This window comes from Antarcticibacterium sp. 1MA-6-2 (genome assembly GCF_021535135.1).
Classification (GTDB): domain Bacteria; phylum Bacteroidota; class Bacteroidia; order Flavobacteriales; family Flavobacteriaceae; genus Gillisia.
This window is the reverse complement of the sequence record NZ_CP091036.1, coordinates 4,323,492-4,381,162: the sequence shown is the minus strand read 5'-3', so window position 1 is coordinate 4,381,162 and position 57,671 is coordinate 4,323,492. Positions and strand designations below refer to the sequence as shown.

Genomic DNA, 57,671 nt, shown 5'->3' with positions numbered 1-57,671 from the left:
CTCATATTCTATTTTGGAATGAACATCTTCAAAATCTTCTTCAATAACAAAACTTCCTTCCTCTAACTGCTGTTGAAGTTTATCGAGCTCCTGAACAATATCAGTCACTTCTCCGGAGGTTAATATTCCTACCTTTCCCAGCATTTTGGCATGTGCCCTTGAAGCAGTAATATCATATTTGGCGAGATGCATATCCAGCTCCCTGTCATTACCAACCGTGAATTTTTCGATCTTTTTGTCTATTGATATTCCTTTATCCCAGAGTTTCATACTTATTTATTTAAGAGACCTCATAGGTTTTAAAAACCTGTGAGGTCTAATCTTTCCCTTATTTACTTTAATGCTTTCTCAAGCAGTTTTATATATTTTTCGATTCCCTCCTCAATTTCCTTCACGTAAATAAACTCATCTGCTGAATGGGATCTTGTGGAATCTCCCGGACCTAATTTTAACGAAGGGCAACTAAGCATCGCCTGATCAGACAAAGTAGGAGAGCCATAAGTGGTCATTCCAAGAGATTTCCCCGCAACTACGAGATCGTGATCTTCAGGAATGGAAGATGAATTTAATCTTAACGAGCGAGGAGTAATTTTGTCTACAGTGCTTCTTCCTTAAGAATTTCTGCAATTTCAGAATTTGAATAGCTGTCATTCACCCTCACATCGATCACCAAATCCACCTGTGCGGGAACGACATTGTGTTGGCTACTAGCATTAATCTGCGTGACTGTAAGCTTAACATCACCCAAAGCTTCAGAGGTCTTTTCAAATTTAAAATTCTCAAACCACTGCAAAATTTTCGCTGCTTTATATATGGAGTTGTTATTATTAGGATGAGCAGCGTGTGAAGGAGTTCCTTTTACCACAGCGTCAAAAACTACCAGTCCTTTTTCTGCAATTGCCAGGTTCATTAAAGTAGGTTCACCTACAATTGCTACATCTATATTGGGAATTATTGGCAGCAGACAGGCAATTCCGTTTTTGCCATTGATCTCTTCCTCAGCTGTTCCGGCAAAAAGGATGTTATAATTTAATTCTTCCGAATTGTAGAAGTACGTGAAGGTTGCGAGCAAAGATACAAGGCAACCCCCTGCGTCATTACTTCCCAGCCCGAATAACTTTCCGTCCTCAACAGAAGCTTTAAAAGGATCCCTGGTATAAGCAGAATTTGGTTTTACTGTATCGTGATGGGAGTTGAGCAGAAGTGTGGGTTTTGTTTTGTCGAATTTTTTGTTCACCGCCCAAACGTTGTTCAATTGACGATAAAACGGAATATTGTGGCTTTTCATCCAGTTTTCCAGAAGAACTGCAGTTTTATCTTCTTCTCCCGAAAAGGACTGGGTTTCTATCAGATCTTTCAACAGCTGAATCCCTTCTTCCTGTAGATTTTTAATTTCCATTATTTTACGATTTCGGTGTGCAGTGAATTATTCTGAAGTAAAGCAGAATCTCCCAGATATATCTTTGATACGCCGTTTTCCAGCGCCTGAAAGCAATTATGAAGTTTAGGTAACATCCCATCACTAACTATCTTTTCATCCAGCAACTCCTGATATTTCTGCCTGTCTATATATTCGATTACTGAAGTATCATCTGCAGCGTTAGACAAAACACCTTTCTTCTCAAAACAGAAATATAGTTCTGTTTCATATTCTTTACTCATAGCTTTGGCTAGTTCGGCTGCTACTGAGTCTCCGTTTGTATTAAGTAATTCTCCTTCAAGAGTGGAGGAAATAGCTGAAAAAACGGGGGTAATATGCTGTTCTAAAAGAGAGGAAATGAAGGAGGTATTTATTTCTTCAATATCACCTACAAAGCCATAGTCGATTTCCTTGACTTCCCTCTTACTGGAGATGATACTGTTTCCATCTGCACCACAAAGCCCGATAGCATTGCAATTATTAGCCTGTAACTTTGCCACAATAGTTTTATTGATGAGTCCACCATAGGTCATTACTATAACTTTAAGAGAATCGGCATCTGTGATCCTCCTGCCGTCCACCATTTTAGTTTCGTAGCCAAGCTTTTGAGCGATTTCCGTAGCAAAATTTCCACCGCCGTGCACCAGTATCTTTGGCCCTTCCATTTCTGAAAAATCCTGAAGAAATCCTTTTAACCTGTCTTCATTTTCAATAAGCTTCCCTCCTATTTTTACTATTTTCAGTTTTTGATTTTTCATAATTTAAGCCACTAATGCTAACAATTTTTCTTCTTTTAATTATTCCCCTCCCTTGGAGGGGTGTCCGAAGGACGGGGTGGTCACTCCCCCTTCGGAAGTTGAAAGGCCAACAACCTCTTCAAAACTGCCTGGGCAGCAAAAGTCCGGTTACCTGCCTGTTGAATAACAACTGAATTTGGACTATCCAAAACTTCATCTGCAATTACAACATTTCTTCTTACTAGCAAACAATGCATTACTTTTGCATTATTGGTTTTCGACAATTTTTCGCCGCTAAATGTCCAGGATCTGTCTTCGTTAAGGATTTTCCCATATTCCTCAAAACTACTCCAGTTCTTTACGTAAACAAAATCTGCATTTTTAAGCGCCTCATCCTGATCATGAATAACGGGAGTGTTTTTGGTGATCTTTGGGTTAAGATCGTAGCCTTCCGGATTGGTAATGACAAAGTCCACATCCATTTTTTGCATCACCTCTACGAAGGAATTAGGTACCGATTGTGGCAAGGCCCGCGGGTGCGGAGCCCAGGTAAGCACCACCTTTGGTATCTTTATTTTTTTCAACTCTGTAACTGTAATAGCATCAGTCAAAGCCTGTAGCGGATGATAAGTAGCACTTTCCAGATTTACTACTGGTACCGAAGCATATTTTACAAAGCTGGAAATCACCTGCTCCGTTTCATCCTTATCCCTGTCAGCCAATCCCGGGAAAGCCCGTACCGCAATAATATCGCAGTACTGTGACAAAACACCCGCAGCTTCTTTTATGTGTTCAGCTTTATTAGAATCCATTACAGCTCCATCCTCAAACTCAAGCGCCCACCCATCTTTGTCAGCATTCATCACCATCACCTCCATTCCAAGAAGTTTTGCGGCTTTTTCTGTACTCAAACGGGTACGCAGGCTGGGATTAAAAAAAGCATTCCCAAAGTCTTTCCTTTTCCTGCTTCAGCTGCGGAATTATTACTTTTTAGCTGAAGGGCTTCTTCAATAATCTCAGGTAAATTCTCAATATCTGATATGCTGATGTAATTGTTCATTTTTATTCTTTTGGTTTAAAGATAATTTGACGTCAGGCTGAATTTATTTCAGTTTCTAACTTTATCTGATCCTGAAACGAGTTCAGGATGACGTAATTTTAAAAAACCTCACAGGTTTTTAAAACCTGTGAGGTTTAGATCCTCTAAATTCAATTAAAATTTTTCAAAGCACTTTTTAATGCTTCGAAAAAAGTATCAAAATGTTCTTTTCCAATATTTAATGGAGGTAAAATTCTAAGTTGCTTTTTATTGGAAGATGCTCCTGTAAAAATATGATGTGTAAACAGAAGCTCCTTTCTTAAAGCAGCAATTTCAAAATCAAATTCCAGTCCTATCATCAGCCCTCTTCCATACAGCTTCTTTATCTGCGGAATTTCAGCTGATTTCTCCTCTACATATTCGTACAGAGCATAAGCGTTTTGGAGAAGGTTTTCTTCTTCGATCACCTCAAGAACTGAAATTCCCGCTGCACAGGCTAAATGATTTCCGCCAAATGTTGTTCCTAATAATCCGTGCTTTGGCTGTATCTTCTGATCGATTAAAATTCCTCCAACAGGAAAGCCGTTAGCCATTCCTTTTGCTATGGAAATAATATCTGGCCTTATTCCGTGTTTCTGAAAAGCGAAAAAATCTCCGGTACGGCCGTAGCCGGATTGCACCTCATCTGCAATTAAAACTGTTCCGTACTTTTCACACAATTCTGAAGCTGCTTTATAAAAATCTGTTGAAGCTTCTTCAAGACCACCAACTCCTCTTATTATTTCAAAAATAACGGCGGCAACATCTTCCTTTTTTAACTCCATTTCCAGTGCATCAACATCATCAAAAGCAAGTTTTGCAACCGCATGCTGAGAATTAAAAGGAGCCTGTATAGAGGGATTATCGGTCACTGCAACAGCGCCGGATGTTCTTCCGTGAAAACCTTTGTCAAAATAAATTATTTTAGATCTCCCGGTGTGAAAAGAAGCAAGTTTTAAGGCATTTTCATTGGCTTCAGCCCCCGAGTTGCATAAAAAAAGGCTGTAATTACTGCAGCCCGACACCTTTTCCAGTTTTTCTGCCAATTTCTCCTGCAAAGGATTTTTTATTGAATTAGAATAAAATCCCAGTTTCTCTACCTGATCCTTCACTGCATTTACGTATGTAGGATTAGAATGACCTATAGAAATAACGGCGTGGCCACCGTAAAGATCCAGGTATTTCGTTCCGTCTTCGTCGTATACAAAAAGTCCTTCGCCCTTTACCGGAGTAATGTTATAAAGGGGGTAAACGTCAAATAATTTCATGATGCGGTATTTGATATGTTATTGATTTTCCTGAAAGAAGCCTGCATTCCTCTGATGAGCGAAGAACTTAATCCGTGGTGTTCCATTTCGTTAAGACCTTCTATAGTACAACCCATTGGAGTTGTAACTTTATCAATTTCCTCTTCAGGATGTTTTCCTGATTCTATTAAGAGACTCGCTGCACCAAGACAGGTTTGCATAGAAAGCTCCTGTGCCTCTTTTGCGTCAAATCCAAGCTGAACTGCACTTTGTGTAGTAGCTCTTATCAAGCGCATCCAGAAAGCTACTCCACTTGCACAAATTACAGTTGCTGCCTGCATTTTATTTTCGGGAATTATCATCGTTGCTCCCATTCTGTTAAAAATTGCCTCTGCTACTGCCAGCCACTTTTGGCCTTTCTCGTTACTGCACAGGCAGGTCATGGACTTCTTAACTGCAATTGCAGTATTTGGCATAGCACGAATTATAAAGTGATTTCCAACTAAATCTTCAATTCTCGCAACACTAACCCCTGTAATGGTTGAGATAATTACGTGCTTTTCAGATAAATCTTCTTTTATTTCCTGAAGTATTCCTTCGATTTGTTTAGGCTGAACGGCAAAAATGAGAATATCCGAATTTTGTACAGCCTCCCGATTGCTCTTGGTAACCGACACCTTGGGGTACTTAGAATACTCCTCAATATCTTCAGTCTTTCTTTTGGTAAGATATAAAGTAGTGTAAGCGTTGCTTACTATAAGGCCCTTGGCTATGGAAATACCTAAATTACCTGCTCCCAAAATTGCTATTTTCATATGACGTTTATTATAGACTCGGTGTAGACCTCACAGGTTTTAAAAACCTGTGAGGTCTGATCGCGACATCTTGGTTATCTAAAAATAATTAGCTTTTAACTTTAAGCCCAATGTCTCTTCTAAACCAAACATAAGGTTCATATTCTGCACAGCCTGGCCCGATGCTCCTTTTAAAAGATTATCAATTATACTTGTAATAAGTATTTTATCTCCAAACTTCTGAAGCCGCACAAGACATTTGTTTGTGTTTACCACCTGCTTCAAATGCAGCTCTTCTTCAACTAAAAAAGTGAAGGCAGCATTTTTATAAAAATCCTGATAAAGCTCTTTTGCTTCTTCCAGGCCTCCGCGGAAGCCAGTATAGGCAGTACAATGGATTCCGCGGGAAAAATTTCCTCTATTCGGAATGAAATTTATTACTGAAGAATAATCAGACTGAAGATTTTTTACACTCTGTTTTATCTCTGCCAAATGCTGGTGTTCAAAAGCTTTATAGGCTGAGAAATTATTGTCTCTCCAGGTGAAATGAGTAGTTTCAGATAAAGAAGTTCCTGCTCCGGTTGCACCCGTGACAGCATTTACGTGCACCTCCTCTTTCAGCAAACTTTCAGAAGCCAAAGGTAAAATTGCAAGGCTGATAGCCGTTGCAAAACATCCCGGATTAGCAATATAATTAGCTGCCGAAATTTCTTCTCTTTTAGTCTCCGGTAATCCATAAACGAATGAATGATCATCCGCAGAGATCCTGAAATCTGTACTTAGATCTACAATTTTTGTTTTTTCTGAAAAAGTATTCTCCGCAAGGAATTTTTTTGAGTTCCCATGCCCGAGGCAAAGAAAAACCACATCTGCATTTGAATTAATTTCTCCATTAAATTTTAAGTCGGTTTCTCCAAGAAGGTCCTGATGAATACTGGCTACAGGTTTACCTGCCTGGGATGTGCTGTAAATAAAATTGAGGTTTACTTCGGGATGACGCAACAATATTCTAATAAGTTCTCCCGCTGTATAGCCTGCGCCTCCTATTATTCCTGCTTCAATCATTGGTTTTGTTTTACGTGCTGAGCAATTTTTCCCGGATTGGCCAGAATTTTTATAAAGCCCTTGGCATCATCTGCAGTCCAGGCATTATTTTCTTCTCCGTATTTTCCAAAACCGGAATTCATAAGATCGTTTGGAGATTCAATTCCATCTAGAATAAATCGATAGGGGTGTAAGCTCACGTAAACTGTTCCTGTAACCTGCTCCTGTGAGCTTTGAAGAAAGGCTTCAAAATCTCTCATCACCGGATCCAGATACTGTCCTTCGTGCAAATGCGTTCCGTACCAGTTGGCTACATAATCTTTATGCTGAAGTTGCCATTTACTCAATGTATGTTTTTCCAGTAAATGATGAGCTTTAAGAGTAATTAAAGCGGCTGCGGCTTCAAAACCCACTCTACCCTTAATTCCAATAATGGTGTCCCCTACGTGAATGTCTCTTCCTATGGCATATTTTGATGCAATACCTTCAAGAATTTCTATATTTTTCTCGGGTGTACTCTTTTTACCGTTAACTCCTGTTAATTCACCTTTAGTAAACTCAAGACTTACCTGCTGTGGTTCCTGTTCCTGAAGTTGAGAAGGGTAAGCAGAATCTGGCAGGGCTTTATGAGAAGTCAAAGTTTCTGCACCACCCACACTGGTACCCCATAATCCTTTATTGATTGAATACTTCGCTTTCTCCCAATTCATATCTACGCCATTCGCCTGCAGGTATTCGATCTCCTCCTGCCTTGTAAGTTTCTTATCCCGGATAGGAGTAATTATTTTTATACCGGGAGCGAGAATTTGAAAGATCATATCAAATCTTACCTGGTCATTTCCTGCGCCTGTACTGCCGTGGGCAATATATTCCGCATCTATCTCTTTAGCGAAATTTACTATTTCAATGGCCTGAATAATCCTTTCGGCACTTACTGAAAGTGGATAAGTATCATTTTTTAGAACGTTTCCAAAAATCAGGTATTTTACTACCTTCTGATAAAAGGAAGAAACGGCATCAATATTCTTGTATGATGCTGCTCCAATTTTACGTGCATTATCACCAATTTTCTCTATTTCTTCTGCTGAAAATCCGCTTAGTATTCACACTAACCGCGTGGACTTCAAAGTTTTCTTCTTTAGATAAATATTTTGCGCAGTAGGACGTATCAAGTCCCCCACTGTATGCTATTACTACTTTTTTCATTTTTATTTTTTTCTGCTATTCTACTTTTTATTTATTCCCCTCCGCTGGAGGGGTGTCCGAAGGACAGGGTGGCCTTTCCCTCCGCTGGAGGGGTGTCCGAAGGACGGAGTGGTGCTCTCCAATTCCACCAGGGAATTAGAAGTAAAGCATGTCCCTACTCCACTTTTTCTTTTTTACTGAAAAGCGTGTTCTTAATGCTCTTCAATCTGGTAAAAGCTTTCCCGTCGAATTTTTTATCTTCTTTAGGTTTTACCTTTTTAGCAGGATCATACATCATGTTTATGCACAAACACATCTTACGATCTGTTCGGGTAAGGATATCATAGTTCTTACAGGTTTGGCAGCCTTTCCAGAAGCTTTCATCATCGGTTAATTCAGAAAAAGTAACTCTGAGGTTGATATCCCAATTCGTAATTGATCTTCATGACCGCCAATCCTGTGGTTATACCAAATATCTTGGCATTGGGATATTTCTTTCTTGAATGTTCAAAAACAGCTTTTTTAATATCCTTTGCGAGCCCCTGATTTCTATAATCGGGATGAACGATCAAACCTGAATTGGCTACAAATTTCTCGTGGCTCCACACCTCGATATAGCAAAACTAAACAAATTTTTCACCATCAAGAGCTATGATAGCATTTCCGTTTTGCATCTTGGTAAGAATGTATTCCGGAGTTCGGCGGGCGATTCCTGTGCCGCGAACTCTGGCTGATTCTTCTATGGTGTCGCAAATTACTTCAGCGTAACTCGCATGTGATTGGTTAGCAATGACAATTTTCATCTGCTAAAGGATTAAGGTTTAAAAATTTCAGAATTGTTGTTTTTGAGAGAAGAACCGGACTCACCTAAGTTCCATAGAGATATATACGCACTTACGTGCGAGGGAAATACCTGGGCATCGGTGACATTTCAGGAAAAAATCTGAAATAAAATTTATTAAATATGCTGGTAATGTGTTTCAAGATAGAATAATTATCAAATTAATTAGTAGAAAGCCCGTGACAAGATTGTCCTTACCGACGGATGAAAATCCGGCGGCGGAAACTGGGTCTAATTATTTGACTAATTGTAATCATATTGTAAATGTATATAAAATTTAATAACTCACAACAAATGAAGGCAAAAAATATAGGTTGCCTTCTGAAAAATCTCACAAACGTCATTCTTAATTTGTTTCAGGACTAACTTCCCCTATAACAAAATAGTATTAGAACCTGAAACAAGTTCAGGTTGACGTAAAACAGTTTTTAGAATGTCCCATCATAATGTAATGCTATTTCTTCCTCTTCAGGGAATACAAATCTTTACGCCTGTCCTTCATATTCCTAACACTTCCAAAGGCATGAAGTTCCTTGAGTAAATCCAGGTCTACATCTACCAGCAAAGTACTTTCAGTATTGGGAGTTGCTTCAGCTTTAATTCCATTTACTGGAAAGGAAAAATCTGATGGTGTAAAGACCGCACTTTGAGCGTATTGAATATCCATATTATTAACCTTAGGCAAATTCCCTACAGAGCCTGCTATGGCAACATAGCACTCATTTTCTACCGCCCTGGATTGTGCGCAAATCTTAACCCGGGAATAACCATTTTGTGTATCGGTCATAAAAGGCACAAAAAGTATATTCATTCCTTCTTCTGCAAGAAGTCTTGGCAATTCAGGAAATTCTACATCGTAACATATAAGCACACCTATTTTACCGCAATCTGTATCAAAGGTGGTAAGTTTGGAGCCTCCCTTCATTCCCCAGGCAGATTCTTCAGCCGGAGTAATGTGCAATTTTTCATACTTTTCATAACTACCATCCCTGCGGCAAAGAAAACCTACGTTATGCATATGTTCCCCCTGCACCTGCGGCATACTTCCGGTAATAATGTTGATGTTATAGTTTATAGCAAATTCTCTGAACGTTTCCAGAAGTCTTTCCGTATAAGAAGATAATCCTCTAATAGCTTCGGCCTCATTCATATGATTGAATTGAGCCATAAGCGGTGCATTAAAAAGCTCTGGAAAAAGGATAAAATCACTTTGATAATCACTTACTGCATCTACAAAGAATTCAATTTGGGAAATTAAGGCTTCATAATCTTTAAACAACCTCATTTGCCACTGTACCAAACCCAGACGCACTACTGTTTTCTTTGTGTCTATAAGCTTCTTCTCCTTGGTGTAGTAGATGTTATTCCACTCCATTAAAGTCGCATATTCCTTGCTGTCCTCATCACCGGGTAAATATCCTTTTATAACTTTTTTTACGTGAAAATCGTTGGATAACTGGAAAGACAAAACAGGATCATGGATCTCTTTTAGTTTGACTTTATCAATATATTTTTTGGGGGTGAGCTCCTCAGCATAGGTAGCATAGTTGGGGATACGGCCTCCAAAGATTATGGACTTAAGGTTTAATTGCTCACATAGTTCTTTTCGGGCCTCATATAACCTCCTGCCCAACCGCATTCCACGGTAATCGGGATGAATAAAGACATCTATTCCATACAGCACATCTCCAATCTTGGAATGAGTAGAAAAATTCTCTCCTCCAATAATATCTTCGTACTTATGATTCGCATCAAACTTGTCATAATCTACAATGATAGACAAAGCGCAACCTGCGATTTTTCCATCAATTTCAATACAGAACTGGCCATCAGGAAATTTATTTATAAGAGTTTTAATTTCTGCCTTGCTCCAATATTCATCGGCCATGGTTTTATAGCTTTTGATCATGGAGATCTTTAATTCCTCGTAATCTTTTAAATTTAAATTTCGTAATACTATTTTCGCTGAATCTATCACTATTTTTCTTTTCATTTTGAAGCAGCAAAGATACTGAGGAAAACGCTTAAGCTAAAGAGAATCAGGTTAAAATAAGTTAAAGAAGGGTACATCTAGATGTTCACCATCCTGTGTTTAATGGCAAACAGAACAAGTCCTACCCTGCTTTTCACATCCAGTTTACTAAAAAGTACTTCTCGATAACCATCAATAGTTTTGGGACTAAGGTTCATCTCATCGGCTACCTGTTTGTAGGTGCGTTCACTACAGGCAAGGTGTAAAAATTCCTTTTCACGCGGAGAAAGTTCTTCTTTTGTTTTATATCGAAGGTCATTAGACATAGCCTGGGTTGTTTCTCTATTAAAATAATAGCTAAGTGTCATGAATTGCCGCCAGGGCATCTAAAAATTCTTCAGGTTCGATATCTTTCAATAAATATCCCCTACAACCCAATTTTATCATTTTTATAATTGTTTCCTCATCGTGTTCCATTGTAAGGGCCAATACTTTTTGATCGGGAAGATTTTCTTTCAACCAGAGCATCGTCTCGACACCATTCATTACAGGCATTCTTACATCCAGTAAAACAATATCTGGCACAGGGTTTCCTTGCGAAAAATAATCAACCAGTTCCTGCCCTGTTTTAAATACTGCTGTAACTTCAAAATTTTCAAAAGAATGGATAAGACTCACCAGAGATTGAGCAAATAATGTATGGTCGTCTACAATTATAACTGTTCTACTCATTTATAATAATTTTATTGGGTATTGTAAAATTAAACTGCTGCCATTCCCAGGGGAAGAATTTAAATCAAAACCAGCTCCTATTAATTCCGCACGACTTTCCATATTTAAAAGACCCGAACTTTTTTCTATATCTTCAGCATTATATCCAATACCATTATCAAGGGCAATAATTTTTAATGTATTGGGAGTGTATAAAAATTCAACTTCAAGATTGTCAGCTTTTGAATGTTTTATAACATTACTGAAAAACTCCTGTAAGATTCTGAAGAGAATTATTGCATCCTTTTGGGGAATTGGCACTTCGCTGCCAGAAATCTTTAATTCGGTTTTAATTACATTAAGCCTGGCAAAACGCGCGAGTTCATTTTTAACTGAAGCCTGCAAACCTGTGTAGTCAATAACTTCATTATTTAATGATTTAGAAAGGGAACGGACTTCCTGGAGAGATTGAGCCACCACTTCTTTAATTTCCAGTAAAGGTGTTTTTGAGGGATTTTCAATGGTTCGGGATAATATATTGAGTTGCATATTGGCAACGGACAGAAGCTGGCCAATGTTATCGTGTAATTCCCACCCAACATTCTTAAGTGTTTGTTCCTGGATTTCTAATTTTGACTGGGTAAGCTCCTCTTCAAATCTTTTCTCAGCCTCAAACTTTTCATAGATCAGTTTATTTTTTCTTTTTTGGAAGGTTATAAAGAAAATTATCCCAAAGGTGATAAGAAGTAAAATTACCACAATGAAATAAACGATTAATAGAAGTTCTTCTCTTTGAAGCATTTTTATGCAAATTCTTAACAAGTATACATAAAAACTAAACTCTATTTTAAAATTTGAGGCTTTAGACTCATGAAAAAGGGGGAAAAATACCCTTGTGAAGGAAAAAGCTTATTACTACCTTTAATTATTCGATTAAAACATTATTACTATAGTAGTAATAAGTGCTGTTCAGGGTTGCATTATTAGGTAGGGCTCTTAATGTTTATCATGTGCAGCACTTTTTGCTTTTTCTATTCTGCTCAATTGCCCGGCTTGCCTCTTTCTTATCTGCAGAAATTTTTTTAATAAAACCATATACAAACAGGGTGTAAAGGAAAATATTTCCAATGTCAAGGATCCAGCTGTACAACATTCTAAAATCATCACTCACCCTTATATATTTCTGAAAAATGAAAAGAGGAGTTATACCCAACTGGTAAATTAATAGCCCTGCAGAAATATACAGTGGAAGTTCGGTTTTAAAGTTTAATAAATGTTCTGAATTTAATAACTCGAAATAGTAAAATATAACCGAAAAGAAAATTAAGAAGGAGGCGAAGATATAAGAAAACGAGGAAGTAGTAGAAAAGAATTGATTTCCTACGAAATATGAAAAAGTTGAACTCACCAGGAAAGTGCTTAAGTTAAAATTAAAAGGATTTTTTTAAAAAGGCAGAGTTTAATTGAAGGTAAAAATACAGCGTATACGCAGTTGCTGAAATAAGAGTAAGTAAATTATATATCCAGTAAATACTGCGGAAGGGACTTGTAATGAACTCTAAATATTTCCAATTATAAACATAGCCGTACAAGCCGTAGGTTATGGCCAATAAATCAAAAATAAATATAAATACAAGATAGTATACCAGGAGTTTATTTGCCTTCCCTGGGGTTTTACTACTTGAGAGGAAAACTATTCCTGCAGTTGCAGCCAGAAATTCCACAATGTATGTAGGATACAGCCTATTTTCAATAAAAATTTCCCACAAAATATACTATATTTTAATAAGCAACCTAAGTGGCCATTTTGTACCACCACTGTTATACGCGTCAAGATTATAGTCATTGCTGTTTTGCACCACTTCTTCAGAACTCACTTCTCTGGTAGGAGCAAGAAAAATGGTGCTGAATCCTTTTTGTGGTCCGGGTTGATTGCCGTAACTGCCAAAGTAAACTCTAACCCCGGGATTTTGTTCCGGTGTAATGTTATCTTCCAGGTATTGTATATATTCTTTTAATTCCGTTAGGCTGAACCAGCTTTCAAATGTATCTCTATATCCGGCTCTACTTATAGCTTTTCCCGGGCCACCTACCGCAGTCCAGTTTGAAAATAGCTCCTTCGCCACGTTTGTTGGTATTCTTTTTCCCATAGGTTCCTATTGTTAAAGATGAATAAATGATCCTGAAATAATATTAAAAGTATAATTAATTCTCAATTATTAATTTAATCACTTAAAAAGGGGAATTTTCCCCTGGTTTAGAATAAAAGCTCATAGTAAGTTTACATCATTAACTTCAACCAGCCTTACTGGAGTGTGCCGTAATTTAAATTCCGGTAGCAGATTAACCTCTACTAAAGATTAAAACGGCACTCCCGGTAATATAAAAGGGGAAAAATCCCCTTGCAGAAATTTAACAGGTAAGCTACATTTGATCATAATAAAGTCACCAGGGTGACCTGGAAACAAAAGTGTCGTTTAAAGGAAAATATTATTAGGTAGGGCTCTTAATGTTTGAAATGAAAGCGGCACTTTTTGTTTTTAGCTCCCGGTTAAACTCTCTTCAATTTTTCGATTTCTTTCTTCTTTGTAGCACAAATTAAAAATCCCGCAATAAACATCCCGTATAAAAAAATATTTATAAGGCGCAGGACAATGGTATTTAGTTCTACAAACTCAGGACTTCTTTGGGTGAAATACATGCTATAAATTAATAATGGAGTGACAGTGACATGCCAAACAAGTATTCCTATAGAGATGTAAAATGGAAGACTCTTATAAAAATTTAAAATCTGCTCACTTTTTAAAAGTTCATAGAGATAGAATAGTATTAAGGTTATAATAAAAAAGGTGCCAACAATAGAATCAAATGTTGAATATTGGTAGAAAAATTCTCCTGAGAAACTAAGGTATAGGATTGAACAAAGGAGATAGATTACGGCAACAATCCTAAAAATCTTACGTTTCACGGCAGACGAAAGCTGGCTGACGAAATAATAAAACAGAGCTGCAAATTTTAAAAAATGATACAAATTGTACCACCAGTAATTGCGTTCCCAGGGAGTATCTTTGATGAACGGCATCGTCTCATAATTCGTGAAATAAGCATATAATGGATATAAACCTACTGATTCCACGAAGATTACCAGCCACAGGTAGTAAACAAGAATTTTTGTCTCCTTCTTTACACCTTTAATTTTCTTCAAATAATAACTTCCTGCCAATGCAGCACCTAATTCCAGTATGTAAACAAGCAGTAAGTTTTTATAAACTATTTCCCACAAAGTTCTCCTGTATAGCCTTTAGTACTATTAAAAGCATTAAAGATAAAAGAATTAATTTAAGGTTTTGAAAAGTTGCCTTTCCTGATTAGGGAAAATTAGTTAAAACAAAATGCAGACTTTCCCCCGGTATTTTTTGTGCAAGTGTGTTTATGGCTTTTTCTGATAATTGTAATATACGGGGATAGCCACTAAGTTGTTTGGCAATCTCTCATTAGGATTATCATATTTCCTGAAGGAGTTAACTGCACGGTACCTGGTAAGACGTAGTGCTGTAATAATGGCATTAAGATTATTTTCCACTTTTCCCTCTAGTTGAACAGCCATCCTGTTGCTATTATTTCCGACTGTAAAAATTCTCTTTTCTAACTCCTCTTTAATTTTTAACGGCAGCTTTATGTATTCCGGTCCGGGAAAAACTATCAGTTCTTCCTCCTCCAGATAATCTATTTCCACTTTAGGCCTAGAGAAAGTACAGGTACCTGTTTTTAAATTAGCGGCTACTTTAAGCGTCATTCCTTTTTCCAGTCTGTAATTCGTTGTAACACCCTCAAACCAGCTCCTGCTACCCAGAGCTATTTCGGTATCAAATCCTCCCGAAATTCCCAAATAGCATCTGCAACTAGGCTCTTCTTCCTGCAAAACTTAGAATATCCCCCTGCTGCACAAGATAGACATGGTTATTTAGAAGAGGCTTAGTATTCAACATTGGAGAAAGATCTCCACCCGTTAAAACTATTTCTGCAGACCCACGAAATTGAAGTTTAGGTCCTGATAACGTAATTTCAAGAAAAGCAGCATCAGCAGAATTTTGCAATAGTAAATTTGCCATAGTTGCAGCATATTTATCCATAGCTCCACTCATTGGCACTCCATAAGCCATTGATCCAAATCTTCCCAGGTCCTGAATCGTAGAAAATAATCCCGGTTGTAAAACTTCAATTTCAGTCATGGAACTTTTCATTTTCTAGCTGATAATTTCCAGACTCTACTTCATCCTTTATTGTAAAATAATCGGTCTTTGAAACAGGATAAAATTTCACCTTGTCTCCGGCTGAAATCTGGCAGGGAGGAGTTGTGTTTTTATTGAAAAGATCGACGGGAGAATTGCCTATAATTTGCCAGCCGCCGGGACTCTTTTTTGGATAAATTCCGGTTTGATTTCCACCTATTCCAACAGCACCTTTTGGCACCTCCATACGGGGTTCATTTTTCCGTGGAAAATTTAATATTTCAGGAAGGCCCCCCAGGTATAAAAAACCAGGTAAGAATCCTATAAAGTATACTGTATAAATTGGTTTGGAATGAAGCTGAACTACTTCTTCAAAAGACAATTCTTTTTCCCCGGAAATTTGATCAAGATCCCATCCAAAATCCGCATCGTAACACACCGGAATATGGAATAGTAGTCTTTGTTCATTTTTTCCTATTTTAGCCCCACGCAAAAGCATTTTTACCTCCAAAACCTCTCTATAGATATCTTCTATAGGTGACTTATAATTTATTAACAACGAGTTATATGCAGTTATTACTTCAACTTTTTGTTTAAGCTTTTTAGAATTAATAATTTCTCGCGCCAGTAGAACTTTTTCAAGAGTATTTTGATTGATTTCCGGTTCAAATTCAATTAAAATAGCCCTCTCCCCCATGGGTTTTATGTCACTGAATTCCAAGCTCATTTTTTAAAGATACTGATATTTTTTTGAGTGAAATTTTGATGCAGATACTCCAGAATTTCTACTGCATTTTGAGTGTCGCTATGAAGACAAAAAGTATCAGCTTTACACTCTAAAAATTTTCCATTTATAGTCTCGATTTCCCCCTCATAAAACATTGTAAAAAGATGATTAAAAATCTTTTCTTTTTCAGTTAAAACTGCATTGGATTTTTTCCTGGAAACTAGCTGATAGTTATCCTCATAATTTCGGTCTGCAAAAGCTTCAGTTACTGTTTGAATTTTCCCTTTTGCAAGGTCTGCAATGACAGAATTTTGAGGCACATAAACAGACATTTGTTCATCAATTTTCAGAATAGATTCCAGAACAATAGTGGCAATTTTTGTATCCTTTGCCGCCTCGTTATAAAGTGCCCCATGAGGTTTCACATGATCCAGTTTTCCTCCCATCGATTCAGCTATTTTCTTCAGTGACCCGATTTGGCTTACCAAAGAATGCTTTAATTCTTCCGAAGAAGTCTTCATGCTTTTCCTTCCGAAGTTTTGTTTATCGGGATAAGAAGGATGTGCACCTATTTGAACATTATATTCCAGCGCCAGGGCTAATGTTCTCTTCATCGTTTCCTTATCTCCTGCATGTCCCCCGCTAGCTATATTACAAGCCGAAATAAGTGGCATTAGCCTCCCGTCCTGTTCTCCTCCTTCTCCCAGGTCACAATTTAGGTGTATATATTTCATTAGTCCCTATTTACTGTAGTACTGTATATATAGATTTAGCTCCAAGAAAAATTGCAATTGCAATTATTATTATTCCCAGGATGTTTTGAAGTATACTATTCCTGTAGTCGCCCATTACAGATGCTTTATTGACGATCCAAAACAAAAACATTGCAATGACAGGTAACAGGATACCATTGGCTACCTGGGCAAATTGAATCACTTCTCTAGTTTAAATCCTAATGAGGAGAATATAATCCCCAAAATAAGAATAGCTGCCCAAACGGCTTTAAATTTTAAAGATGTAAGACCAGCTTTCCATCCCAAACATCCTTTGACCACGTAGGCTGCGGCCAAGGGAGCAGTTATTGAAGATGTAATTCCGGCAGCCATTAAACCCAGGGCAATAAACCGTGTGGCATACATTCCAAAAAGAGGTTCGAGACCAACTGCAAGATCGGCAGCAGTTGTTACTTCTACAAGGTTAGGTGCTGCCGCACATATTACAATTGCCATAGAGACCACACCTCCCAAAACAATTGCAAATATTAATTCTCTCCGGGCGATTTTGAGGTCCTGAGGCTTATTCCATTTTTCTCCAACAAGAGAAGCGTGCAGAAAAACATTATAAGGCACTACAGTGGTCCCAACAAGTGCCATAACAGTTAACAGTCCGGCCGATCCTGTATTAGGTATAAAAAGACCTCTCAGAATAGCCCCAGGGTCTGGTTGTACTACAAATGCAGTGACCAGGAAAGATATGCTCATTAAACCTACCAGAACAATAAAAATTCTTTCCAAAAATTTATAGTTTCCTATGGCCAGTAACAAAAAGGCAATACCTCCTACTAACAAACTCCATATATCCAGTGAAAAATTGCCTACACCAGTTCTTAATGGAGATGTAATGGCCGTTATTCCCAAAACAGCTCCAGTTATATTTCCTGCCTCGTACGCAGCATTACCAATAACAATAGCCGAAAATATTAAGATAAGACCCGGGATCTTTACAACAGGATGTTTTAATTCTTCCCTGATGCAGTCACTAAGGCCCTTTTGGGAGATTATCCCGAGCCTGGCAGACATTTCCTGAAGAACTACACAGGCAACAATGGAAAGCAACAGAGCCCAAAGAAGTGAATACTGAAAATTAACACTTGCAAGAGTACAAACGGTGACCGTTCCCGGGCCTATAAATGCAGCTGAAACAAGTACTCCCGGTCCAATATTCTTTAACCAGTTCACTCCACAGTTTTAGATGCTTCCAGGGCGTATAAAGCAAAACTTCCAAGCCAGTGTCCACCTTCATAAGTATCACCCACGACATTAGGGAAAGAATAGGAAATATGACTGTTAGCAATATTTCGAAGATGTGAATATTGTTCAGAATATTGGTTTGCAAGACTACTTAAAACCCAGGCCCGGCTAAAATTAAGCCCATCAAGATGAACAAGTTTACCATCTTTCCGGTCACTTACTACACCAGGTTCCAGGGTAAACACGTCGCTTTTAAGTTGAGGCATGAAATCATCTATCCATAAAGAAAATGCACCTTTTGGAAGCACTTTTCGCATAATATCTATCTCCTGCAGGCAAGGGGACAGAAAATCAAATCCACTGGGTTCCCATACAAGAGGACAGTCATCATCTGATAAATAAAAATCGTTGGCTCGCTTTTCAATCAATGCCTTAAATTCTTCATTCTTAGTTGCAACAGCATAATCGTGAGCAAAACTCAAGGCAAAGGCTGTGTTTGAATGTTCCCCAACCCTAATAGGATAATTCAGTTTTGGAAGGAATTCAGTATATCGCTCAACTATCAAATTGGTTAACGGTTTTATATTGGAAGATAATTCCTCTCCCAGGTCAGTATCCCAGGTATGCAGTTCTTCTGCCAGTTTTAATAACCATGCCCAGCCATAGGTGCGTTCATAATCACGATTATGTTCCTTTTGGAAATAAGCTATTTCTCCGGCAATGTTTTCTTTGGATAAAGATTCCTCAAGCTTTTTCTTTATTTGTTCAGATTTCTCCAGTTTTGGAAATTTCTTCAATAACCTCACCAACGACCAATGAGCGTGTACTGAAGAATGCCAGTCAAAACACCCGTAAAAAGAGGGATGTAATTCTTTTGGAGATTGCAGGTCCTTTTCACCGCTTAAAGTTTGTCCCAATTTATTTGGGTATTCTGTAGTAATACAAGCAAGAGGTAATTCCACCAGTTTATTTGCTTCCTCAAGATTGAATTCCACCTTTTCTGAATTAGCAAGAATATCAAGAGAGATCCCTGTTTCACCCACAGTATCATTTTCAGTTCCTTGATTTTCTTCAGCTTTTAAGCGGTCTTCCCCTTTACATCCTAATAATAAGATCAGGAACAGGGCCAGGAGGATATTTTTCATATAAGGGGCAGTAAGGTTAAAACCATTTCAAATGTAATTAAATGAAAAAGAAAAGGTATAAAAGTAAGATATTTTTAACCTAACCATCCTTCGCGGTCCAAACTTCTGTATTGAATTGCTTCACTTATATGTGCCCCTTCAATATTTGTCTTTCCTTCAAGATCGGCAATTGTGCGGGAAACTTTTAAAATTCTATCGTAAGCACGTGCAGAAAGATTCAGCCTTTCCATAGCGGTCTTCAGCAATTGTCGTGAAGATTCATCCAACTGGCAAAATAGAGCTATATGTTTGACGCTCATTTGAGCATTATAATGAACATTCTCAAATTGACTAAACCTTTCCGTCTGTCTCTGCCTGGCCTGTGTCACTCTTTTCCTTATCTCTACACTACTCTCTCCTTTTCTCTCATCGCTAAGTTTTTCAAATGGCACGGGAGTGACCTCAATATGAATGTCTATACGATCTAATAACGGACCGCTAATTTTTCCCAGGTATCTTTGCATTTCAGCCGGGGAAGAGGTCATAGGGGCACCGGGATCATTAAAAAATCCGCTTGGGCTGGGATTCATACTTGCCACCAGCATGAAGCTTGAAGGGTAAGTAACAGTAAATTTAGCTCTGGAAATGGTCACCTCCCTATCCTCCAATGGTTGCCTCATCACCTCTAGAACACCTCTTTTAAATTCAGGAAGTTCATCCAGAAATAATACCCCATTATGAGAAAGAGAGATCTCTCCCGGTTGGGGATATGCACCCCCGCCAACTAATGCTACGTCGCTTATAGTATGGTGAGGACTTCGGAAGGGCCTTTGAGACATCAAGCCTACATTTTCTTTCACTTTTCCCACGACCGAATGGATCTTTGTAGTTTCCAATGCTTCGTGTAATGTCATTGGCGGGAGTATACTCGGTAGCCGTTTAGCCAGCATTGTTTTGCCCGCCCCGGGAGGACCAATAAGTATAATATTATGACCACCTGCGGCAGCTATTTCCATACAGCGTTTTATGGACTCCTGCCCCTTTACATCGGCAAAATCATGTTCCAGGTGATCCAGATTATTATAGAATTCCTCCCGTGTATTTATAACCGTGCGCTCCAGGGGTTCCCCTTTGTCAAAAAACCTAATGACCTCTAAGATATTGTCAACTCCATACACCTCCAGGTCACTTACAATTGCCGCTTCTTTTACATTTTGTTTGGGAAGTATAAAACCTTTAAAACCTTCTTCTTTGGCTTTAATAGCTATAGGCAAAGCACCTTTTATAGGCTGGAGACTGCCATCAAGGGAAAGTTCTCCCATGATTATATATTCTGAAATAGTGTCACCTTTAATTTGACCTGATGCTGCAAGAATACCCAGAGCAATAGTAAGGTCATATGCCGATCCTTCTTTTCTTAAATCGGCGGGTGCCATATTAATAGTAATCTTTTTACCCGGAAATTTATAAGTATTATTCTGAAGGGCTGCAGCTATTCGATAACTACTTTCTTTAATTGCATTATCAGGAAGGCCGACAAGGTTGTAACCGATTCCTGTAGCCACATTGACTTCTACCGTAATCGTGGTTGCTTCAACCCCAAAAACGGCACTTCCGTAAACTTTAACCAGCATGTAGTTGAATTTACTTCAAGATAATAAAATAAATTTTTAATTCCTTCTTTTTCAGACTTAACCGAACCTCCTGAACAAATAAAAACTAAAAGAAGGCACGAGTATATAAGCAGTATTCTCTTCAGCTTCTCCAGTTACTTCTAAATTTTTGGTAGCTAAAAAGTGATTGAGGAGAAGTACAGGGTTTTAAATATTTGAGCCGAAGGATTTTTCCAGGACCGATAAAGTACTTTTTATTGTAGATGAATTAGGACAAACACGTAAAATTTAGGGAAAATAGCAAAATCTAAATCTATTCTTCAAATAATAGCTTTTACTAAGAAAATTTATAAAGCGGGGATAGAAAAGGAGTATGTATATTGATTTTCAATACATTGAGCCCAAATCCAGAATCAAAAAAATATAAAACCCAATATGAAAGTACAAAAGAGAAAATACTCAACAAGGCCTATAAATTATCTATTACCAAACTCAATTTATAGATTTAATCCGTTAAAAATTTAATGGCTCAAATTTAATCCGATAAATTATAAAGCTGAAAATTCTAAAAAAAATTTCTCAAACCCATTAAGAGAATTTGATTCTCCCAAGATTCTCCTTCAGAAATATATGTAAAGCCAATATATTTAAGTGCCACATGAACCCATGAAATTTAACTGAAAGCTCTTCCAATTAAATTCAAGATAATAGATCAAGTAAAAATACAAGAAATTGAGATTGACGTATAAATTAATAAGTAGGGAGAACGTTAATTTTGTAATGCTCAATTAAAGCATCAATAGGTCTTCTAATAATATTTCCTACTTCTAAACGATAAGGTTGTGCAACAGCGCGAATAATATCGGCACTAAAATAAGCAATACTTCCTATAAAGTGTATTGGTACGTTTTGAGCTTCTTTAAAACAAAGCACTCTGCTTTGCATAAAATCATGGATCCCTTCGTGAACAAGTTTATAGAAATAGCCGTTACGTTCATTTGTGAAAATAAATTCAGCAAAAGAAGCGAGGTAAGTATTGGGGTTTTCCTTTTTGTAAAGATTTCTCTTTATTTCGTCGGAATCCAGATTGTACGATGTTTCAAATTTTGCTGCAAGTTCAGGAGGCATCCTTTTGTAGTAGTAATCGCGGATGAGCCTTTTTCCGAAGTAATTTCCACTGGCTTCATCCATAAGCATAAAACCTAAGGAGCTTACTGCCATGTGAATATCCTCTCCATCAAAATAGCAACTGTTTGATCCTGTGCCCAGGATACATACAATTCCAGGTTTTGTAGTCGCTGCATAAGCTGCAGCTACCATATCTTCTTTTACTAATACCTCTATAGCATTTGTAAAAAAGTTAGCAATGATATCCTGCAGAAGTTTTCTTGGAGATTCTGTTCCACAGCTAAGCTCCAAAGAAATGAATTCTTTCTACAGTATTTTTCACCTCCTGTAGTTCAGGATTGTCTTCTATCCGTTGTTCCAACATCAATTCAGGAAATACGGCGGGATTAAGACCGAGAGTTCTCGTCTTAAAAATTTGTTCTCCCTGATTGTTTAAAAGTATCCAATCGCATTTAGTAGAACCACCATCGGCAATTAAAATCATTCTTTCTTTTTTAAATAGTAAAAAAAAGGCTGTCTTAGATGCAATAACAGCTTCAACAGCCTTTATAGTTTATAATATTGGTATTTCAGGGCTTATACACTTGCAACGTGTGCAGCAAGTTCAAGCAATTTTGCAGAATAACCGTACTCATTATCATACCAGGCTACAAGCTTAAAGAAATTGTCGTTAAGAGCAATTCCAGCTTCAGCATCAAAATTACAGGTATAGGCATTAGAAACGAAGTCCTGAGAAACAACCATTTCTTCAGTATAAGAAACTATTCCTTTATATTCTCCTTCAGAAGCTTTCTTAAAGGCTGCCTTAATTTGATCATAAGATACAGATTTTTCTGTACGCACAGTTAAATCTACTACAGAAACATCGGCAGTTGGCACTCTAAAGGCCATCCCAGTAAGTTTGCCGTCTAGAGAAGGAATTACTTTACCTACAGCTTTAGCAGCTCCTGTTGATGATGGTATAATATTCATTAATGCACTTCTACCACCTCTCCAGTCTTTTTTGGAAGGTCCATCTACTGTTAATTGTGTAGCTGTCGTTGCATGAATAGTAGTCATTAAACCTTCTACAAGTCCAAATTCATCATCAACGATTTTCGCCAAAGGCGCAAGACAGTTTGTGGTACATGAAGCATTGGATACAATTTTTTGATCTGCTTTTACCTCTTTATGGTTTACACCCATTACAAACATAGGTACATCCTTGGAAGGAGCAGAAATTACTACTTTTTTTGCACCAGCAGTAATATGCTTTTGTCCTCCTGGCATGTCAGTAAATATTCCTGTACAGTCCAGAACGATATCGGCACCTACGTCACCCCACTTAAGATCTTCAGGATTACGCTCATAAGTAACTCTAATTGTTTTGCCGTTAACTACAAGATTTCCATCTTTTACATCAACTGTCCCTTTGAACTGGCCGTGAATAGAATCGTATTTTAAAAGATAGGCTAAATGCTCTACATCCAGTAGGTCATTTACTGCCACAACTTCTAAATTTTCCTTCTCAGCTGCAATTCTAAAGGCTATTCTTCCAATACGGCCAAAACCGTTAATTCCAATTTTTGTACTCATATGATATGTATTTAATTTTAAATTGAAGTGATGTTCGCCACCCTTCTTAGTTCTCGGTCAAATTTATCTTCATGCTGGATTCCCTTTTCAAGAGCAACAGTAACTACTTTTTGGTGGTGAATTCCAATCATGATATTTCTTTCACCCCTTAAGATAGCGTCTACTGCCCCCACTCCAAATTTACTGGCAAGAACCCTGTCAAAACAACTGGGGGAACCACCTCTTTGAATGTGGCCTAAAACTGAAACTCTAATATCATAATCCCCAAGGGTTTCATTAATATGCTCAGCCATCTCAAAAATATTCTTCCCACTCTTATCTCCTTCGGCAACCACTACAATACTGGAAGTCTTACCAGATTTCTTACTTTTTCTTAGTGATTCCAAAAGTCTCTCTATGCCACCTTCCTCTTCGGGAATAAGAATTTCTTCGGCACCTGCTCCAATTCCACTGTTCAAGGCTATAGAACCCGCATCACGCCCCATAACTTCTATTAAAAACAACCTGTTATGAGAACTGGCTGTATCCCTTATTTTATCAATTGCTTCAACGACCGTGTTTAAAGCAGTATCATAACCAATAGTGAAATCTGTACAACTTATGTCATTGTCTATTGTGGCCGGAATTCCCACAACAGGAAAATTAAATTCCTGTTCAAATAAGAGGCCATACAGTAAAAGTTCCATCCCCACCTATTACTATTAGGGCATCTACACTTAAGCATTTATAAGATTTTTATGAGCTTTTTCTCTTCCTTCAGGGGTACGAAAATCCTGAGAACGAGCAGATTTCAAAAAGGTTCCTCCTCTGCTTATTATATTTCTAACAGAACGAGCGTCCAGATCTTCTATATCATTTTCAATAAGCCCCTGGTACCCTCGAAAAACACCTGCACATTCTATATTATAAAATGCACAGCTTCTAACTACTGCTCTAATAGCTGCATTCATTCCAGGCGCATCCCCTCCTGAGGTTAAGACACCTATTTTTTTTATTTGGTTTTGCATTATAGTAAAATTATCAGATTTTCAGGTTAAAACCTAATTTCCTGTTCTACTTAATCGTTTTCGGTTAATAACTAACAAAAAACGCCACTGTTTAAAGACATTTTTATAATTTTTTAGGAAATTTTCGAGTTTTCCTCAAGATTCTGAAGTTTAAATTTTAATATCTGGCAGAATACAAGCGAATTTTCTTAAGAGGTCTTTATTGCTAATTTATATACGAAAACCAATATAAATGCTTTCCTAATTCAGCCTTGGAAGGAAATTAAAGACAAATTAATAATAGGTAGATGTTCTTTTAATAACCCGTCTATTTCTTTAATTCTATACGAATTACATTTTTAGGGTAATCAAACCGGAGGGGAATAAATTGTTTGCCCTGGTGGAGAAAATTTTTAGCTGTGTATTTAATATTATTAAGCCAAACAAATTCTATTTGATCTTCCAGACCATGAAGCACCAGTTCCATTTCATCTGTTGTAGGAGAGCTTGAACTGGCGTTGACATTATACAGAATTTCCTTTCCTGAAAATTGGTAGGATACTTCTATACACTCTTCCCCCGCAGGAGCTTTGAAATCCTCTGAACAAAATTTTTCAATTTTTTGTTTGTGCTTACTTTCAAAAAAATGGTGTACCTGCCATAGTTCGTCTCTTTCAGTTTTAACTAAAGGTACCAGGGAACCTGCCCGTATCAACTTAGGAATTAAATCCTGTTTACCTGTTACTTTAAAAGAACTTCCTGATGCATACTTTTTCCCGGTTTCAAAATTATACCAGGGCTCTGCAAATTGGTAATCTATGCTGAAGGGATTTTTAACCAAATTAAGTTCCAATCCTTTTAATGTTATTTTAAGAGTATCAGAAACAGGAATGGTACTAAGGCTTATTTCTGAAGTAGTACCTAAATTTATTAAGAGGGAATCTGTGGTTGAGTTTGAAGGATTAGTAGAATCTTCGACCTTTAGAGAGGTCGTTATCAGGTTGCCATTGGGAAACGAGATAGAGTACAACCCTTCTTCAGTAGAAAGGGAAACAGAATTCTTTAGGGTTTCCTGAGCGTTTCCGTTGAATTGAAAAAATCCAATAATAAATATTATCAATACTAAATTTATCCTTCCTCCTATATTTTCTCTTTTCATAACGGAATATTTTTCTTCTGAAAATTTACAGTTTTAACCTAATTTCTTTTCCCCGAAATTACAGTAGTATCCTATTTATCACCGGGTCTTATTCTCCTTAAGGTCAAATATCATTCCTTTTATTCCTGTTCAATTATGGGAATCTTTCTTTGAGTGTTCACCCTTAAGGTAAGTAAACCCGAAAATATCATTGCAAATCCACCCACAATAAGCGCGTATATAGGTTCATTATTAAAAAATTCAGTCACAAGGAAACCCAGTATTGTAGCGGCCACAATCTGCGGGATTACAATGAAAAAATTAAATACCCCCATATAATAACCCATTTTAGCTGAAGGTAAAGAACCGGAAAGCATAGCATACGGAATCGACAGAATACTGGCCCAGGCTATACCCACTCCCACCATTGCAAGTAATAAACAGGTTTTACTGGTAAGAAAGTAAATTGCAATAAGCCCTATACCTCCAAGTGTGAGAGCGAGCATATGAGTAATTTTATTACTGGTTCTTCTGGCCAGGACTAAGCAGCAAAAATGCTACTGCAGCTGCAACACCGTTATAGACGGTGAACATAACTGTTACCCAATCGGCAGCATCATTGTATATTTCTGATGTTGTATCCCGCGTTCCAAAAACGTGACCCGTGACTGCCTGGGTCGTATATATCCACATCGAAAACAAAGCAAACCAGGAGAAAAACTGTACCCATGCCAATTGCTTCATAGTAGAAGGCATATCCAGCATGTCTGATATAATAATTGTGAAACCATTGTTAATGTTCTTTTTTCGCAATTGTGAAACAACCATAAAAAGAATACCTATAATTCCAAGTCCCACAAATAATATGTAAAGTTCTTTGGTGAGTTCCTTTAGGTATATAATTACTGAAACTACTAATCCTATGGAAGCGAGGAGAAGGCCCCATTTAAATTGAGAATGAATTTTTTTTGTTTCATCTATAACCTCAACTAAGCCGTGGATTTTCCTCTTTATGAATTTTCTCAAAACCTTCAAGTTCTTCAGGAGAATACTCCGTAGACTTAAACACAGTCCAGAGGACAGCACAAAGAAATACTACACCTCCTACATAAAAAGACCATTTAACTGAATCTGGTATAATTCCTTCAGGCGCAGTATTACTTACTCCAAACCAGTTAGTAAACATATAGGGAAGAAGAGAACCTACTACAGCCCCTACTCCAATAAAAAAACTTTGCATGGAGAATCCAAGGGTTCTTTGTCTCTCGTGAAGATTATCTCCCACAAATGCACGGAACGGCTCCATGGATATGTTTATGGAAGCATCCATGATCCATAAAGTACCTGCAGCAATCCAAAGACTTGGAGAGTTGGGCATTATAAAAAGGGCAAGGGAAGACAAAACTGCACCTGCGAGAAAATAAGGTTTTCTACGCCCAAGCCGCGTCCAGGTTCTGTCACTAAAATAACCTACGATAGGTTGTACTACCAGGCCTGTTACCGGAGCTGCAATCCAAAGAATTGGGATATCTTCTACATTTGCTCCCAGGGTTTCAAAAATTCGCGAAGTATTGGCATTTTGTAAAGCAAAACCAAATTGTATGCCCAGGAATCCAAAACTCATGTTCCAGATTTCCCAAAAAGTGAGGGAACGTTTCTGCATTATCAGTTTAATATTATCTTAATCTTATCAATTCTTTTTTAAAATCTCCACATTTTTATCCCCCACTTCCATACGTTTAAGATATTGAGAAATATTGAAAATTCATTTATTGATTAAGATTTTGAATTTGCGTATAGGACGTAAAAAAAGAACTGCCGGAAAAATTCCGGCAGTTCTAGTAATCGGAGATATTTTAACACCTATTTCTCCAGTTAAACTTAATAAGATTAAAACTACTTATTTTTTTAATAGAAAATAAAACAAAATGGAAGTTTTTTACATTTTGTCTTTAAAGTTTAAATATCACAAATTTTAATAGCTTCCTGTAATGCATTTAACTTATCATCGTAAGTAGGAATAAATTCCTGGGCTACATACCCTGTAAAGCTAGGTTTCAACGATTGCTCTCATTATTGCCGGGTAAAATAATTCCTGGCTTTCATTTATTTCATGTCTCCCGGGAACACCCGCAGTATGGAAATGGTTTATATAGTCTTTGTATTTTCGAATTGTCGCTATAACATCACCTTCCATGATCTGCATGTGATAGATGTCGTAAAGCAACTTAAAATTTTCCGGTTTGCCCATTTTATCTGAAAGAGCCGCACCCCATGCTGTATGATCACATTGGTAATCGGGGTGATTTACTTTGCTGTTCAGAAGTTCCATTACCATAGTAACATTTCTTTCCGCAGCATAATCAACAAGAGGTTTTAGTCCTTTTGCACAATTTTCTATTCCTGTATTATCGTCCATCCCCCGGCGATTTCCCGAAAAACAAATTATGTTCTTTACTCCCGCCTTTGAAGCTTTATCAATAAAACCTTTGTAATTTTTCTGAAGCTGTTTATGATTAGAGGGATCGTTAAAACCGTGTTCTATAATGGCAAATTCTTCAGTACCCATTGAACATTCAAGCCCATGCTTTTTAAGGGTTTCCCATTCTGAAGGTTTTAAAAGATCAATAGCCTTAATTCCCATTTTTGCGCATGCCGAAGAAAATTCGTCCAGCGGGATATCATTAAAACACCAGCGACAAACAGAATGATTAATATTTGCCTTATTTTCTGAAGGAGAATTTTCGAACATGGACATGGTTGAAAAGGAAGAGAACATTCCTGCCCCCAAGCTCAGGGCTCCTGATCCAAGCGTCAGACTTTTCAGGACTTCTCTTCTGTTGTAGTTACTGCTCATAATTTTTGTAGTTATCTCGCAGGAATAGACCTGGGTGCCTTTAAATAACCTATTGCTTTAAATATAGTTCTGCTCTAATATTATTTACTGTTTACTGTATTCTTTATCGGTAATAAGAAATTAGATAATACCGAACTTCAATTTATTTTTAACTGATATTTATTTCCAGAATAGAGCGTATAGAGCAACAAGAATTATCATCACTGCAAAGGCACCTATATTAAATACGGGTCCTGTTTTGAAAAGGTTTGTGGATAAATTTATTCCTTTTGGATCATCTTTACCTTTATTATCTATATAACTAACAATGGCAATTATGATCATAGTTAATATAGCCGTATATCCCATTTGGTCCAGGAAGGGTACATCTACAAAGACAGGACTGGATGACCAGCCTTTTGGTGCAACTTTAAAGTACATAGCAATAGGAATAGAGGCCAGCGCTCCAACAATCGCACCTTTGTTTGTGGTTTTTTTCCAGAATAATCCTAAAAGGAAAATTGCTAATATTCCCGGACTTACCACTCCTGTATATTCCTGTATAAACTGGAAAGCCTGATCTATTCCTCCCAACAAAGGAGCCATAACACAGGCTATTGCTAAAGCAACAACTGCTGAAATCCTTCCAACTGTTACAGTTGCTTTATCCCCGGCGTCTTTATTAATGTATTGCTTGTAAATATCCATTGTAAAAATGGTAGAAGTTGAGTTAAGCATGGATGCCAGTGAAGACACGATCGCTGCCGCCAGTGCAGCAAAAGCAACCCCTTTTAAACCCGTAGGTAAAAACTGTAATAACCACGGGTAGGCCCTGTCTGCATTACCATCTTTAGGTATATTATTTAGACCCGCTTCTCCTAAACTGGCCAGTAATTGTGGGTCATTTATCATTACATAAGCTGCAATTCCCGGAATTACAACTATAAGCGGAATTAAGAGTTTAAGACCTGCGGCGAGAAGAATACCTTTTTGAGCTTCTTTTAAAGATTTTGCTGCGAGGGTTCTTTGAATAATGTATTGGTTGAAACCCCAGTAATAAAGATTAGCCACCCACATACCTCCTATTAGTACGCCAATCCCAGGCAGGTTAGTATATTCAGGATTAGATTCATCAAGTATCATTGCAAACTTCTCCGGGGCCGCGTCGTATATAGTTGTGAGACTAAGCAATAAAACCTTCACCTCCTGAAACCATGTCCAGGGCGAGGTAAGCAGTAAAAAATCCACCCAATACAAGGAATACTACCTGGATAACGTCTGTCCAGGCTACTGCTTTCAATCCTCCATATAATGAATATGCTACTGCAAAAAGAGATAATCCTATTACCCCGTAGATCATTGGGATCCCCATAATGGTTTCCAGGGCCAGTGAACCCAGGTATAATACTGAAGTGAGGTTAACGAAAATGTATAGGGCAATCCAAAAGACTGCTAATATGGTTTTTAGATTAGTAGAATATCGTTGTTCAACAAATTCCGGAATTGTATACAAGCCTTTCTCAATAAATATGGGAAGAAAATATTTCCCTACAATAATTAAAGTAAGTGCTGCCATCCATTCGTAAGAGGCAATGGCCAAACCTACGGCAAAACCAGAACCAGACATACCTATAAACTGTTCTGCTGAAATGTTGGCTGCTATCAGGGACGTTCCAATGGCCCACCAGGGTAAGGATTTACTGGCAAGAAAATAATCTTCAGCATTTTTTTGATGTCCTTTCTTTTCTCTGGACATCCAAAGTCCCACCCCCATAATGAGGGCTGCGTAAGCTATGAATACCGCATAATCCCAAAATCCAAAATTTGTTGTCATATGTAAATTAAATTTCCGGTTAGTTCTATCCCATCAGGGGAAGCACCTTAGGAGCAGAATTCCTGTTTTTGGTTTTCTAAATTTTTGTTAAATATAAAATTTTATCTGAACATAACTGTAAAAAGTACTTTTATATCTCAAGCTTGAAAAGTACAATTGTAAACATTTCTTCTCTTATCTAAATCTGAAACGCTTAAGGCAGGAACTGTATCAGGTGGACCTCCAGAAAATCTCTTTAATTTTTTCAGAAAAAAACAATTTAAGTTGACCGGAAAAAAACTGAGAGGCAGCGCCGTCTTTACTAATTAAATGTTATTTTTGCGTAATGGCATTATCTAATAACGATATATTTAAAAAGTTAAGAGTAGCTCTAAAACTGCGAGATGAAGACATCGTAAACATTTGTGCTCTTGTTGATTTTAAGGTAACCAAAAGTGAATTGGGAGCAATTTTTAGAGCCGAAGATCATCCTAAATATATGGAATGTGGAGATCAATTTCTCCGCAATTTCTTAAATGGTCTTGTTATTCATATGAGAGGCCCCATGCCTCCAAGGAAAAAAGAAAGCTAATCTATGCAGTCTGCACCAGCAAAAAGAAAATTGTCTACTCAGGAAATTGAGAAACTTAATGCTAAATATAAAGCTTTAAGTATAGAAAAACGGGTGCAGGAACTTTACAGCGATTTTGATGTTGAAGAGGTCATGCTTACCAGCTCCTTTGCAGCAACTTCAGCAATTCTTTTGAAAATTTTTTCTGACATAAATAAAGATCAGCCTGTATTTTTTATTGATACGGGATATCACTTTGAGGACACTCTTACTTATAAGGCACAACTCACGGACTCCTATGGTCTTAATGTAAAATCAATAAGTGCCCTTAAAAAGGAGCATCATTTTACTTTACAGGATAAAACCTGGGAAAAGAACCCCGACTACTGCTGCTATATAAATAAGGTAAAACCTTTAGATCTAATTAAACAAAATTATACCTTGTGGGTATCGGGATTAATGGAATGGCAAAGTGATCATAGAGCCAGTCTAAATATTTTTGAAGAACGCGGGGAAATATTAAAATTTTATCCACTTCTTGACGTGAACCAGGAAGAAAGGGATAATTTTATTAAGGAACACGAATTGCCTTTTCATCCCTTAATTGCAAAAGGATACAGTTCCATAGGTTGTAGCCATTGTACTGCACCAGGTGAAGATCGTAGTGGGAGATGGAATAATAATCCCAAGACCGAGTGTGGTTTGCATTTATAAAAGCAAAAATCCCGGCAGTGCCGGGATTTTTTTTAGTGTTTTAGTTTCACTCTTAAAGGAAGAATGTATGCTTTTCCCACTTCCCACTCTCCTCCGGAAAGAACTTTATTATCCATATTTTCCATTACATACTTACGAAGTAAGTCATCCTTAGTTGCTACAGTATGCACTTCAATTTCCCGTTTCTCATTAAGGCTGAAAATCACTCTTCCATAAAGTTCGTGGTGGTAACTCAACAAATTACTTTGAAAAAGTTCTTTAAGTTCAAAAGGAACATCCTTTTTATTTTTTGAACTTTCCGGTTCAGAATTAGCAAAAGTGTTAGTGCCTACCATGATCGCCAAAGCGATTGCAAAAGTTTTTAAATGTCTCATAACTGATCGTTTTTATTGATGATTGATACCTTAGAGACTGGAAAAACTTACCCAATGTTACAGCACTTGACCTTTTTAACAATAATTTAAGAAGAAAAATAAAAAAAACCTGAAGAAGATCTTCAGGGTTATAAACTGGATAAAGTAAATTTAAGAAAGCACTTCCTGCACCTTATCTGCCGCTTCCTGAAATTCTACAGCACTGTAAACTTCCAATCCGCTATTATCTATTAATTCTTTGGCAATATCAGCATTTGTTCCCTGTAACCTTACAATAATAGGAACAGTTATAGCATCTCCCATATTTTTATAAGCATCAACGATACCCTGAGCTACACGATCGCAACGAACAATTCCTCCAAATATATTTACAAGAATAGCTTTTACACTTGGATCTTTAAGTATTAGACGAAAAGCTTCTTCTACTCTCTTTGCATCGGCAGTTCCTCCAACATCAAGGAAATTCGCAGGTTCTCCACCCGCCTGCTTAATAAGGTCCATAGTTGCCATTGCAAGCCCAGCTCCATTAACCATACATCCTACGTTACCGTCAAGATCTACATAATTAAGACCTACTCTTTTAGCCTCAACTTCCACAGGATTTTCCTCAAGAATATCTCTCATCTCTGCATAATCTTTATGACGGAAAAGAGCATTATCATCCAACGTAACTTTGGCATCTACCGCCATTATCTTATCATCACTTGTCTTCAAAACAGGGTTAATTTCAAAAAGTGAAGAATCAGATTTCTCATAAGCTTTATAAAGAGACATAACGAATTTTGTCATTTCTTTAAAAGCATTCCCGCTTAATCCAAGGTTAAAAGCAACTTTTCTCGCCTGGAAAGGCATAAGCCCTACAGCCGGGTCTATTTCTTCAGTAAAAATAAGATGCGGGGTTTCTTCGGCCACTGTCTCAATGTCCATTCCACCTTCAGTAGAATACATTATCATGTTACGGCCCGTTGCACGATTTAAGAGCACTGACATATAATATTCTTCCGGCTCACTATCACCGGGATAATACACATCTTCGGCAACTAATACCTTATGAACTTTTTTCCTTCAGCAGATGTTTGTGGAGTAACAAGGTTCATCCCAATGATGTTTCCTGCAATTTCTTCTACTTCCTTAAGGTTCTTGGCCAGTTTAACTCCGCCACCTTTTCCACGTCCACCTGCATGAACCTGGGCCTTAATTACGTGCCATCCTGTACCGTAGTTTGCTCTGTTAGTTCTTTTGCAGCATCTACTGCTTCTTTTGCGTTATGAGCAACAATACCTCGCTGGGTGCGTACTCCAAAGCTGCTTAAAATTTCTTTTCCTTGATACTCGTGTATGTTCATAATCTGCTTTTTCTTCAGTATTAATTACGGTTAGCAAAAGTAACAAATGTAATAAGATGAACCAACCTTTTTTAGGTTTATGATATTCATTGAATTAGTAGCTGTTTTCAGAAAAAATTAAGTCGTTTTAAGAGGGGTCTTTTAAAGTTTTGAATATGGTAGCCAAACAATAATTTTGTTTCTGCTAAAATTTATGATAAGATTTCAAAAAAGGATTTTTTACTCCTGTAAATCAATAATTTACAGCTACAAAAACTACAACGATATCGCATTTTTCGAGGCAGAATACAGCTGTACTCTATTATTCTCCCTTATTTTTGCATCTTTAAAATTTTGGAGAAAATGAAGAAGGCGTTAATAGCATTGGCAATTGGAGGTTTTGGAATTGGAATGACAGAATTTGTAATCATGGGAATCCTGCCCAATGTTGCAGAAGATCTTGATATTACAATCCCGCAGGCAGGTCATTTTATTTCAGCATATGCATTAGGAGTAGTAGTGGGTGCACTTAGTGCTTACCGGGATTGCTGGAAGGTGGCCTGCACATAAGATCCTTATGCTTCTCATGGTGTGGTTCACAATTTTTAATACCTTATCTGCATTTGCATACAGTTATAATACACTACTGGCAGTAAGGTTTTTATCGGGCTTACCTCATGGTGCGTTCTTTGGAATAGGTGCTGTAGTTGCAGGGAAACTTGCAAAACCTGGAAAATCTGCTCAGGCCATCGCTATGATGTTTACTGGACTTACTCTCGCCAATGTTCTTGGTGTACCTTTGGGAACATATCTGGGACAACATTACTATTGGGGTGTTTCTTTCTTGGCAGTGGGAGTTGTAGGTGTTTTGGCGGTACTGGGAATAAAATTCTGGATGCCTGAACTGCCTAAATCATCTAATAATGGTTTCAGAAAAGATGTGAAAGTCCTGAAAAGAGGAGAGTTATGGATGGTTTTCTTCCTTACAACTATTGGTACGGGAGGTTTCTTTGCGTGGTACAGCTATATAGCTCCTTTAATAACAAACGTGGCAGGCCATCCTGAAAGTATAGTAAGTTATGTGATGGTCCTCGCGGGAATTGGAATGGTTGTAGGTAACTTTATAGGAGCAAAACTGGCTGAAAAATTTTCACCAATAAATGCAGTAGTTATTACTTTAATTGTAATGGTTATTCTTCTTGTAAGTAATACCCTCTTTGCTGCCGACAAAATTGCTGTACTTGTCCTCACATTCTTAATAAGTACTTTTTCATTCTGCCTTTCCACGCCTATTCAAATGGCTATGATCACCACGGCAAAAGGATCTGAAATGTTAGGATCTTCTCTTAATCAAAGTGCCTTTAACGTGGGAAATGCATCTGGTGCTTATTTTGCTAAGCCTTCCAATTGCAATGGGTTATGGGATTGCTTCTTCCACACTTGTAGGTGCAGTAATGGCCGGGATAGGAGTTCTAATTGCTTTTGCCATTATAATTATGCGCAGGAAAAAATTACAGGCTGAACCCGATTTTGAGGATAGGTCTACGGTTGTGGAAGTTTTTCAGGAAAATTAATTTGTTTCTCAGGCCTCTTTTCATCCTGTTTCTCTACGGAATGAGACCTGGAGTAAAATTTAAAATTTTACACAATTTTTCCTTTTGTGTTATATTTTCACATTCCTTGTTGATATTTGGAATTCCTATATATTTTTGCACCTTATAATTTGAGAATATGACTGAAAATGACCTAATAAAAATTGCCGAAGAATTTGGGGACCCGGTATATGTGTACGATGCAGAAAAAATAATTGCACAGTATAATCGGCTAAAAAATGCTTTTGGAAAGATAGAAGATCTTCGAATTAATTATGCTGTAAAGGCTTCTTCCAATATTTCTATTTTGAAGCTTCTTGAAAAACAAGGTTCGGGCCTCGATACGGTTTCAATTCAGGAAGTGCAGTTAGGTCTTAAAGCTGGTTTTGAACCCTCAAGAATCTTATATACCCCAAATGGAGTTTCTCTGGAGGAAATAGAGGAAGTCTCTGCATTAGGAGTGCCTATAAATATTGATAACCTCTCTATTCTCGAACAATTTGGTGCCAAACATCCAAAAACACCCGTTTGTATTCGAATTAATCCCCACGTGATGGTAATTGGAAACACTAATATTTCCGTGGGACATATTGATTCGAAATTTGGGATATCTATTCATCAAATCCCACATTTACTAAGGATCGTCAAGAATACAGGGATGAATATTAACGGGATCCACATGCACACGGGAAGTGACATTTTGGATATTGAGGTTTTTCTTTATGCCTCTGAAATTCTTTTTGATACCGCAAAGCATTTTAAAGACCTGGAGTTTCTGGATTTTGGAAGCGGATTTAAAGTCCCATATAAACCTGGCGACATAGAAACAAATATTGAAGAACTGGGTGAAAAACTCACCGGAAGATTTAAAAAGTTTTGTAAAGCATATGGCCGGGACCTGGCACTTGTTTTTGAGCCAGGAAAATTTCTTGTAAGTGAAGCAGGTAAATTTTTGGCGCGTGTAAATGTTATTAAACAAACTACTTCTACAGTATTTGCAGGTGTAGACACAGGATTCAACCACCTTATTCGACCTATGTTATATGGTTCCCACCATGAAATTACTAATATTTCAAATCCTCAGGGAAAGCCACGATTTTACTCGGTAGTAGGATATATTTGTGAGACAGATACCTTTGCCGGGAATCGTCGTATTTCTGAAATTACTGAAGGAGATATTTTGGCTTTTAGCAACGCTGGAGCTTACAGCTTCTCCATGTCCAGTAACTTTAATTCAAGGTACAAGTAAGCCGAGGTGCTATGGTACAAAGAAAAAGCACACCTCATTAGAGAGCGCGAAAATTTTGAAGACCTTTTAAAACACCAGGTAGTTATTGATTTGGAATAGCTTATATTGGTAGGAACAAAACTTATACTATTTTCTATGCATCAATCAATAAGATCATTTACTACAACTTTAGTACTTATACTTTTGCCTCTTTTTTTAATGGCACAGGAAGAACCTTAATATTATCAATTAAAGATTTATAATTTTGAAAATGAGTCTCAGAGTAAAGTAACCGAGGAATATTTAAAGGACGCTTACATCCCCGCACTAAAACGAAAGAATATTGCTGAAATTGGAGTTTTTAAACCAATTGCAGATAGTATAAATAAACTTTTCGTTCTTGTTCCTTTTTCCTCAATTGAGCAGCTGGACAAAGTAGAAAAAGAATTATTAGAGGATGTAGTTTACAAAAAAGAAGGAGTAGACTACCTCAAGGCTTCAGCTAAAAATCCACCTTACAGCAGGGTTGAAGTAATTCTTCTTTCAGCATTTAAACATATGCCACAAATGAAACCGTCTACTTTAACTTCAGCCAGAGAAAAAAGGATCTATGAGTTAAGGAGCTACCAGGCTCCAACTGAGGCTTACCTTCAAAACAAGATAGAAATGTTTAATGAAGGAGGTGAAATTAAACTTTTTGATGAACTTGGTTTTAATGCAGTCTTTTACGGGGAAGTTATAGTAAGCCCACATATGCCAAATCTAATGTACCTCACTACTTTTGAAGATCAGGAAAGCCGTGACCTGCACTGGAAAAATTTTGGAGACTCTCCTGTATGGCACAAGATGAGCGCATTGGAAAAATACAAGGATAATGTTTCTCATATAGATATCAATTTTCTTTATCCTACAGAATATTCTGATTACTAAGAAAGTTTTCTATTAATCCTGAAGGTAAAACTTTGAAATTGTATTTTATCGCCATTTTACCTCCTGAAGACATTAGGAGACAGATAAAAGATTTCAAGATGGAAATTGCCCTGAAATATGGTGCAAAACATGCTTTAAAACTTCCCGCACATATTACTTTGAAAAGTCCATTTAAAATACTGGAACTTCAGGAAAAGAACCTTATAGATAACCTATAAGTATTTGCAGAGGCACAACCTGTTTTTGACCTGAAACTTAAAGGCTTCGGCAGTTTTCCTCCCAAAGTAATTTTTGTTAAGATAGAACATAAAGCGGCACTTATAAATTTACACAACGCTTTACAACAATATTTCTCCTCTATTTTTCAGTTTTCTAAGGATGAGAAAAGTTATAATCCTCACCTTACAATAGCAACCAGAGATTTAAGTCCCGGCAATTTTACTTCAGCCTGGGAACATTTTCAGAATAAAGAATACCAGGGGTCTTTTCAAACTGATTCTATTTCTCTTCTAATACACGATGGAAAAAATTGGAATAAAATTGAGGATTTTGAACTTAAAGAAGTTTAGGTGTGAACTTTTTTTCTCTCTTATAGTCCCGCTATTTTTTATTAAATTTCATTTAAGTAGATATTCCAAATAAGACCAATGAAAAAAATTTTATGGTTTCTCCTTATCATCCTGATTCTTTTCGTGGGATTGGTATATCTATCGGTTTCAGGAAATGACAAATTAATAGGGACAGCAAAAATCAGCAATGTAGATGATCTGGATAATTTTAATTTCAGGGAACATGATTCAATACTTGTTGCCGCAAGTACTTTATATACGGGGAACTTTTTAAAAGAGACTATGCAGGGTTCAAATTACCGTCGGGCCTGGTCTACAGCTGTTACAGTGCCTGTAGTTTTTCTTGACACCCTTAAGGGCGGAATGAAAATAATTAAAGAAGGTGGCGGATCACAAACTCATTCTCTCCGGCTTCAAAGTGCTAACGGCACCCTGTATTCCTTAAGAAGTATAAATAAAGATCCGGAATCTCACGTGCCAGAAGTTGCCAAAACCCTTGGCCTTGAAAATATTATTATAGATGGAATCTCTGCACAACATCCTTACGCTGCAGTTGCTGCTGCTGCCCTGGCAGAATTTGCGGGGGTGCTGCACACGAATCCAAAACCTGTGTTTGTGCCTAAACAGGACGTTTTAGGAGATTTTAATAAGGATTATGGAAACCTAGCTGTACCTGCTGGAATATGAAACGGAAGGTAAAGTAAACTGGACTCCGTATAGCAATGTTGCAGAAATAGTAGAAACAGAAGATCTACAGGAACTAAAGCTTAAAATAAGGGAAGATCTAAGCATAGACAAAGCTGCCCTGGTTAGAGCACGACTTTTTGATTTATTAATAGGAGACTGGGACAGGCACGCGAAGCAATGGGGATGGGTGCTTCAAAATTCTGGTAATAAGTATAAAGCTATCCCGTTACCCGGGGACCGGGATAACGCATTTTTTAAACTGGAGGGAGTGATTCCCACAATTATTTCCAACAAAAATGTAGAGCCCCTGGTGCGTCCATTCGAGGAGGAAATAGACTATTTACCGGGATTGGTATATCCTATGGATGTTTACTTCCTTAAAGGTACTCCGGAAGAGGTGTATATTTCAGAAGCTAAGATTCTTCAGGAAAAATTAAGTAACACCAACATTATTGCAGCTCTTAAAACCTTACCGAAAGAATTATACAAACTTAACGGCGAAGAAATCGTAGAAAAAATAAAGCAGCGACGGGAAGACCTGGTTGATTATGCCATTTCTTTTAGAAGTATTATCGAAGAAAGAGATTTTCTTTCTAAACCCTTAAAAGGTTCAGAAGACCTTGAACTTAATCCTAACCTTCTTAAATGCTTTGAATGTGATATCTCCGGCAGTAATTAGAATATCCCTGGCTTAACTACAAATACTCAATTCTCCCTAAACCATGCTAAATAGGTATCGGTGAATTTGCCAAATATTTTAAAGCACTTCGTTAAATTACAGATCATTTTCAAAGTTTATATTAATTGAAAATGGGCACCCTTATTCAGGTATATTCAACAAAAACCTTTGAACCTTGAACTTATAATTTCCCGTCGTTCACTTCAATCCAGTAACCGTCGGGATCCTGAAAGTAGATTTGTTTAACACCATCCGGCCTGTCATTAGTAGTATTTTTTTCACCAGGCCAATTCTCAAAATGCACATTTTTAGATTTTAAAAAATCCATGAATTCCTCGAGCTTATCAGTATTAAAAGCCATGTGGATCCCTTTTTTCTTTTGAGTTCTTTCTTCACTTTCAATAAGGTGAATTTGAACAGAATTATTGAGTTGGAACCACCGAATATGGCTTCCCAATCCTCCGTTTTCAATTTCCTTCAACTTCAATATATCTTTATAAAAATTTGCTGATCTTTCTAAATTTTTCACCTGTAACGCATCGTGATCCTTGTTAAAGTGAAAATTTTGAGCAGAGGTAACTAATGAGAAAAATATTGCGGTCATGGTTATTACAGTTTTTTGAAATTTTTTCATCCTGAGTAAGATAAATCCTGAGAAAAGTAAATATAATATAAAAAATATGGGGCTCTCGAGAAATGGGTTTATTACCTGTTTCGAAATTCCTTAAAATCTTTTGCTAAAGAAATAATAAACCTGCTGCACAACGGAAATAGAATTAATAATTTCGAGCAATCAAATGAAAATTATAATCCTTGGAAGAAAATATAAAAATTAAAAAAAATAAAGTTCTCTCAAATAACTGGGGGAAATTAAATGAAATAACTTTTGATATTAGAACTAAAGTTGGGGATTGGGAAGAGCAAACAAGGGAGAGTTATGACACAGGGGATGGCGCTACTGTGTTATTATATAATAAATCCACAAAAATGATCGTCCTTACCCGGCAATTTCGACTCCCCACCTATTTAAACCATAACACCAATGGTTATCTTACAGAAGCCTGTGCTTAGTCTTTTAGAAAATGATACTCCCAAGGATTGTGTAATTAAAGAAGCGAGGGAGGAAACAGGTTATAATATCTCAAATCCTGTGAAAATTTTTGAAGCCTATATGTCACCAGGCTCTGTTACAGAAATTATGCACTTTTTTGTTGCTGAATATTCCAATGATATGAAGGTAGATGAAGGTGGAGGGCTTGAAGAAGAACAGGAAGAAATAGAAGTTATAGAAATGCCTTTTAAAAAAGCCTGGGAAATGGTGAGAACCGGGGAATTAAAAGATGCCAAAACTATAATGCTTCTTCAACATTTAAAGCTGGAAAATATAATGGCCTAGGCTGAATATTTCGTCCCTTAACATCAACTACTACTGCATGGCAGGCTAAGGTTAAAAGCAAAGGCCTGGTTTTTAAAAATGTTATCTTGCAGGAGACTAACCGCAATGAACTTCTATGTATTATATTCTACATCAAACAGCTGATATAGAAACAGTAAAAAAAAATGTTCTTCCCCTTCTGTCTAAATGTGAGACAAGAACGGTAGAATTTCCTTTTCCTGATGATTTCAATGCAGAAGAAGGAGCAACTGTTATAGCCTACTTAAACGATGAAGATTTAAGAGGTTTCCTTCCTCTAGCGGGGGAACGTCATTGGCTTAGTGGGGAGTACTACCCCACCCCGGGAACACCTATACCTCTAAAGGTTTGGGAACTTCCGGCAAATTAGAAGAAGCCGTCAAGGAAATCCTGGATAGTAAGGACAGTCACAGGTTAGATTTTCTTTTTTGTAACGGAAAGCCCGTGTTCCAGGCAGTAAATATCGGAGATGTTTTTGCATTGACTGAGGCACCTGTAAAAAGATCTTTTGTGCAGGAGGTTGTAAATTTTCTAAAAAACCTTAAAAAGTTACCTTCTTTAACTCATAGATCTTTTAGACTAAGTTCAGACGAGGAGAAGATTGTCCTTACATCTGCACTGGGAATGATTGTAGTTGAGCATCCTTTAAACTCTGTAGTATCAAAAAGACTTATTTCCAAAAGTGCTACTAACGACGGAATGTTTCATGTGTTGATACTTTCTCCCCAGAATGTCTTTGAATTATTCTGGTTTCTGTTGCGAAGTTTGATGCCTCGGAAAAAGCCTATGGATGTCTTACCCTCATTTATAGGTCAAATAAAAGCACCTTATTTAAAGATTGAAAATGAAACAGCTATCGATTTTACCGTAGATGGTTTAAAGAATTCTGCAGAGGTTATTATACTGGAGGTTAAACAGGAAGCCCTTCTTTTAAAACAAAAAAGCATTTATGCTACCGAAGAAAACGGAGGAGGAGAAAAAAAGAGTTTTAAGACAGAAAAGCTGCCTAAAGGGGAATTAAGAGACGAACTTACTAAAAGAAAACTCCCTATTTTGCCCCGGGCTACTACAGAAGAGTTTCAGGAACTTTTCAAGGTGCTAAGAGAAAATGCAAAAGTTTCATCTCCTTTTGTGGTGATGATGATCCTCTCTGCCGTTATTGCCACCTTTGGACTGTTTGGAAACTCTTCTCCGGTAATTATTGGAGCTATGATCCTTGCGCCCATTATATCTCCTATAGTTTCTTTTTCTATGGGAATGGTGAGGTATGACACAAACATGCTTAAAAAGGGCATAATTACAATTCTCATTGGAACCCTGGTGGCACTTACTTTTGCAGCGGTTGTTAGTTTAATGATCCCATTAAAAGTTCTCACTCCCGAAATTGATGCACGACTCTCTCCTACTCTTCTTGACCTCGGTATAGCAGTGGCATCGGGTATTGCTGCAGCTTATGCTCATGCCAAAGAAGAGATTGCTAAGAGTCTTGCGGGAGTCGCTATTGCGGTGGCTCTTGTTCCTCCTCTTGCCGTTGCGGGAATAGGAATTGGCTGGTGGAGCTGGGAAGTATTTTCAGGTGCTTTCCTGCTTTATCTCACTAACATGGCAGGAATTATATTATTTGCAGGAATTACTTTTCTTCTGTTAGGTTTTGCCCCTTTTAAACGGGCCAGAATGGGATTGGTGTACACACTGCTAATAGTTATACTTGTTATGATCCCCCTTTCTCTATCCTTTAATCGTATTCAGGAAGAAGCCGCTTTCACAAATATCCTGGAGAAGGCAACATTTGACAAAGTTGTTTTAAGAAATGTAAAAGTAAGGCTGGGTACTCCTTTAAGAGTTTCAGTGAGACTTGTTGGCTCCAGTTCTCTCAAGGATGAAGATATAAAACGAATTAAAAACGAAATAGAAGAAGAGTTAGGAGAGGAAATAATATTAGAAGTTGTCACTGCCATTGAGTTTTAATTTAACTTTTTTTCCTCAAGCAAGACCTTAAATCCGGAAAATCAGTAAATTAGATAGTAATTCTTTTTACCAGCCAGCTACTGCATCTTCTTTTTTGCAGGTAATACTATTTAATTGTATTGTGACTTAGTGGCCGTCACCGGAGTTAAACGGGGAGAAACCGAAAAGCCAGAAGAGTAGGATCAATTAATTCATTAATGTCATGCCAAAATTTGTAATTGAAAGGGAAATTCCCGGCGCCGGGGAACTTTCTGCAGATCAACTAAAATCTATTTCCCAAACCTCCTGTGGAGTTTTGCAAAACCTGGGACCCCAGATAAACTGGGTTCATAGCTATGTTACAGGAAATAAAATCTACTGTATCTACAATGCTCCAAATGAAGAAATGATACAAGAACATGCCAGGCAGGGAGGCTTCCCCGCTAACTCAGTAAATAAGGTTATGGCTGTAATTGATCCTGTAACAGCCGAAGAGGAAACGACTTAGTTAATCAGCAGAAAATACAAAAGGGCCAGTTGGCCCCTTTTGTATAATTATAAAATCGGGATCAGGTTTTAATTTCCTTTACCTCGGCAGGCTTTTCTTTAAGATACTTATTCAGGAATTCTAATGTCTTTTCATAAGCCTCTATTTGATTTTCCTTTTTTACAAACCCATGTCCTTCATCCTCGAACAGTACGTACTCTACTAGCACCCCATTCTTCCGCACGTTCTCTACTATTTCGTCAGACTCCACCTGGAGGACGCTTGGATCCTGCGATCCCTGCAATACAAGCAAGGGCTTTGTAACATTTTCCGTATGAAATAAGGGAGAAATTTCTTTTAACCTCACACTATCCTGGGTGTTAGGATCACCCATCTCAAGATAAAGAGCATCCTTAAAAGACTCCCACCAGGGCGGAATACTTTTTAAGGTCCTCATCCAGTTTGTTACTCCGTAGATATTCACTCCCACGTCAAATTCTTCAGGAGCAAAGGTGAGCGCTGCCATGGTCATAAAGCCTCCGTAGGAACCTCCAATAATCCCAATTTTAGCAGGGTCTATTTCTGGCTGTTCTGCTAACCAATTTTTTCCTTCAATACAATCTTTAAGATCTTTGTCGCCGTGGTTTTGATCATCCATTTGGAAAAATGTTTTCCCGTACCCACTACTTCCGCGATTATTTACTGCTAAAACAGCATAGCCGTGATTCACAAGATATTGAATGAATGAACTGAAGTTCTGCCTCGATTGTCCTCCCGGCCCTCCATGTACCCATACAAGAGCAGGGACTTTATTTTCTACAGATGCATTGTGGGGTTTGTAATAAATTGCAGGTATTTCAGTCCCATCAAAGGATTCATATCGAATAACTTCGGCTGTGACAAGATCCTCCTGCTCAATTTCATCGTTTAGAACATTGGTAAGTTTTGTATGCTCTCCCGTTTTCATATTGTACGAATAGAGATTGGTAGGTGTGTGCGATCCACCCACGTTTAAAACAGCCATACTTTCATCACGGGAAATATCCAAACCTGTTATAAAAGCATTTTCAAATTCAGGAAAATCTACCTCTTCACCTGTTTTGGTATTGGTAACTTCAATCGTATTTGCCGCATCTTCATTAATGAAGACCATTTGGTAGATTCCCTTTTCACTAAATCCCATTCCTGCAATGTCCCAATCTTTTTCCATTACCTTTTCTGTAGATCCATTTTCAATATCATATCTCATTAGGTAAGAGAATTCGGCTCCGGCATCAGTTGTATAGTAGAAGTACTCACTATTAGGAGAGAAATCCTGGGGAGAATTTCCGCTTTGTGTACTGTTTATCTTTTTTAAATCCTTTGAATCAAGATTGTAAAGAAAAAGATCTGAATCATTTGTATTAATCGACTTACTTAAAGCGATAAATTTTCCATCAGGAGAAATACGCCCGAAATCATAAGCTTCAGAATTTTCATAAATAAGCTCGGGAGTAAAGGTTTCGGTATCCATTTTATAAACATCAGTATACTTACTGTCCCTTTGATTGCTTCCGTAGTAAAAACTATTTCCATCTTTAGACCAACCGTAGAACAGTGCCCTCGCATTTTCAGCAGGAGTAAGACGTCTTATACTATCCCCGTCTTTTACAAAGATCTTGTAGACTTCATCACCGTTGTCATCCATTCTAAAAAGTATTCTTTCGTCTTCAGGAAAATAAGAAATAGCGTAAACTGATGCGCTATCAGATTCTGTTACAGGTGTGAATTCCCCTCCTGAAACCGGAATGGTATACATATTAAAAATTCCCGATCGATTACTGGTAACCAACAGCCTGGAATTATCAGGAGAAAAGCTTCCTCCGAATACCGATTCGTTATCCATAAATTGTTCAATGGAATAAGTAGCTATTTCTTTCTTTGCTTTCGGTTCTTCCTTCTCTTTGCAGGAAACAAGACAAAGAAAAAAGAGCACTGGCAGAAGAATCTTTTTCATAATAAGGATGTATAAGTTATAGAAATGTTAATCCTTAAAATTACTAAAAAATTATCAACAGATAATAAGCTCCACAACCTGGAACCTTCCTTTAGGAAAGGAACAGACTGGTAAATCAAATTTCTCTTTTTTTTACCAGCCTGTCAATATAAAAGTTTAAACAGAAAATTTTTTTCATTACCTGTGGAGAAAAGGGTTTCTTATATGAGGTATCCTGCTACTCCACAAGCCATTTTCATTAGTTCTATTTCCCCAAAATATCTACTTATCTTTACAATTATTCCTTTTAAAACTGCAATAATGAAAAACAAAATCTTAGGATTACATCATATAACCGCCATAGCAGGAGATGCCCAGAAAAACTATGACTTTTACACAAAGGTGCTGGGGCTAAGGATGGTAAAGAAAACGGTAAATTTTGATGATCCAAAAACTTACCATTTTTACTTTGGCGATGGCATAGGATCCCCGGGAAGCATCTTAACCTTTTTTCCCTGGCCACGGGTAAGGCAGGGGAAAGCCGGAGCTGGCATGGCTACAGAAATTGGATATTCTGTACCTGAAGGAAGCCTGGAGTTTTGGCTGGAAAGGCTGGACAACAATAGTGTTATGAGAGGAGAAATTTCAGAAAAGTTCGGAGAAAAATACCTGAATTTTAAAGATCCTGACGGTCTTAACCTGGAATTAATTGTTCCCGGAACAACAGACGAGCGTAAACCCTGGGAGACTGCTGAAGTAAATGCAGAAGTAGCATTAAAAGGCTTCCATAATGTTACCCTTACTCTAAACGACAAAAAGCCAACGGCAGAAATTCTAACTGATATTTTCGATTATGAATTCAGAGAGAGTGAAGGCAATTTACACCGTTACAGGACTAATGCAATAGATACAGCCGCAATAGTTGATATTCGGGAGGAAAAAAATGCATCCCAGGGGCTCAATGCCAAGCGGTACAAATCATCACGTGGCCTTTAGAGTTAAAGATGAAGAAATCCTGATGGATTATCGGGAGAAAGTGCTGAAAAAAGGTTTACATATCACCGAAAAAATAAACCGCGATTATTTCTATTCTCTCTACTTCCGCGAACCGGGAGGAGTACTGTTTGAAATCGCTACTGATAATCCCGGATTTGCAACAGATGAGACTGTAGAGCAACTTGGTAGTACGCTCCAATTACCAGACAAGTATAAACCGTTTAAAGAAGAAATTGAAAAGGTACTGCCGGAGCTGAAAACGGAAGAAGAGTAGGAAGTTGGGAGCTGGAAGTCGGAAGTCCGAAGTCGGAAGTCGGAAGTCGGGAGCTGGAAGTCATGAGCTGGAAGTGGGAGTTAAAAAGTTGGAAAATTGATAAAAGAATAGGTAAGTATATGGATTTAGAAAGTTACAACGATGTCCTTTAAATTTGAAAAATTGATAATCTGGCAAAAAGCCATGGATTTTGGGGAACAAATCCATGTATCTTCCGGGAAGTTTCCAAAAGAGGAACAATTCAATTTAATCTCCCAAATTCGTAGAGCTGCAGATTCAATAGCTTTAAACATTTCTGAAGGAGCAATTGGTCAATCAAATCCTGAATTTAAGAAATTTGTAGGATATTCCATTAGATCATTAGCTGAATAGTTACCTGTTTACATAAAGCAAAAAACAGAAGCTATTTTACAAATGACGAACTTACTAATCACTATGACTTTGCTTATAATTTAATGAACATGATGGTCGCATTTCGTAAAAATATAAAGTAGAAATAGAATCATAAAATAACCGAAAACAAAAACTAACTTCGATCCCCGGACTTCGGATTTCGGACTTCAGACTTCCGACTTCTGACTCCGGACTTCAGACTTCGGACTTCAGACTTCTGACTTCGGACTTCGGACTTCCGACTTCCGACTTCCGACTTCCGACTTCCGACTTCTAACTCCAAAACAACTAAAAACGATGCACGAAAAAAACATTAAAACTTCCGGCAAAGAAATATCAGAAGCTAAAAAAGCGCTTGTAATGATCCATGGAAGGGGTGGAAATGCAGAGGATATCCTAAGTCTTCGAGATCATCTTAATGTAAAAAATTATGCGCTTTTTGCACCGCAAGCAACGGGAAATACCTGGTATCCTTATTCCTTTCTTGCTAAACGGGAGCAAAATGAACCGGGACTTTCTTCAGCATTGCAAATGTTGAAAGAACTCCTTCAAGAAATAGAATCAAAAGGGTTTTCATCAGAAAATATTTATTTTTTGGGCTTTTCTCAAGGAGCCTGCCTCACCCTGGAATTTGTAACCCTAAATGCAAAGAGATACGGCGGTGTTGTAGCTTTCACGGGCGGACTTATAGGTGACAGGATCTACAATGATAAATATAATGGAGATTTTGGCGGTACCCCAATTTTTATCGGTACAGGAAATCCCGATCCTCACGTTCCAGTGGAAAGGGTGGAAAAATCGGCTGGCATTCTTGAGGAAATGAATGCTTCAGTAACCGTGAAAGTGTATGATAACAGGCCACACACAATATCTATGGAAGAAATAGAAATTGCTAATGAACTGATCTTCAAATAAATATTTATTTTAAGGAACTACCTTTTTTTCCGACATAAAACAGGTAATACACAATCTCTTATTTAATAAAGAATTAAAAGTATGAAAGTAGATATTTGGTCAGATATTCGTTGTCCCTTTTGTTATATAGGAAAAAGAAAATTTGAAAACGCTCTTGAGAATTTTCCTCATAAAAAAGATGTGGAAGTGATATGGCATAGTTTTCAACTTGACCCCAATCTTCAAACTCAACCGGAAAAAGATACAATAGATTATTTCACTGAAGTAAAAGGAGTTTCACGGGAACAGGCATTGCAAATGTTTAACGGAGCCAAAAAAATGGCAGAGGAATCAGGAATTGAACTAAAGCCGGAAACTTCTGTTTTGGCAAATTCAGAAAAATCACACCAGCTCCTGCAGTTTGCTAAAACCAAATCTTTAGGAAACGAAATGAAAGAAGCGCTTTTTATTGCTCACTTTAAAGAAGCCAAAAATATTGATGATATTGACACCCTCGTCGAGATTGCAAATGTTGTAGGTTTGGACAAAGCAGAAACAAAGGAAGTATTAACTTCAGGTAAATTTTTACAGGCTGTTAAACAAGATGAACTTGCAGCCCAGAAGATTGGAGTACGTGGAGTTCCGTTTTTTGTGTTCAGCAACAAATATGGAGTTTCGGGAGCACAGGCTGAAGAGACCTTTTTGGAAATTTTGCAAAAAACATGGGAAGAAACCGAGGAACCAAAACTTAGTTATTATTAAAGAAGGTGATTCCTGTGGAATTGATGGTTGCGATTAATTAAATAATGAATTATGGATAATTACAGTATTCCTGCTCAAACGAGAATAGGCCACATTCATTTAAAAGTTGCAGATCTTGACAGGTCTCTCGGTTTTTACCGGGACCTGTTAGGGTTTGAGTTAACGCAGATGTATGGAGATCAGGCAGCCTTTATATCTGCCGGAGGATACCACCACCACATTGGCCTTAACACCTGGAACAGCAAGAATGCACCACTAAGCACTTACCCTATGGAGTAGGCTTATATCACACCGCAATTGTATATCCAACTCGCAAGGACCTTGCTGTTATTTTCAAAAGAATTCGGCAGGCAGATTATCCACTTACGGGAGCTGCTGATCACGGTGTTTCTGAAGCTTTATATCTCAACGATCCCGATGGAAACGGGGTAGAACTTTACTGGGACCGCCCGGGGGAAGAGTGGCCAAGAGGTGCTGACGGTTCTATTGAAATGTATACCCGTCCTCTTGATCTCCAGGCACTCTTAAATGAAGCCCCTTAAAATTTCAGGTTTTTAGAAAATTGGTTATTAGCTAAAAATAGTTTTAGGCTTAAAGAATTTTGTTTTTTCAGGAATTATTTCTTTTTTCACTTTCCTTCTTTAACTCCTGAAGATTCATTTCCATACCAGCCTGAAGTTCATTCCGGAATTTCTTCTTCAGAAGGCTGGGGTACAAACCTTCTATACTTTCCTCAACACTTACGACAGTCCCTTCTTTTTCCTCCATAAAATTCCAGTTATGGACCGCACTTGCCCCCATGGTCTTTCCCGTCCACCCAAAGGATGTATAAGGATCGTAGGTATGTATTTGAGATTTAAAATTTATTCCGCCTGACCTATATTCAAATTTGGCACCTTCCTCTACTTTTCCTGTTAGTTCAGCTTTCTGCACTTTCTCCTGCCATTCTGGCCAGGAATTAATTTCTGTGAGAACCTCCCATACTACTTCTACAGGAGCATCGATAAAAATTTGTTGTTTCTCAACTGCTGGTGCCTCCTTATTAATTTTCTTTTTCATCCTGGGATCGCTCAAAGCTACCTGATGCTTCACCCGCTTTAAATCGTTTACTGCCTCCACTATATCCGGTCGATGGTTAGCTCCAACTAAAAGTAGAATTCTCTTTCCCGAATAATCTTTAATGAGGTCTATAGAATTTTTGGTAATTCTTTCATTGCGAAGCTTATTAAATTCAATGTATTCCTCATACTCCGCAGTGTTTAAAAATTTTTCCAGAAGGGTGTAATATCTTTTTGTAAGACTATCATATTCCCCGTTCATTAATTGCTGAGGGGAATATATCCTGGCAATTCTTTTTTGCTCTTCCAGGATTTCCGGCATTCCCAGCTCCTTTTTCTTTCGCTGGACCAGGGTATCTGTATTCATTCGCTGCTCTAAAAGCACAAATTTCCCAAGTACATTGGTGGAATCTTTAAAAACATCTTTTGGTAATAGCTGGTCTTCAAAAGATTTTCCATAATAATCAATTCCTACAACTTTATCAGGAAAAGAATCTCTTACCATGATCATTTCACCAGTGTAAAATAGCTCCAGATATTCTTTGTCTTGTGAAATATCTTCAGGTCTTATTTCGAGTCCAATAACGTGAGGATCAAATTCCCGGATAACCTCGAATAAAATTTTATAATTGTAGTTGCTGTTATGCTCGTGCGAAGCCTGAATAGTGGGTAAAACCAATACAGTTGCAGACTCTTTTTTTCCGCAGGAAAGAAGTAGAAAAACAGGAACTGCTAAAATGAACCTTTTTAGCAGACTCTTAATAAGAATATTCCCCGGAAAATATAATTGGGAAGTTGCTTTTGATGGTATTAACACATTGAAAAACAACAGAAATATTTTCATTTCAGGAATTTGTTAATGAGTTTATAAACTCCTCAAAATTAATAAATCCCCCAACGAAATATAAAAATAAACCCGGGTTTCTTTCCGGTTAATTTGAAGTTTCAGAGAAGATCTACCTGCTTAAAATAACTTATCTAAATTTCGGAACTACATTCCCTGAAAAGCTTCAGCAGCCAATAATAATTTAATCCTTCACCTCAACCTCCACAATTTCTTTCTCAATGGTAGACAGCATTTCCAGTTTTCCCTGCTCATAAAGCTCATCAAGATTTTCAAGTTTTACAACAGGATCATGTAATATGTAATTTTCATAATCAACAAACCTAATGCCTTCAATGATTCGGGGATTATATGCCACCCTAAACCTTATTCCCCCGTCGTTTACAATAAATTTATACGCAAAATAGTCTATGGTAAATTTCTCTTTGTGTATCCAGTACAAAAACTCATCATGATGATCTGCTCCCCCTCCCTCCTGCTGGAAAGTGATTTTCAATTCATGATAAGGTTCTCCTTTAATAATTGCGTCTCCCACTAATTTCTTATTGACAGCTCTGTCATTTAAACCATAAGGAAGATGGGCGAAATAATGAACAGAATTTACACTACTCCCATATCGAATAGCCATAGAATCGGGAACAGCTACGGCTGTATCATTTATATATCTTTGGAAACTAGGTATTACTTACCACATCTCTTATAACTCCTAAGGAATCTAAAATTACCCTCTCCAGGTGAAATTCGCCTCCATTACGGCTGCTTTTGTAGCTGTGGTCCCTAAAATTAAATTGAATAGTTGCTTTCCTGTATTTTTCACCCCCGGCCACCTCAATAGCTTTATCAATAATTTCCTGAGCCTGAGATTCTTGATTTTCCTCTTCACATGCAACCAATAAGAATGCGGAAAAGAATATAAAAAGGTATTTCATAAATTTTGGTAATTAGCCAAATATAGGTAAATACTGCAATTCTTAAAATTATGAAGCTGTTTTAAATTATGAGATGATAGCTTCCTACAAATAATAAGTAACGCTCTCAAAATTTACATTTACATGTAGCTTATTCTAAAGAAAGCTTGCTATTTTTGTTGATCTATGAAGAATAACATCAACATAAAGAATCGCAAAGCAAAATTTGAGTACGAAATTCTCGATAAGTATAAAGCCGGAATTATGCTGGCAGGAACCGAAATAAAAGCTATTCGTGAAGGTAAAGCCTCTATTGCCGAAAGTTTTTGTGAATTCCAGAACAATGAGCTTTTTGTGATAAACATGCATGTTGAAGAGTATTCTCACGCCACTCACTTCAACCACAATCCTAAAAGTGAAAGAAAACTTTTACTCAAACGTCAGGAATTAAAAAAGCTGGAGAAAGAGGTGAAAAATTCGGGGTTGACTATAATACCCCTGCGTCTTTTTATTAATGATCGGGGGCTTGCAAAGATGGAAATTTCTTTGGCTAAAGGTAAAAAGCTGTACGATAAGCGAGAGACTATCAAGGATCGAGACAGCAAACGTCGCCTTGACAGAATTAAAAAAGAGTACTAAGCAACAGGATTCTTCTCTTTTTTTAAGAATCTGAAACTTTTCAGGCTTTTATCCGTTATTTTGCTGAAGCAAAGTCATCAAAATGCATAAAATTCAGATCCTTCTCTTTTTCTTTTTTCTTCAACAACAATTTTTAGTCAGATCCAGGGAAAGGTAACTGATGTTGAAAATCAACCTCTCCCTTACGTCAATATTTATACTGAAGATGGGACAAAAGGAACTACGACCAATGAAGACGGTTTCTACGAATTAAAAATATCTCAAGCTGGAAAATACAATCTGGTGTTTCAGTTTTTGGGTTATGAAACTTTAAGACGGGAAATAGATATTGCAGAATTCCCATCCCGTCTGGATGTGAAACTTAAGGCAGAAACGACAAGTTTAGATGAAGTCACTGTAACTTCCGGAGATAATCCTGCAAATAAAATTATGCGGAATGCCATCGCGAGCCGGGAGAAAAATCTGGAAAAGATTAAGCAATATACAGCTGATTATTATTCGCGGGGCCTTTGGAGAATGCAGAATGTTCCGGAGAGGATCCTCGGGCAGGAAGTAGGTGATTTGGGAGGCAATTTGGACTCAACCCGCAGTGGCATCATCTATCTTAGTGAAACCATTTCTGAAATTGCCTTCCGCGCGCCCAACGACTTCAAGGAGAAGATAATTGCGTCCAAGGTAAGTGGAAACGATAATGGATTCAGCCTCAATTCTGCACAGGAATCAAATTTCACTTTTTATAATAACACTGTAAATATTAATGCGGAAATAGTTTCTCCTGTAGCCGATTATGGATTCAACTACTATGATTATAAACTGGAAGGCGTTTTTTATGACGACAACGGGAAACTGATAAATAAAGTAAGAGTGACACCAAAGCGTCCCAAAGACCGTGTTTTCTCCGGACTAATTTATATTGTAGAGGATTCCTGGGAGATCTATGGTGTGGATTTGAATACGATTAGCGAAGCTTTACAATTTCCTCCTATAGAAGTACTTACTTTCAGGCAGAATTTTAAGTATTCTGAAGAAAATAAGTTTTGGGTGAAGATCTCCCAAACGGTTGACTTTAGTTTCGATATGTTCGGCATCTCCGGCGACGGAAGATTTACTGCAGTTTATAGTGACTATGACTTTTCTCCCCAACTACAGAATACCTTTTCCCGGGAGGTCCTTTCCTTTGCTGAAGCTGCCAACAAAAAAGATTCCCTTTACTGGCAAACGGTGAGGCCTGTACCCTTAACAACAGAGGAAATTGAAGATTATGTGCGCAAAGATAGCATTCAGGTAGTGAGAAAATCTAAAACTTACCTTGACTCTGTAGATGCTGTAAAAAATAAATTTGGACTAACAGATGTTCTTTTCGGCTATAACTATAGCAATTCTTATAAGCGACAGTACTTCAATATTGGTTCCCCACTTTTCGGCACTCATTTTAACACAGTACAGGGATGGAATTCTACTGTAAATATTGGCTTCCGGAAAGAATTAGATGAAAATTACAGTAAATACTGGCGCCTTTTCAGTTCAGTCAACTATGGATTCAGTGATGATCGTCTTCGCATTAGCGGCGGATTTCAGCAGAAGTTTAATAATATTTCCAAACCAATTCTTACTGTTTCTGGAGGTGTTGAAGCTGTTCAGATAAATGATACTCAGCCCATTTCTGAAAGGATCAACGATATATCGACCCTACTTTTTGAGCGGAATTATCTGAAACTATACGAGCGAAGATTTGCTGAAGTCGCCTGGCAACAGGATGTTTTTGTCGGCTTTCGTTTGTTTTCAGATCTAAGCTATCAGGAAAGGCTTCCGCATTTTTAATCCCACAGACCAAACCTGGAACAACAGAGATGATATAAATTACTCTTCTAACAACCCCCTCCAAGCGGATGTCTCCGAATCTGCTCCCTTTGAGCAACACGAAATCTTTAAATTGAATATTACCGGAAGATTCGAATTTGGCCAAAAATATATAAGCTATCCCGATGGTCGATATAATATCCCTTCAATTAAATATCCAACCCTATATGTGGCTTACGAAAAAGGATTTGGATCGAGTATAAAAAATTACAATTTTGACCAATTGCGTGCAGCAGTAAGACAGGAAGTAAAGCTGGGAAACAAGGGCACCTTTAATTATAATCTTAAAGGAGGTACTTTTTTATCGGGAGACGACATAGCCTTTCCTGATTTTCAACATTTCAATGGTAACCAGACCAGAGTGGGGAACGGGAGCTATATCAATGAATTTTTAATTCTCCCATATTACGCATTAAGTACGAACAGAGATTATTTTGAAACCCACCTGGAGCACGATTTTAAAGGCTGGATTTTGGGGAAACTTCCGTTAATCAATCGGCTGAATTACAACCTCATCCTCGGTGCCCACATCCTTTCAACTGAAAATAATAAACCCTATTCGGAATATTCAGTAGGTATAGACAACCTCGGATTTGGAAAATATCGTCTGCTGCGACTGGATTATGTTATCTCAAACTTTGAAGGGAACCGCGAAGGAGCCTTCATCTTCGGCCTTAAATTCCTTGGAATCCTCGACTAATCATTCCCCTCCTCCGGAGGGGGTGTCCGAAGGACGGGGTGGTCCCTCCGGAGGGGTGTCCGAAGGACGGGGTGGGCCCTCCGGAGGGGTGTCCGAAGGACGGGGTGGAAACCCTCCTGAAAGGTGCTCGCGCGCAGGACTGGGTGAAACTAATTCTTGTCCTCCAGTAAAGGAACAAACCGAAAATCTCCAAATTCCCGCTTCTCAAATTCTTTTTCAGATTTCCTGATAAACAGCGTCATCACCTGCGTATTTTCGCCAACCGGGATTACAAGCCTGCCTCCTACTTTAAGCTGGCTCAATAAAGGATTGGGGACAAAAGGAGCCCCGGCAGTAACTATGATCTTGTCATAAGGAGCGTACTGTGGAAGTCCTTTGTAACCATCACCAAAAGATAAAAATTTAGGACGGTAACCTATTTTGCTGAGAAATATTTTTGTCTTCTTATATAATTCCTGTTGCCTTTCAATGCTGTAAACTTTTGCTCCCAATTCACATAAAACAGCAGTCTGGTAACCACTTCCCGTACCTATTTCTAAAACTGAATCTCCCTTGCTAACTTCAAGGAGTTCGGTTTGAAAAGCTACTGTATACGGCTGCGATATAGTTTGATCTGCTGCAATAGGAAAAGGTTTATCCTGGTAAGCATGATCTTCAAAACTACTATCCATAAATAAATGCCGCGGGATATTCTTTATGGCTTCCAGGACCTTCTTATCCTTTACCCCTTTGGCAGCCACCGTAGCGGCAAGTTGTTGTCGTTTTCCTTTATGTTTAAATGTATCTTTAAGCACTTCAAATATTCTTAGAGGGTATAAAATTACTCAAACAAAACTAAGCCTTCAAGCGAAGTTTTAATTTTTATTTAACGAATGAGCTAAACCATTTAGAACTAAATCTATATTGGCTTTAGCTCAAGAAATGCTATTTTTGTTCAAAACGTAAAAGAATGCTCAAAGCTGGTGTAATTGGCGCGGGACATTTGGGTAAGATCCATTTAAAACTGCTCCAACAATCTTCACAATACGAACTCATAGGATTTTATGATGGCGACGAAGTAGTTGCTTCAAAAGTTGAAAAAGAATTTAGTTATAAAAGATTTTCTTCTGCTGAAGAATTGATCAAAGCAGTTGATGTAGTTGATGTTGTAACTCCTACTATCGCACACTTTGAAGTGGCTAAGAAGGTCTTAACTTCGGGAAAACATCTCTTTATAGAAAAACCTGTTACTACAAATTTTCAGGAGGCCGAAGAATTAATTGGTCTGGCTAAAAAACATAAAGTAAAGGGACAGGTTGGACACGTGGAAAGATTTAATCCTGCCTTTAGAGCGGTAAAGGATAAGATAGAATTCCCAATGTTCATAGAAGCTCACCGTTTAGCTGAATTTAACCCGCGGGGTACAGATGTTCCGGTGGTACTGGACCTGATGATCCATGATATTGATGTTATCCTTAGCGTGGTAGATTCTAAAGTTAAAAAAATAAGTGCCAGCGGAGTTTCAGTTATAAGTGACACTCCGGATATTGCCAATGCACGCATTGAATTCGAAAACGGATGTGTTGCAAATCTCACAGCCAGCCGGATTTCTCTGAAAAATATGAGAAAAGCCAGATTTTTTCAGAAGGACGCATACATTTCAGTAGATTTTCTTGAAAGAAAATGTGAAGTGGTAAAGATGAAAGATGCTCCTGAAAATCCTGATGATTTCGCGATGATCCTTCAGAATGCAGAAGGAATGAAAAAACAAATCTATTTTGAAAATCCGAAAGTGGAGGAAAATAATGCCATCCTGCAGGAACTTGAGAGTTTTGCTGATGCCATTAATAATAATACCATCCCCATAGTCTCTCTCGAACAGGGTGCTGAAGCATTACGGGTTGCCAATAAGGTGATAGAAAGTTTTCAGAAATAATCTCCAGCCGTTTTAAACTTATTTTAAACGTGGCTAATTATTCTTTAGCCAAAAATTTAATTGAAATGAAAAACATAGCAGTTATAGGAGCCGGAACGATGGGAAACGGCATTGCACATACTTTTGCACAGTTTGGTTATAAAGTGAACCTTATAGATATTTCTAAAGAAAGCCTTCAAAAGGGGCTCGACACCATTTCCAAAAACCTGGACAGGATGGTTGCCAAAGAAAAGATTTCTGAAAATGATAAAAAATCTACTTTAGGAAATATCAAAACCCATATAGATATTCCAAGCGGAGTCAAAAACATGGATTTGGTGGTAGAAGCAGCTACAGAAAATGTGAAGCTTAAACTTCAGATCTTTAAGCAGCTGGACGCTAATTGTGATAAAAATACTATTCTCGCTACTAACACCTCATCTATATCTATTACTCAAATAGCAGCTGAAATATCGAATCCCGAACGGGTTATAGGAATGCACTTTATGAACCCGGTACTTAATGAAACTGGTGGAGATCATAAGAGGCTACAACACCTCAGATGAAGTGACTAAAACCATTATGGAGCTTTCAAAAAAGCTCGAAAAGGTACTAGTAGAGGTCAATGATTATCCAGGTTTTGTGGCCAACCGCATCCTGATGCCAATGATCAATGAAGCTATTGAGACATTATACAACGGCGTTGCCGGAGTTTATGAGATTGATACGGTAATGAAACTGGGAATGGCACATCCAATGGGACCCCTTCAACTTGCAGATTTTATTGGACTCGATGTTTGTCACTCTATTCTAAACGTCATGTATAACGGATTCAAAAATCCAAAATACGCCCCTTCACCATTATTGACTAATATGGTCATGGCTGGAAAACTGGGAGTAAAATCGGGAGAAGGGTTTTATGACTATTCTGAAAATAAAAAAGCAGAAAAAGTTTCTAAACAGTTTCAGAAGTAACTCTCATTATGTCTATGATTTTTTCTGAAATTTAAATTTTTTCAAAAAAACTAACATCAGAAAACAATCCACCAGAGCGAAAGGTAATTGAAACCTTAAAATAATTAAAACTGACAATTTAAGTTAAATTTGGCGATAATAAATCCATTTAAAGCCGTACGACCCGCACGGGACAAAGCAGGATTGGTAGCAACAAGGCCTTACGAAGAATATACATCGGGAGAAATTACTGCACAACTGGAGTATAATCCCTTTTCATTTTTACACATCATTAACCCGGGTTATAAGTTTCAGCAAAATGTAACCGGAGAAAAAAGATTTCAGTTAGTCAGGAACAGATATCTGGAGTTCAAAGAAGAAAACATTTTTATTCAGGATGAACAAGCCTGCTATTACATTTATAAGGTGGCTAACCGCTCAAACACTTACACAGGGATTATTGCTGCAGCCAGTATTGAAGATTATGAACAGAATATTATTCGTAAACACGAAGATACTTTAGAGCTACGGGAAAACCTTTTTAAAGAATATTTGAAAGTGGTGGGTTTTAATACTGAGCCTGTGCTTCTCACCTATCCTGATTCTGATGTAATCAATACTCTTATTGATGAAGTTATGGACAGCAGGCCAGAATATGAATTCTCCACATATAATAAAGAGACACACTGGCTTTGGAAAATAGAAGATCCTACGCTTATAAATAAAATTCAGAAGGAGTTTGAATTAATGCCGTCAATTTATATTGCAGATGGTCACCACCGTAGTGCCTCCTCCTTTCTCCTTGCAAAAGAATCCCGGAAAAACAATCCTCA

Annotated in this window: 54 protein-coding genes and 13 pseudogenes (2 of these 67 cut by a window edge); 28 read left to right on the top strand and 39 right to left on the bottom strand. The window is 37.6% G+C overall.

Going from position 1 to position 57,671, the window contains the following annotated elements; all coding sequences use genetic code 11:
• The 31 genes and pseudogenes from argH to LZ575_RS24490 form a co-directional block, all read right to left on the bottom strand.
• Positions 1–270, bottom strand: partial view of an argininosuccinate lyase gene (gene argH / locus LZ575_RS22130; RefSeq protein ID WP_235327430.1) — the beginning only. It extends 1,017 nt beyond the left edge of the window; only the first 270 of its 1,287 coding nucleotides appear in the window; its start codon is at positions 268–270; its stop codon lies off the left edge, out of view.
• Between the two features lie 62 nt (positions 271–332).
• A pseudogene (locus LZ575_RS22125) lies at positions 333–1,399 on the bottom strand (M20 family metallo-hydrolase).
• Positions 1,399–2,178 (bottom strand): acetylglutamate kinase, encoded by a 780-nt coding sequence (gene argB, locus LZ575_RS22120; RefSeq protein WP_235327428.1) that lies wholly within the window; start codon positions 2,176–2,178, stop codon positions 1,399–1,401. The pseudogene LZ575_RS22125 and the gene argB overlap by 1 nt, the downstream one beginning before the upstream one ends.
• An 80-nt stretch (positions 2,179–2,258) precedes the next feature.
• A pseudogene (locus LZ575_RS22115) lies at positions 2,259–3,217 on the bottom strand (N-acetylornithine carbamoyltransferase).
• A 149-nt stretch (positions 3,218–3,366) separates the two neighbouring features.
• Entirely contained in the window at positions 3,367–4,503 is a 1,137-nt protein-coding gene (locus LZ575_RS22110) for an aspartate aminotransferase family protein (protein ID WP_235327426.1), read from the bottom strand.
• Positions 4,500–5,297, bottom strand: coding sequence for a pyrroline-5-carboxylate reductase (gene proC, locus LZ575_RS22105; protein ID WP_235327424.1), 798 nt, complete (start codon positions 5,295–5,297; stop codon positions 4,500–4,502). The genes LZ575_RS22110 and proC overlap by 4 nt, the downstream gene beginning before the upstream one ends.
• Before the next feature lie 78 nt (positions 5,298–5,375).
• Positions 5,376–6,341 (bottom strand): N-acetyl-gamma-glutamyl-phosphate reductase, encoded by a 966-nt coding sequence (argC, locus tag LZ575_RS22100; RefSeq protein WP_235327422.1) that lies wholly within the window; start codon positions 6,339–6,341, stop codon positions 5,376–5,378.
• Positions 6,338–7,526 (bottom strand): annotated as a pseudogene (locus tag LZ575_RS22095) (argininosuccinate synthase). The gene argC and the pseudogene LZ575_RS22095 overlap by 4 nt, the downstream one beginning before the upstream one ends.
• Positions 7,527–7,680: 154 nt before the next feature.
• Positions 7,681–8,308 (bottom strand): annotated as a pseudogene (locus tag LZ575_RS22090) (GNAT family N-acetyltransferase).
• A 492-nt stretch (positions 8,309–8,800) separates the two neighbouring features.
• A complete protein-coding gene (locus tag LZ575_RS22085) occupies positions 8,801–10,339 on the bottom strand; it encodes a carbon-nitrogen hydrolase family protein (RefSeq protein WP_235327420.1) in 1,539 nt (512 codons plus the stop codon).
• Between the two features lie 77 nt (positions 10,340–10,416).
• Positions 10,417–10,704, bottom strand: a complete 288-nt coding sequence (locus LZ575_RS24130) for a LuxR C-terminal-related transcriptional regulator (protein WP_311195904.1) — start codon at positions 10,702–10,704, stop codon at positions 10,417–10,419.
• The gene (locus tag LZ575_RS24125) at positions 10,676–11,050 is read right to left on the bottom strand and encodes a response regulator transcription factor (protein WP_311195903.1); all 375 of its coding nucleotides are present in this window, start codon (positions 11,048–11,050) and stop codon (positions 10,676–10,678) included. The genes LZ575_RS24130 and LZ575_RS24125 overlap by 29 nt, the downstream gene beginning before the upstream one ends.
• Positions 11,051–11,830 carry a sensor histidine kinase gene (locus LZ575_RS22075; RefSeq protein ID WP_235327418.1) on the bottom strand — a complete coding sequence of 260 codons (780 nt, stop codon included), beginning with the start codon at positions 11,828–11,830 and terminating at the stop codon, positions 11,051–11,053.
• 205 nt (positions 11,831–12,035) lie between these two features.
• Entirely contained in the window at positions 12,036–12,200 is a 165-nt protein-coding gene (locus LZ575_RS22070; protein ID WP_235327417.1) for a hypothetical protein, read from the bottom strand.
• Between the two features lie 604 nt (positions 12,201–12,804).
• Complete coding sequence (locus tag LZ575_RS22065; RefSeq protein ID WP_235327415.1) at positions 12,805–13,179, bottom strand: hypothetical protein; 375 nt, start codon at positions 13,177–13,179, stop codon at positions 12,805–12,807.
• Positions 13,180–13,580: 401 nt separating this feature from the next.
• Positions 13,581–14,312, bottom strand: a complete 732-nt coding sequence (locus LZ575_RS22060; RefSeq protein WP_235327413.1) for a hypothetical protein — start codon at positions 14,310–14,312, stop codon at positions 13,581–13,583.
• A 188-nt stretch (positions 14,313–14,500) separates the two neighbouring features.
• Positions 14,501–14,596: a hypothetical protein gene (locus LZ575_RS23015; RefSeq protein WP_255702976.1), complete on the bottom strand. Its 96-nt coding sequence runs from the start codon at positions 14,594–14,596 to the stop codon at positions 14,501–14,503.
• A gap of 67 nt (positions 14,597–14,663) precedes the next feature.
• Positions 14,664–14,918: pseudogene (locus tag LZ575_RS23010) on the bottom strand (allophanate hydrolase subunit 2 family protein); the annotation flags it as partial.
• A 13-nt stretch (positions 14,919–14,931) separates the two neighbouring features.
• Complete coding sequence (locus LZ575_RS22050; RefSeq protein WP_235327409.1) at positions 14,932–15,273, bottom strand: hypothetical protein; 342 nt, start codon at positions 15,271–15,273, stop codon at positions 14,932–14,934.
• Positions 15,254–15,988, bottom strand: a complete 735-nt coding sequence (pxpB, locus tag LZ575_RS22045) for a 5-oxoprolinase subunit PxpB (RefSeq protein WP_235327406.1) — start codon at positions 15,986–15,988, stop codon at positions 15,254–15,256. The genes LZ575_RS22050 and pxpB overlap by 20 nt, the downstream gene beginning before the upstream one ends.
• Positions 15,985–16,722, bottom strand: coding sequence for a 5-oxoprolinase subunit PxpA (pxpA, locus tag LZ575_RS22040; RefSeq protein ID WP_235327404.1), 738 nt, complete (start codon positions 16,720–16,722; stop codon positions 15,985–15,987). The genes pxpB and pxpA overlap by 4 nt, the downstream gene beginning before the upstream one ends.
• A 10-nt stretch (positions 16,723–16,732) precedes the next feature.
• Positions 16,733–17,946 (bottom strand): annotated as a pseudogene (locus LZ575_RS22035) (Nramp family divalent metal transporter).
• Entirely contained in the window at positions 17,943–19,103 is a 1,161-nt protein-coding gene (locus LZ575_RS22030; protein WP_235327402.1) for a DUF2891 domain-containing protein, read from the bottom strand. The pseudogene LZ575_RS22035 and the gene LZ575_RS22030 overlap by 4 nt, the downstream one beginning before the upstream one ends.
• A 74-nt stretch (positions 19,104–19,177) precedes the next feature.
• Positions 19,178–20,716 carry a YifB family Mg chelatase-like AAA ATPase gene (locus tag LZ575_RS22025; RefSeq protein ID WP_235327400.1) on the bottom strand — a complete coding sequence of 513 codons (1,539 nt, stop codon included), beginning with the start codon at positions 20,714–20,716 and terminating at the stop codon, positions 19,178–19,180.
• A 729-nt stretch (positions 20,717–21,445) separates the two neighbouring features.
• Positions 21,446–22,307 (bottom strand): annotated as a pseudogene (locus LZ575_RS22020) (N-acetylglucosamine kinase).
• A 92-nt stretch (positions 22,308–22,399) separates the two neighbouring features.
• Positions 22,400–23,398 (bottom strand): type I glyceraldehyde-3-phosphate dehydrogenase, encoded by a 999-nt coding sequence (gene gap, locus LZ575_RS22015; RefSeq protein WP_235327398.1) that lies wholly within the window; start codon positions 23,396–23,398, stop codon positions 22,400–22,402.
• Between the two features lie 17 nt (positions 23,399–23,415).
• Positions 23,416–24,348 (bottom strand): annotated as a pseudogene (locus LZ575_RS22010) (ATP-dependent 6-phosphofructokinase).
• 364 nt (positions 24,349–24,712) lie between these two features.
• Entirely contained in the window at positions 24,713–25,543 is an 831-nt protein-coding gene (locus tag LZ575_RS22005; RefSeq protein WP_235327396.1) for a hypothetical protein, read from the bottom strand.
• Between the two features lie 119 nt (positions 25,544–25,662).
• Positions 25,663–27,185 (bottom strand): annotated as a pseudogene (locus tag LZ575_RS22000) (MFS transporter).
• Positions 27,186–27,572: 387 nt separating this feature from the next.
• Positions 27,573–28,379: a TIM barrel protein gene (locus tag LZ575_RS21995; RefSeq protein ID WP_311195902.1), complete on the bottom strand. Its 807-nt coding sequence runs from the start codon at positions 28,377–28,379 to the stop codon at positions 27,573–27,575.
• Between the two features lie 159 nt (positions 28,380–28,538).
• Positions 28,539–30,192, bottom strand: a pseudogene (locus LZ575_RS24490) (sodium/sugar symporter).
• 325 nt (positions 30,193–30,517) lie between these two features.
• Here LZ575_RS24490 and LZ575_RS21985 point away from each other — a divergent pair.
• Positions 30,518–30,763 carry a DUF1456 family protein gene (locus LZ575_RS21985; protein WP_235327394.1) on the top strand — a complete coding sequence of 82 codons (246 nt, stop codon included), beginning with the start codon at positions 30,518–30,520 and terminating at the stop codon, positions 30,761–30,763.
• 3 nt (positions 30,764–30,766) lie between these two features.
• Positions 30,767–31,456: a phosphoadenylyl-sulfate reductase gene (locus LZ575_RS21980; protein WP_235327392.1), complete on the top strand. Its 690-nt coding sequence runs from the start codon at positions 30,767–30,769 to the stop codon at positions 31,454–31,456.
• 32 nt (positions 31,457–31,488) lie between these two features.
• On the opposite strand, the gene LZ575_RS21975 is transcribed toward LZ575_RS21980, so the two are convergent.
• Both LZ575_RS21975 and sucC read right to left on the bottom strand, forming a co-directional pair.
• Complete coding sequence (locus LZ575_RS21975) at positions 31,489–31,830, bottom strand: hypothetical protein (protein WP_235327390.1); 342 nt, start codon at positions 31,828–31,830, stop codon at positions 31,489–31,491.
• Between the two features lie 150 nt (positions 31,831–31,980).
• Positions 31,981–33,175 (bottom strand): annotated as a pseudogene (gene sucC, locus LZ575_RS21970) (ADP-forming succinate--CoA ligase subunit beta).
• A gap of 342 nt (positions 33,176–33,517) precedes the next feature.
• On the opposite strand from sucC, the gene LZ575_RS24110 reads away from it, so the two are divergent.
• From LZ575_RS24110 to LZ575_RS21940, 8 genes and pseudogenes are all read left to right on the top strand, one after another.
• Positions 33,518–33,724 carry a hypothetical protein gene (locus LZ575_RS24110; RefSeq protein ID WP_311195899.1) on the top strand — a complete coding sequence of 69 codons (207 nt, stop codon included), beginning with the start codon at positions 33,518–33,520 and terminating at the stop codon, positions 33,722–33,724.
• On the top strand, positions 33,678–34,676 hold the full coding sequence (locus tag LZ575_RS21965) for an MFS transporter (protein ID WP_311195898.1): 999 nt from the start codon (positions 33,678–33,680) through the stop codon (positions 34,674–34,676). The genes LZ575_RS24110 and LZ575_RS21965 overlap by 47 nt, the downstream gene beginning before the upstream one ends.
• Before the next feature lie 209 nt (positions 34,677–34,885).
• A pseudogene (gene lysA / locus LZ575_RS21960) lies at positions 34,886–36,094 on the top strand (diaminopimelate decarboxylase).
• Positions 36,095–36,532: 438 nt separating this feature from the next.
• Positions 36,533–36,904 (top strand): NIPSNAP family protein, encoded by a 372-nt coding sequence (locus tag LZ575_RS21955; RefSeq protein ID WP_235327388.1) that lies wholly within the window; start codon positions 36,533–36,535, stop codon positions 36,902–36,904.
• Between the two features lie 32 nt (positions 36,905–36,936).
• Entirely contained in the window at positions 36,937–37,122 is a 186-nt protein-coding gene (locus LZ575_RS21950) for a 2'-5' RNA ligase family protein (protein WP_235327386.1), read from the top strand.
• Between the two features lie 30 nt (positions 37,123–37,152).
• Positions 37,153–37,473, top strand: coding sequence for a 2'-5' RNA ligase family protein (locus LZ575_RS24485; RefSeq protein WP_409187232.1), 321 nt, complete (start codon positions 37,153–37,155; stop codon positions 37,471–37,473).
• Between the two features lie 78 nt (positions 37,474–37,551).
• On the top strand, positions 37,552–38,160 hold the full coding sequence (locus LZ575_RS21945; protein WP_235327384.1) for a hypothetical protein: 609 nt from the start codon (positions 37,552–37,554) through the stop codon (positions 38,158–38,160).
• Between the two features lie 187 nt (positions 38,161–38,347).
• The gene (locus LZ575_RS21940; protein WP_235327381.1) at positions 38,348–38,839 is read left to right on the top strand and encodes a hypothetical protein; all 492 of its coding nucleotides are present in this window, start codon (positions 38,348–38,350) and stop codon (positions 38,837–38,839) included.
• Between the two features lie 181 nt (positions 38,840–39,020).
• On the opposite strand, the gene LZ575_RS21935 is transcribed toward LZ575_RS21940, so the two are convergent.
• On the bottom strand, positions 39,021–39,473 hold the full coding sequence (locus LZ575_RS21935; RefSeq protein ID WP_235327379.1) for a VOC family protein: 453 nt from the start codon (positions 39,471–39,473) through the stop codon (positions 39,021–39,023).
• 179 nt (positions 39,474–39,652) lie between these two features.
• Between LZ575_RS21935 and LZ575_RS24105 the strand changes: the two genes are divergently transcribed.
• From LZ575_RS24105 to LZ575_RS21915, 5 genes are all read left to right on the top strand, one after another.
• The gene (locus LZ575_RS24105; protein WP_311195897.1) at positions 39,653–39,910 is read left to right on the top strand and encodes a hypothetical protein; all 258 of its coding nucleotides are present in this window, start codon (positions 39,653–39,655) and stop codon (positions 39,908–39,910) included.
• On the top strand, positions 39,882–40,235 hold the full coding sequence (locus LZ575_RS24100; RefSeq protein WP_311195896.1) for an NUDIX domain-containing protein: 354 nt from the start codon (positions 39,882–39,884) through the stop codon (positions 40,233–40,235). Before LZ575_RS24105 ends, LZ575_RS24100 begins: the two co-directional genes overlap by 29 nt.
• Positions 40,236–40,350: 115 nt before the next feature.
• Positions 40,351–40,623 (top strand): hypothetical protein, encoded by a 273-nt coding sequence (locus tag LZ575_RS21925; RefSeq protein WP_235327377.1) that lies wholly within the window; start codon positions 40,351–40,353, stop codon positions 40,621–40,623.
• A complete protein-coding gene (locus LZ575_RS21920; protein WP_235327375.1) occupies positions 40,602–42,221 on the top strand; it encodes a TIGR00341 family protein in 1,620 nt (539 codons plus the stop codon). The genes LZ575_RS21925 and LZ575_RS21920 overlap by 22 nt, the downstream gene beginning before the upstream one ends.
• Positions 42,222–42,423: 202 nt before the next feature.
• A complete protein-coding gene (locus LZ575_RS21915) occupies positions 42,424–42,708 on the top strand; it encodes a DUF4242 domain-containing protein (RefSeq protein ID WP_235327373.1) in 285 nt (94 codons plus the stop codon).
• A 61-nt stretch (positions 42,709–42,769) separates the two neighbouring features.
• On the opposite strand, the gene LZ575_RS21910 is transcribed toward LZ575_RS21915, so the two are convergent.
• On the bottom strand, positions 42,770–44,683 hold the full coding sequence (locus LZ575_RS21910; RefSeq protein ID WP_235327371.1) for a S9 family peptidase: 1,914 nt from the start codon (positions 44,681–44,683) through the stop codon (positions 42,770–42,772).
• 300 nt (positions 44,684–44,983) lie between these two features.
• On the opposite strand from LZ575_RS21910, the gene LZ575_RS21905 reads away from it, so the two are divergent.
• The 7 genes from LZ575_RS21905 to LZ575_RS21875 all read left to right on the top strand — a co-directional run bounded on the left by LZ575_RS21905 (position 44,984) and on the right by LZ575_RS21875 (position 48,523).
• Positions 44,984–45,658: a ring-cleaving dioxygenase gene (locus LZ575_RS21905; RefSeq protein WP_235327369.1), complete on the top strand. Its 675-nt coding sequence runs from the start codon at positions 44,984–44,986 to the stop codon at positions 45,656–45,658.
• Positions 45,648–45,932 carry a VOC family protein gene (locus LZ575_RS21900; protein WP_235327367.1) on the top strand — a complete coding sequence of 95 codons (285 nt, stop codon included), beginning with the start codon at positions 45,648–45,650 and terminating at the stop codon, positions 45,930–45,932. The genes LZ575_RS21905 and LZ575_RS21900 overlap by 11 nt, the downstream gene beginning before the upstream one ends.
• A gap of 141 nt (positions 45,933–46,073) precedes the next feature.
• Positions 46,074–46,304, top strand: coding sequence for a four helix bundle protein (locus LZ575_RS21895; protein ID WP_235327365.1), 231 nt, complete (start codon positions 46,074–46,076; stop codon positions 46,302–46,304).
• Between the two features lie 318 nt (positions 46,305–46,622).
• A complete protein-coding gene (locus LZ575_RS21890; RefSeq protein WP_235327363.1) occupies positions 46,623–47,240 on the top strand; it encodes an alpha/beta hydrolase in 618 nt (205 codons plus the stop codon).
• A gap of 81 nt (positions 47,241–47,321) precedes the next feature.
• Positions 47,322–47,981: a DsbA family oxidoreductase gene (locus LZ575_RS21885; RefSeq protein ID WP_235327361.1), complete on the top strand. Its 660-nt coding sequence runs from the start codon at positions 47,322–47,324 to the stop codon at positions 47,979–47,981.
• Positions 47,982–48,032: 51 nt separating this feature from the next.
• A complete protein-coding gene (locus tag LZ575_RS21880) occupies positions 48,033–48,260 on the top strand; it encodes a VOC family protein (protein WP_235327359.1) in 228 nt (75 codons plus the stop codon).
• Positions 48,215–48,523 (top strand): VOC family protein, encoded by a 309-nt coding sequence (locus LZ575_RS21875; RefSeq protein ID WP_311196139.1) that lies wholly within the window; start codon positions 48,215–48,217, stop codon positions 48,521–48,523. Before LZ575_RS21880 ends, LZ575_RS21875 begins: the two co-directional genes overlap by 46 nt.
• A 67-nt stretch (positions 48,524–48,590) precedes the next feature.
• On the opposite strand, the gene LZ575_RS21870 is transcribed toward LZ575_RS21875, so the two are convergent.
• The 3 genes from LZ575_RS21870 to LZ575_RS21860 form a co-directional block, all read right to left on the bottom strand.
• Complete coding sequence (locus LZ575_RS21870) at positions 48,591–49,883, bottom strand: SRPBCC family protein (protein WP_235327357.1); 1,293 nt, start codon at positions 49,881–49,883, stop codon at positions 48,591–48,593.
• A gap of 184 nt (positions 49,884–50,067) precedes the next feature.
• Positions 50,068–50,511, bottom strand: a complete 444-nt coding sequence (locus LZ575_RS21865) for a DUF6503 family protein (RefSeq protein ID WP_235327355.1) — start codon at positions 50,509–50,511, stop codon at positions 50,068–50,070.
• A gap of 46 nt (positions 50,512–50,557) precedes the next feature.
• The gene (locus LZ575_RS21860; protein WP_235327353.1) at positions 50,558–50,812 is read right to left on the bottom strand and encodes a DUF6503 family protein; all 255 of its coding nucleotides are present in this window, start codon (positions 50,810–50,812) and stop codon (positions 50,558–50,560) included.
• A 165-nt stretch (positions 50,813–50,977) separates the two neighbouring features.
• On the opposite strand from LZ575_RS21860, the gene smpB reads away from it, so the two are divergent.
• From smpB to LZ575_RS24095, 3 genes are all read left to right on the top strand, one after another.
• Positions 50,978–51,430, top strand: coding sequence for an SsrA-binding protein SmpB (smpB, locus tag LZ575_RS21855; protein WP_235327351.1), 453 nt, complete (start codon positions 50,978–50,980; stop codon positions 51,428–51,430).
• 129 nt (positions 51,431–51,559) lie between these two features.
• Positions 51,560–53,251 carry a DUF5686 and carboxypeptidase regulatory-like domain-containing protein gene (locus LZ575_RS21850; RefSeq protein WP_311196138.1) on the top strand — a complete coding sequence of 564 codons (1,692 nt, stop codon included), beginning with the start codon at positions 51,560–51,562 and terminating at the stop codon, positions 53,249–53,251.
• Positions 53,226–53,990, top strand: coding sequence for a DUF5686 family protein (locus LZ575_RS24095; protein ID WP_311196137.1), 765 nt, complete (start codon positions 53,226–53,228; stop codon positions 53,988–53,990). The genes LZ575_RS21850 and LZ575_RS24095 overlap by 26 nt, the downstream gene beginning before the upstream one ends.
• Before the next feature lie 149 nt (positions 53,991–54,139).
• On the opposite strand, the gene LZ575_RS21845 is transcribed toward LZ575_RS24095, so the two are convergent.
• Complete coding sequence (locus tag LZ575_RS21845; RefSeq protein WP_235327349.1) at positions 54,140–54,784, bottom strand: protein-L-isoaspartate(D-aspartate) O-methyltransferase; 645 nt, start codon at positions 54,782–54,784, stop codon at positions 54,140–54,142.
• 155 nt (positions 54,785–54,939) lie between these two features.
• Here LZ575_RS21845 and LZ575_RS21840 point away from each other — a divergent pair, with 155 nt between their 5' ends.
• The 3 genes and pseudogenes from LZ575_RS21840 to LZ575_RS21830 form a co-directional block, all read left to right on the top strand.
• Positions 54,940–55,905, top strand: a complete 966-nt coding sequence (locus LZ575_RS21840) for a Gfo/Idh/MocA family protein (protein WP_235327347.1) — start codon at positions 54,940–54,942, stop codon at positions 55,903–55,905.
• A gap of 65 nt (positions 55,906–55,970) precedes the next feature.
• Positions 55,971–56,859 (top strand): annotated as a pseudogene (locus LZ575_RS21835) (3-hydroxyacyl-CoA dehydrogenase family protein).
• 129 nt (positions 56,860–56,988) lie between these two features.
• Positions 56,989–57,671, top strand: partial view of a DUF1015 domain-containing protein gene (locus tag LZ575_RS21830; protein WP_235327345.1) — the 5' portion only. 553 nt of this gene lie beyond the right edge of the window; only the first 683 of its 1,236 coding nucleotides appear in the window; the start codon lies at positions 56,989–56,991; its stop codon lies off the right edge, out of view.

Excerpts from the sequence above, each read along its gene's own strand:
- argB (WP_235327428.1), bottom strand. The coding sequence starts at position 2,178 with ATGAAAAATCAAAAACTGAAAATAGTAAAAATAGGAGGGAAGCTTATT.
- LZ575_RS22110 (WP_235327426.1), bottom strand. The coding sequence starts at position 4,503 with ATGAAATTATTTGACGTTTACCCCCTTTATAACATTACTCCGGTAAAG.
- proC (WP_235327424.1), bottom strand. The coding sequence starts at position 5,297 with ATGAAAATAGCAATTTTGGGAGCAGGTAATTTAGGTATTTCCATAGCC.
- argC (WP_235327422.1), bottom strand. The coding sequence starts at position 6,341 with ATGATTGAAGCAGGAATAATAGGAGGCGCAGGCTATACAGCGGGAGAA.
- LZ575_RS22085 (WP_235327420.1), bottom strand. The coding sequence starts at position 10,339 with ATGAAAAGAAAAATAGTGATAGATTCAGCGAAAATAGTATTACGAAAT.
- LZ575_RS24130 (WP_311195904.1), bottom strand. The coding sequence starts at position 10,704 with ATGCCCTGGCGGCAATTCATGACACTTAGCTATTATTTTAATAGAGAA.
- LZ575_RS24125 (WP_311195903.1), bottom strand. The coding sequence starts at position 11,050 with ATGAGTAGAACAGTTATAATTGTAGACGACCATACATTATTTGCTCAA.
- LZ575_RS22075 (WP_235327418.1), bottom strand. The coding sequence starts at position 11,830 with ATGCTTCAAAGAGAAGAACTTCTATTAATCGTTTATTTCATTGTGGTA.
- LZ575_RS22065 (WP_235327415.1), bottom strand. The coding sequence starts at position 13,179 with ATGGGAAAAAGAATACCAACAAACGTGGCGAAGGAGCTATTTTCAAAC.
- LZ575_RS23015 (WP_255702976.1), bottom strand. The coding sequence starts at position 14,596 with ATGCCATTATTACAGCACTACGTCTTACCAGGTACCGTGCAGTTAACT.
- LZ575_RS22050 (WP_235327409.1), bottom strand. The coding sequence starts at position 15,273 with ATGAAAAGTTCCATGACTGAAATTGAAGTTTTACAACCGGGATTATTT.
- pxpB (WP_235327406.1), bottom strand. The coding sequence starts at position 15,988 with ATGAGCTTGGAATTCAGTGACATAAAACCCATGGGGGAGAGGGCTATT.
- pxpA (WP_235327404.1), bottom strand. The coding sequence starts at position 16,722 with ATGAAATATATACACCTAAATTGTGACCTGGGAGAAGGAGGAGAACAG.
- LZ575_RS22030 (WP_235327402.1), bottom strand. The coding sequence starts at position 19,103 with ATGAAAAATATCCTCCTGGCCCTGTTCCTGATCTTATTATTAGGATGT.
- LZ575_RS22025 (WP_235327400.1), bottom strand. The coding sequence starts at position 20,716 with ATGCTGGTTAAAGTTTACGGAAGTGCCGTTTTTGGGGTTGAAGCAACC.
- gap (WP_235327398.1), bottom strand. The coding sequence starts at position 23,398 with ATGAGTACAAAAATTGGAATTAACGGTTTTGGCCGTATTGGAAGAATA.
- LZ575_RS22005 (WP_235327396.1), bottom strand. The coding sequence starts at position 25,543 with ATGAAAAGAGAAAATATAGGAGGAAGGATAAATTTAGTATTGATAATA.
- LZ575_RS21995 (WP_311195902.1), bottom strand. The coding sequence starts at position 28,379 with ATGAGCAGTAACTACAACAGAAGAGAAGTCCTGAAAAGTCTGACGCTT.
- LZ575_RS21985 (WP_235327394.1), top strand. The coding sequence starts at position 30,518 with ATGGCATTATCTAATAACGATATATTTAAAAAGTTAAGAGTAGCTCTA.
- LZ575_RS21980 (WP_235327392.1), top strand. The coding sequence starts at position 30,767 with ATGCAGTCTGCACCAGCAAAAAGAAAATTGTCTACTCAGGAAATTGAG.
- LZ575_RS21975 (WP_235327390.1), bottom strand. The coding sequence starts at position 31,830 with ATGAGACATTTAAAAACTTTTGCAATCGCTTTGGCGATCATGGTAGGC.
- LZ575_RS24110 (WP_311195899.1), top strand. The coding sequence starts at position 33,518 with ATGAAGAAGGCGTTAATAGCATTGGCAATTGGAGGTTTTGGAATTGGA.
- LZ575_RS21955 (WP_235327388.1), top strand. The coding sequence starts at position 36,533 with ATGCCACAAATGAAACCGTCTACTTTAACTTCAGCCAGAGAAAAAAGG.
- LZ575_RS21945 (WP_235327384.1), top strand. The coding sequence starts at position 37,552 with ATGAAAAAAATTTTATGGTTTCTCCTTATCATCCTGATTCTTTTCGTG.
- LZ575_RS21935 (WP_235327379.1), bottom strand. The coding sequence starts at position 39,473 with ATGAAAAAATTTCAAAAAACTGTAATAACCATGACCGCAATATTTTTC.
- LZ575_RS24100 (WP_311195896.1), top strand. The coding sequence starts at position 39,882 with ATGGTTATCTTACAGAAGCCTGTGCTTAGTCTTTTAGAAAATGATACT.
- LZ575_RS21925 (WP_235327377.1), top strand. The coding sequence starts at position 40,351 with ATGTATTATATTCTACATCAAACAGCTGATATAGAAACAGTAAAAAAA.
- LZ575_RS21915 (WP_235327373.1), top strand. The coding sequence starts at position 42,424 with ATGCCAAAATTTGTAATTGAAAGGGAAATTCCCGGCGCCGGGGAACTT.
- LZ575_RS21910 (WP_235327371.1), bottom strand. The coding sequence starts at position 44,683 with ATGAAAAAGATTCTTCTGCCAGTGCTCTTTTTTCTTTGTCTTGTTTCC.
- LZ575_RS21905 (WP_235327369.1), top strand. The coding sequence starts at position 44,984 with ATGAAAAACAAAATCTTAGGATTACATCATATAACCGCCATAGCAGGA.
- LZ575_RS21895 (WP_235327365.1), top strand. The coding sequence starts at position 46,074 with ATGTCCTTTAAATTTGAAAAATTGATAATCTGGCAAAAAGCCATGGAT.
- LZ575_RS21890 (WP_235327363.1), top strand. The coding sequence starts at position 46,623 with ATGCACGAAAAAAACATTAAAACTTCCGGCAAAGAAATATCAGAAGCT.
- LZ575_RS21885 (WP_235327361.1), top strand. The coding sequence starts at position 47,322 with ATGAAAGTAGATATTTGGTCAGATATTCGTTGTCCCTTTTGTTATATA.
- LZ575_RS21880 (WP_235327359.1), top strand. The coding sequence starts at position 48,033 with ATGGATAATTACAGTATTCCTGCTCAAACGAGAATAGGCCACATTCAT.
- LZ575_RS21870 (WP_235327357.1), bottom strand. The coding sequence starts at position 49,883 with ATGAAAATATTTCTGTTGTTTTTCAATGTGTTAATACCATCAAAAGCA.
- LZ575_RS21865 (WP_235327355.1), bottom strand. The coding sequence starts at position 50,511 with ATGGCTATTCGATATGGGAGTAGTGTAAATTCTGTTCATTATTTCGCC.
- LZ575_RS21860 (WP_235327353.1), bottom strand. The coding sequence starts at position 50,812 with ATGAAATACCTTTTTATATTCTTTTCCGCATTCTTATTGGTTGCATGT.
- smpB (WP_235327351.1), top strand. The coding sequence starts at position 50,978 with ATGAAGAATAACATCAACATAAAGAATCGCAAAGCAAAATTTGAGTAC.
- LZ575_RS21840 (WP_235327347.1), top strand. The coding sequence starts at position 54,940 with ATGCTCAAAGCTGGTGTAATTGGCGCGGGACATTTGGGTAAGATCCAT.